The following is a 43,159-nucleotide window of genomic DNA, read 5'->3' on the forward strand; positions in this document are numbered from 1 at the left end:
TCAGCCTCGCGATTGAGCGACGGAATCGCATTAAAGGTTTTGACTAAATAACCTTAGGGCTTATGAGTCAAAACTGGCCTTATCCCGGCTTGCCCTCGTATCGGGCGCAGTAGACATTGCCAAATCACTGGGTGTTTCGGATGCCGTGGTGGGCCTCACCATCGTGGCCATTGGCACCTCGGCGCCCGAGTTGGCCACCACCATCATGGGAACGCTGAAAAACGAGCGGGACATTGCCATTGGCAACCTCATCGGCAGCAGCACCTACAACATCCTGTTCATTCTTGGAGCCACATGTCTGGCGAGTCCCGCCGGAGTGCCGGTAGACGCATCGCTGCGCTACATTGACCTTCCGCTGGCCGCACTGGTGGCGCTGGTGTGTGTGCCGGTGTTCGCGACCGACCGCCTCATTTCTCGCAAGGAGGGGGCCTTCTTTGTGGCAGCCTATGCGGTGTATCTGGGCACGCTGATTTTCTGGCGCGCATGAACACCCCCGAGCAGCCCAGCAGTGGAAGAGAAACCTGCACATCGGGCGCTGCAGGCTCCTTTGCGGTGCCGGGCTGTACCTGCCCGTCCAAGAGAATGAAACGCCCCAGCCCTCGTTTGCCCGTTGGAGAATCACCATGGCCACCTTGAACCGGCTTGTCGCCGCCACCGATCTTTCTGCCCCCGCGCGCCACGCGGTCGAGCGTGCCGCCAGCGTGTCACAGGCAACCGGGGCGCAGCTCGATCTGGTGCACGTTGCCACGCCCGCGCCCATAGAAAGGCTGCGGCGCCTGGCCGGGCAGATTCCGTCGGATCTGGAAAAACGCATGCTGGATGCCCCGCACAACGCCATGCAAGAGCTGGCCACGGCAGTGGCGCGGCGCCATGGCGTTACGGCGCAGGTGCATGTGGCCAGTGGCTCGTTGCTTGCTGAGTTGCGCCAGCACACCGAAACGATCAACGCCGACCTGGTGGTGCTGGGCGCGCGGGGCGCCAGTTTCATGCGGCACATGCTGCTGGGCTCCACGGCCGACCGCATGGTGAGCAGGGCCACGCGCCCCATGCTGGTGGTCAAACAGGCGCCGCACGAGCCCTACAAGACGGTGCTGGTGCCTGTGGATTTTTCTGCGGCATCCCTGCGCTCCATACGCCTCGCGCAGGCGGTTGCGCCGGGCGCAGCGCTCATCTTGCTGCATGCCTTTGACGTGCCTTTTGAGGGAATGATGGAATTCGCCGGTGTGCAAACCGATCAAATCCAGCAGTACCGCGCCAACGCGCACCAGGAAGCACGGCAAAACATGGAGGCGCTGTGCCTGCAGGCAGGCCTGAACCCGGCATTGACCCCGGCGCTGGTGATGCACGGGGACCCGTCACTCGTGCTGGTTCAGCAAGAGCAGGAGTTCGATTGCGACCTGATCGTCATGGGCAAGCAAGGGGAAAGCTCCGTGGAAGACATGCTTTTGGGCAGCGTCACGCGCTATGCCCTGGCCCAGTCGCAGTGCGACGTGCTGATTTCGGTGTGAACGCCGCGCACAGCCACCGCACGACATTCGGCTGACTGCGCACTGTGGCTGAGAGCAGTTGTGGTTATGGGTTGCCGGATGGAGAATGTGCCCCAGACACCAAGGCGCCCACCGGCAGCGCCTGGGGCAAGCCCCCCATCTCCGTGAATGCCGGACGCTCCCCCTCAACCCACTTCAGGAGTCTTCGCCATGTCCTTTCACACCGTTTTCGTGTCGGCCGCCGTGGTGGCCTCGCTGGCCGGCTGCGCCGGGTATTCGTCAGGCCCCAGCGCCACGGCCAAACTGGAACCCACGCGCGGCAACACCGCAGCGGGCACGGTGACCTTTGTGCAGTGGGGCGAGGTGGTGAAGGTGTCGGGCTCCATCAGTGGCCTCAAGCCGGGCGCCGAGCATGGTTTTCATGTGCATGAAAAAGGCGATTGCTCCAGCGGCGACGGCCTGAGTGCCGGCGGCCACTTCAACCCGGGTGGCAAGCCGCATGGCCACCATGGCATGGGCGAGCACCACACGGGCGACCTGCCCAGCCTCAAGGCCGACGCCAGTGGCGTGGCTGCAATCCACTTTGAATCGCGCACGATCCGCGTGGGCAGCAGCGCCAACGACATCGTGGGCAAGGGCCTGATCGTGCACCGCGACCCCGACGACTTCAAGACCCAGCCCACCGGCAATGCGGGCCCGCGCCTGGCCTGCGCCGTCATCACGGCCAAGTAACGGGCGGCGACGGGTTGCAACGTTTTGCGTTAGCCACGTTACCCGCGCGCCGCCAGCCTCTGCGCGGCGCGCTCCAGGTCCTGCACGGTGTCCACATCGGTCACCGTGCCTGCATCATCCACATCCACCCACCGCACCCTGCCCTGCTGCGCCTGCTGGCGCACCACGCTGGCGGCGCCCTGCTCGCCGGTCAGGGCCAGTAGCCCTGGTTGGCATTCGGCTGTAAAGCCCACGGGGTGGCCGCGCTCGCCTTGGTACAAAGGCACGGCCACGGCACAGTCCGCCAGGGCGGCAGCGATGGAGCGCAGGGTTTCGGGCAACACCAGCGGCAGGTCGCCCGGCAGCACCAGCCAGCCAGGCGCGCCCGCCGTGGCGCGCACCGCCGCCGCTATCGAATCGCCCATGCCCGGGTGCCCTGCATCCTCCAGATGCCAGGGCAAGCCGCTGGCGCGCACGGCGGCCAGCGTGTGCTCCAGCACTGTTTTGTCGCCCAAGGCGGCGCGCAGCTTGTGCACCATGCCGCCCGATGCCGCAAAGCGCTCGCCCCGGCCCGAGGCCAGCACCAGCACCACGGGCTGTGCGGACGCTTTTGCGCGGTCTTTTGCTGCCATCACGCCAGCTTGAACGGCAGCTCGCGCGGCGTCTTGCCCGTGATCTGGGCAATGGCGTTGGCAAATGCCGGTGCCAGCGGCGGCAGGCCGGGCTCGCCCATGCCCTTGGGTGGGTCGGCGCTGGGCACGATGTGCACGGTCACCTGGGGCATGTCGGTGATGCGTGGCACGGCAAAGTCGCCAAAGTTGCTTTGCTCCACCACGCCGTCTTTGAGCGTGATGGCGGCGCCCGGCAGGCACATCGACAAGCCCATCAGTGCCGAGCCCTCCACCTGGGCCTCCACGCTTTTCGGGTTGATGGCCAGGTTGCAGTGCACGCCCGCCGTCACGCGGTGCAGCTTGGGCGTGCCGTCTTTAACCGATGCCTCGACCACATAGGCCACCACCGATTCAAACGACTCATGCACCGCCACGCCCCAGGCGCGGCCGGGTGCCAGCTGCTTTTTGCCGTAGCCCGACTGCGCCACGGCCAGCTGCAGCGCGGCCTTGTGGCGCGGGTGCTTGTCGCCCATCAGGGCCATGCGGTAGGCCACGGGGTCTTGCTGTGTGGCGCGGGCCACCTCGTCGATGAGGGTTTCCATGACGTAGGCCGTGTGGGTAGAGCCCACGCTGCGCCACCACAACACGGGCACGTTGACCTCGGGGTGGTGCACCGAGAGTTTCATGGGCACGTTGTAGGGCTCTTTCATGCCCTCGATGGCCGTGGCGTCGATGCCGTTCTTGACCATGAACGCCTCGAACGGCGAGCCTTTGATGATGGACTGGCCCACGATGGTGTGGTCCCACGCCAGGATGCGGCCCTTTGCGTCAAACCCGATCTCGGCGCGGTGCACATGCATGGGGCGGTAGTAGCCGCCCTTGATGTCGTCCTCGCGGCTCCAGAGCGTGCGCACCGGCGCGCTGATGCCCGCCGTGCGCACGGCCTTGGCCACGCCGCAGGCCTCGACCACGTAGTCGCTGCTGGGGATGGCACGGCGGCCAAAGCCGCCACCGGCCATCTGCGTGTGCACTTGGATGTTCTGCGGCGGCAGGCCCAGTGTTTTGGCGGCGGCCATCGCATCCAGGCCCGGCATCTGCGTGCCCATCCACAGTTCCGCCTTGTCGCCATCGAGTTGGATGGTGCAGTTGAGCGGCTCCATCGGTGCGTGCGCAAGGTACGGAAAAACGAACTCGGCGCTGATCTTGTGGCCAGCGCCCGCCAGTGGCGCCATGTCGGCCTGCATGGCCACCAGGCCCGGCTTGGTGGCCAGTTCGCGGTATTGGGCCAGCAGCGCCGTGCTGTCGGGCTTGCCCACGTCGCTGGTGTCCCATTCCACCTTGAGCGCATCGCGCCCCAGTTTGGCGGGCCAGTAGCCGTCGGCTACCACCGCCACGCCCTCCCCGCCCCGGTCGGTGGGCACGCGCAGCACGGCTTTCACGCCCTTGATGGCTTTGGCGGCGCTGTCGTCCAGCGACTTCACCTTGCCGCCAAACACGGGCGGGCGCGCCACCACGGCCGTCAGCATGCCGGGCAGGCGTACGTCAATGCCGTAATCCTGTTGGCCGCTCGATTTGGCCTGGGCATCCAGCCGCCCGGTGGGCTTGCCGATCAGGCGGAACTGCTTGGGGTCCTTCAGGGCAACCTTTTCGGGCACGGCCTGCTTCATGGCGGCTTCGGCCAGCGCGCCGTAGCCCAGCTTTTTGCCGCCGGGGCCCACCACAAAACCATTGCTGGTGCGCAGTGCCGACGCATCCACGCCCCACTGCGCTGCAGCGGCCGCCACCAGCATGGCGCGGGTGCGCGCGCCCAGTTCGCGGTATTGGGTGTACGAGTTCTTGATGGAGTTGGAGCCGCCCGTGAGGTGCATGCCCATCAGCGGGTCGGCATAGGCCGCGCTGGCATCGCCGTGCACGCTGCGTACCTTGCTCCAGTCGGCGTCCAGCTCTTCGGCCAGGATCATGGGCAGGCCGGTCTGCACGCCCTGGCCAAATTCCAGCCGGTTGATGGTGACAGTGACGGTGCCGTCGGCGTCAATGCGCACAAAGGCCGAGGGCTGCTCAAACGGTTTGAGGCCTGCGGGCGCCGTGGCCGACCCCGCGCCCTGCGCAGCGGCCACCAGCGGAAACGCGCCCAGCGCAAAGCCCGAAGCCGCCGATACCTTGAGGAAGGTGCGGCGCGCCACGCCTTCCATTGGATCATTAACTCCTGAATTGATAGCTGCTTGCGCTTTACCCATAAGCGCTTGAAGGTGTTTTGGGATAAAACGGTGTGCCTGGCCCTGCAGGGCGTCGGTGTCGAAGTGCATGGTGATCTCCTTCAAGCCAGAGTTTTGGCCGCGTCATGAATGGCGGCACGAATGCGCACATAGGTGCCGCAGCGGCACACATTGCCCGCCATGGCAGCGTCAATGTCGGCGTCGCTGGGCTTTTTTGTGCCTTTCAGCAATGCGGTGGCGCTCATGATCTGGCCGCTTTGGCAATAGCCGCATTGCGCTACGTCGTGCTTGACCCAGGCGGCCTGCACGGCCCGGCCCACCCTGTCCTGGCCCACGGCCTCGATGGTGGTGATTTTTTGCCCGGCCGCTGCCGAAATGGGCGTGGTGCACGAGCGCACGGGCACGCCATCCAGAAGCACCGTGCAGGCCCCGCACAAGGCCTGGCCGCAGCCAAACTTGGTGCCGGTCATGCCCAGCGTGTCGCGCAGGGCCCAGAGGATGGGGGTGGATTCATCGGCATCCACAGCCGTTTCTTTGCCATTGATGTGGAGGGTGGGCATCGTGGTTTCTCCGTGGGAAAGGTGTAGTTGTATGGCCGATCAGCAAACAGATGGGGGCAGCGTCAGCGACGCCATCGGTCACGAAGGGGTTGAAGTGTGATGGATGGCATTTTTAAAAGAATATTAATTCGGTTAATAAACGTATCTATGGCAGATAAGCGCACCCTTGTCTGCTCAGGCCTTCAAGGCATCCCAGCACAGCCCAAAAGCCATCTGGTGCACGGCCTCTTCGTCGGGCAGCACCTTGGTGCGGATCAGGTTGCCCGTCTCGCGCACCGAGCCCACCAGGCTGGCCGTGAGCAGCGGTATCGGCACGGCCTTCAAAATCTCCTGCTGCTGGCCCTCTTCCATCAACGCAAAAAAACCGGCCATCAGGCGGGTTGAGAATTCGCGGTTGCCCTCGGTAAACCAGGGTGAGTTGTAGTACTGCTCCTGGAAAACCACCTCGGCATACTGGTCCAGCCGGTGCCGCAGCAGGTTGCCCCAGGCACGGCGCACCCGCGCCCGGTAAGGCAGGCCGGGCACCACGCCCTCCATGATGCGGGCGGCAGTCACCGTCTTGGCGTCCTGATAGAGCTGGCTGATGAGCTCGTCCTTGGATGGGTAATACACATACAGCGTGCTGGTGGCAATGCCCGCAGCGCGGGCAATGTCGGCCATGGTCAGGCCGCTCAGGCCCGTCTGGGCCACCAACTCGAAGGTGGCCTGCGCGATGGCGCGCTGCTTTTCGTCGTCTTTGGGTTTCATTGCCGCGCCAATATAAGCGAATATTAATTCGACCACAACAGGGGCGACCCGGGATATCAAAAAGCGGTAGCCGGCTCAGGAATCGCGGCGTGCACAATCGTGCCCATGACCTCCTCCATCGCCGACCTTCGCAAGAGCTACGAGCGCGCCGAACTCAACGAAGACGCCTCACACGCCGCCCCCCTGCAGCAGTTTGACCAGTGGCTGAAAGAAGCCATTGCCTCGGAAGTGCCCGAGCCCAACGCCATGACCGTGGCCACCGTGGGCAGCGACATGCGCCCCAGCACGCGCGTGGTGCTGATCAAGGGATTTGACGAGCGCGGCATCGTCTGGTTTACCAATTACGACAGCCGCAAGGGCCGCCAGATTGCCGGCAACCCCTATGTGGCGCTGCAGTTCCACTGGGTGGAGCTGGAGCGTGTGGTGCGCATCGAGGGCCTTGTGGAAAAGGTCAGTGACGAAGAAAGCGACGAATACTTTGCCAGCCGCCCGCTCGATTCGCGCATCGGCGCCTGGGCCAGCCCGCAAAGCCAGGTGATCTCGGGCCGGGGCGTGCTGGTGGCCAACGCCGCCAAGTTTGGTGCGCAGTTCATGCTGATGCCGCCGCGCCCGCCGCACTGGGGCGGCTACCGCCTCAAGCCCGACCAGTGGGAGTTCTGGCAGGGGCGCAAGAGCCGCTTGCACGACCGCCTGCGCTATCGCCAGGACGGCGACGCCTGGGTGCGCGAGCGCTTGGCGCCCTGAGCGCCTGGCACCGGCCCCGAACCCCGGCGCCGCATTGCGCGCCGGGCTGGCCCGGCGGCCGACGGCCGCCAGCGCCATGCGCCCCTACAAACCTGCCACGGCCAGAATCACCGCCGGCACCGTGACCAGCGCCAGCGCCGTGGAAACCGCAATGCTGGCGGTGACTTCTTCTTGTGCCACCTCGTAGCGCTGGGTAAACAAAAACACATTGGCGCCCACCGGCAGCGCCGCCGCCACAATCATCACGGCCAGCGGCATGCCCGACAGTCCCAGCGACCACCCCAGCGCGGCCAGCACGAGGGGGTGCACCACACATTTGACCAGCGCGATGCGCAGCGCCGCCCCAAACTGGTGGCCCACCTTGGTGAAGGCCAGCGTGACCCCCACCAGCAGCAGGGCAATAGGCCCCAGCGCCTGGCCCAGCAACTGCAGCGGCTTGCCCACCACTTCGGGCAGCACCAGCCCGGTTTGTGCAAACAACAGGCCCGCAATGATGGGCAGCGGCACCGGGTGCACGATGCCGTTGCGCACGGCCTGCAACACGGTGCGCCACATGGGCTGCTGCGTGCCGCCGCCGTCGCCGTCTTTGGCCGCGTGTTCGCGCGCGGCGGCAAGCTCAAAAACTACTGTGGCGCCGGTCAGCAAGATAAGGGCGTGCACCGAGATCAGCGTGAACAGCGTGACCAGCCCGGCCTCGCCAAACGCCAAACCCACCAGCGGCACGCCGATCATGATGGTGTTGCTGAAGGTGTTGGCCAGGCCGCGCGCGGCCGCCAGGGTGCTAAAGCCCTGCACCCCCAGCGTGGCGGCAAAAATCAGACCGGCGGCGGCGAAATAGATGGCCACGGGGCCAAAGTCGAGGTCTTGCACATGCACCGTGCTCATGGTGCGAAACAGCAGCGCGGGCGTGAGCACCATGAACACCAGGTTGGACAAATCCTTGACCGAGGTGGCCCGGATCCAGCCGCGCCGCCCCGCAAAAAAACCCAGCGCAATGAACAAAATGACCGGAATCAGGGACGCAAAAACGGGAGAGTTCACGGTGTGGCGGGCGCGGTGCGCTGAAAACGACGGGTTGAGTCCGGCACCCTGCGTGTGCCGTAACTATTATTTTGATAGCTGTTAGCGCTTATCCATCAAGCGCCACAGGCCATTTTGACTCAAAATTCACAACCATGCGGCCAACACGGCGCCGCCCACACCGCAGGCCAGCACCACCGCCCAGGGCGGCGCGCGCCAGAACACCAGCGCCACAAAGGCGGTCAGCGCCAGGCCAAAATCAGCGCCGCCGCGGATGGCGCTGGTCCACACCGGGTTGTAAAGTGCCGCCAGCAGCAGCCCCACCACCGCCGCATTCACGCCCGCCAGCGCCGCCTGGGCGTGCGGGTTGCGTCGCAGTGGCTCCCAAAACGGCAAGGCACCGGCCACCAGCAAAAATGACGGCACAAAAATCGCCACCAGGCACACCACCGCCCCCAGCCAGCCGCCCGGCCAGACCTGCATGGACGCACCCAGAAACGCCGCAAACGTGAACAGCGGCCCCGGCACCGCCTGCGTGGCGCCATAGCCCGCCAAAAACGCATCGGCCGACACCCAGCCCGGCCCCACCACCTCGGCCTGCAGCAGCGGCAGCACCACATGGCCGCCGCCAAACACCAGTGCGCCCACGCGGTAAAACGCATCCACCATGGCCAGCAGCGAACCGGGCCACAGGCGCACGGCCAGCGGCAGCAGCACCAGCAAGGCGGCAAACACCACCAGCAGCGCAGCCCCGGTGCGGCGGCGCAGTGGCAACAGCAGGGCGTCTGGCGCGTCGTTGGGTGTTTCGGGCGTGGCCGCCCTGCCCCGCCCAAACAGCCACCAACCGGCCCCGCCCGCTGCCAGCATCACGCCCACCTGGCCCCACACGCCGGGCACCAGCAGCACGGCGCAACACGCCAGCGCCATCAGCGTGACCTTGGCACGCCCCACGCACAGGCTGCGCGCCATGCCCCACACCGCCTGCGCCACCACGGCCACCGCCACCACCTTGAGCCCGTGGATCGCGCCCGTCGGCAACACCGCATACCCGCCCGCCAGGCCCAGCCCCAACAAAGCCAGCACCAGCGCCGAAGGCAGCGTGAACCCCAGCCAGGCCGCCAGCGCCCCCGGCATGCCCGCCCGCATCAACCCCAGCGCCATACCCACCTGGCTGCTGGCCGGGCCGGGCAGAAACTGGCACAGCGCCACCAGATCGGCATAGCTGCGCTCGGTCAGCCACTGGCGGCGCTGCACGAATTCATCGCGAAAGTAGCCCAGGTGCGCCACCGGGCCGCCAAACGAGGAGAGGCCCAGGCGCAGAAAGATCCAGAACACCTGCCATGCACAGGTGTGAACCGAGGGCGTTGCGGCCGTTGTCGATGGGTGTTGAGGCATGGGCATCAAAAAGAACGGTGAGCGCCGCTCCCAGCACAGGCGCGCCCATCCCGCCCTGGTCGGCATACACAACGGCCGTGGCCACCAGCGAGGTTCACTTCAGCACGCCATTGCGGCATGCACCGGGCCGTCGCGTTCAAGCCGCCACCTGAACCGTCTCGATCCGGTTTCTGCCGTTTTTCTTGGCCGCATAGAGCTGCTGGTCCACTGCCTCGATGAAGCTGGAGGGTTTCATGTGGGCGCCTGGCGTGACGGTGCCAACGCCAATGCTGACGGTGACGCGCTGATCCAGCGGTGATTGCGCGTGGGTGATGGCTTGCTTTTGAATCAGCCGCTGGCAGCGTTCGGCAACTTTCAGTGCCACCGAGGCATCCGCTTGCGGCAACAGCACAACAAACTCTTCGCCACCAAAGCGCGCAACCACGTCGCGCGGGCCATCCAGCGCCAGGCTCAGCGTTTGCGCAATCTCGATCAGGGCTTTGTCGCCCCGCACATGCCCGTAAAGATCGTTGTACTGCTTGAAAAAATCGATATCGAACAACAGGAGGGACAGCGGCTGCCCGTTGCTGCGTGCGCTTTCCCATTCCACTTCGAGGCTGACATCAAACCGGCGCCGGTTGGCGATGTTTGTCAGTCCGTCCTTGAACGAAAGAGCCTCCAGCTCTTTTTGCAGAGCGAGCAACTTCTCTTCGGTCTTTTTACGCTCGCTGATGTCGAACATGAAACCAATCAGCGCCTCGGGTTCGCCGTTGTCCTTGCGCACCACATGCACCACATCACGCAGCCACACATAGCCGTTGTCCTTGGTCAGTGCCCGGTAGTCCGCTTCATGATCGATCCCGGCCTGGGATTGCGCTACGCAGAAATTCACTACGTATTCGCGGTCCTCGGGGTGCATGCGCGTCGCCCAGTCTTCCACGGTCATCCAGCTTTCGGGGCTCCAGCCCAGCAGCGCTTCGATCTGGGGGCCGATATAGGCAAACTTCTTGGTGTCCCAATCAATCTTCCACGGAATGGCCTTGGTCGATTCCAGAAGGGTTCTGTAAACCGCGTCGTCTTTGCTGAGGTCGCTCACGTCGGACATGTTCAATCCCTCCCTGGTCAATAAGGCTGAAATTATTGCTTACATTTTGTCGGACATCATAGGTGCGTCTGCTCCTGTCGACTTCAGGGGTTCAAAGGACTGGCCCCCAGCCACAAGCCACTGCGCAAGCCCTCGGGCCGCTGCGGCGACCACACCTGTGCGCTGGAATCCCAGGTTTCCTGCTGCACATTGAGCCCGGCATACACGCCATAGCCATGCCCCGCGCGGATGTCTTCACCCGCACACAGGCTTTCGCCGGCCTTGATGGCGCCCTGGGTGTGAATGCACTCGCCGGCCTTGATGCCCCAGCCCGCCTCCAGGTGCGCCACGCCGGTAATGGCACCGCCCACCACAATGCCCTGTCCGGCCCGCAGGCTATCGGCCCCCGTCAGGTGGCCGCCCACACGCAGGCCCTTGCCGCACTCCACCAGGCCGTCGACGATAAGGTCTTGCCCCACAAAGGCGCCGCCTTTCAGCGACAACTTGCCGTGGCACACCACATCCCATGCGCCGCGCAGGTCGCCTAAGCAGGTGATGTCGCCTTGCACCTCTACGCCCCAGTCTGCGCGCACGTCGCCGCCCGCCTGCAGCGTGCCCTGGCTGATGATGCTGCCCGCCACGCGAATGTCCTCGCCCGCCACAATGGCGCTGCCCGCGCGCAGCCCGCCGCCAGCGCGGATCGACCGCCCGGCCTGAATCACCGTAGCCACGTCAATCGAGCCGCGCACCTCCACCGTGCCGGCAAACACAATGGCCTCGGCCTCCAGCGCATCCACCTCCAGCACGGCGTTGGTTGGGCCAAACTGGCCCAGCAGCCAGCAGGCGTCCTCCACCCGCCCCGCGTTGACCAGCGTGTCCAGCGCCTCCTGATAATCGGTGCCGTCTTCCACATGGCGGCTGAACCACCGAAATCCGTCTGCGCACGGGCTTTTTGCCCGCAAAAACTTCTTGGTGAATTCCATGGCCATCACTCCGTGCGCAGCGCGGCGGCTGCTACCAAAAGTTGGGCGGGATTAGCGGTAATGGCGGGTGTGGCAAGCAACGCGCCGGTGGGCGTGGCGCCACCGGCAAGGTTTGGGGGGTACATGACGCATCTCCTGAAGGAGCGGCGCGGTGTGCGCTACAAAGCGACCGGCCGCCATCGCGCTGGGCGGGTGCCCGGCGATGGATGTTCTGCGCAGATGAGGGAAAAGAAGGTTTATCGCCGGGCAAAGGAATGTGCGACCGGCTTGTAGGGCCAGATCTCACGCACCACGGCGCCCCCGCCCACGCACAGACAGCCACGCAGCAGGCCTGGTTGGTTGGATGAGGGCAAGAAAGGCATGGGGGCGGATGGTAGCAGCGCAAAGGTACCGCACTGCGGCGCCCGGGTATGCATGGCGGGGCCACCGCCGCAGCGGTGGCAGAGCGTCAGGGCTGGGCGCAGGCGCTGTCCAGCCCCACCGTGCCCGCCAGCTTTTGCAGGCGCGAGCGGTTGTCCAGGCAGGCCTGGTGCTGGGCGTCGGCCGTTTTTTGCTGCGCCAGGCTTGCGGCTTGGGCGCGCTCGGCCAGCAACTGGGCCACGCGTGCGCGCAACTGCGGCATGGCGGCCAGAGCGGCTTTTTCGCCCTTTACGATGGCATTGGCGCGCTGGCTGAAATCTGTCGAGCCCATGTCCAGCACCTGGGGGCGGATGATGACATCGGCCCGCGCCAGCTCGGCCTGCCCCAGCTTCTGGCCCATGATGGCAATCGACTGGCCCAGCGTGCCCAGCATGTCGCCCGGCGACTTGCCCCGCGCCTTGTTGGAAATGTCTACCGCCACCACCACATCGGCACCCAGCTGGCGCGCCGCGTCTACTGGCACCGGGCTCACGATGCCGCCGTCCACAAAGTGGTATTTGCCAATGGTGACCGGCTGAAACACACCGGGAACGCTGCTGGAGGCCCGCACCGCCTGCCCCGTGTTGCCGCGCGCAAAAACCGTGCGCTCACCGTCTTCGAGCCGCGTCGCCACTGCCACAAAGGGCTTGGCCAACTGCTCCAGCGGCTTGCGGCGCACCTGCTCGTTCACGTAGTCTTCCAGCTTCTGGCCCTGCACCAGCCCGCCGGTAGAAAACTGCAGGTCGCGAATCTTGCCCTCGTCCAGCGCCACGGCCTTTTCCTGCAGCGCAAACGCATCCATGCCGCTGGCATACAGCGCCCCCACCACACTGCCCGCACTGGTGCCCGCCACCACGGCAGGCGCAAAGCCATTGGCTTCCAGCATCTTGATCACACCAATGTGCGCAAACCCCTTGGCCGCGCCGCCGCCCAGCGCGATGCCGATCTTGATGGGGTGTGCAGGGGGGGGCAGTTGCCGTGGTGTCGGCGACGGTTGGGTGTGGGACGGGCAGGTTGCTGCCACACGCGGCCAAGGTGGCCACGAGCAGCAACGCCAGCGGACGCGGAAAGACGGGCAGGCGCATGCCGAGGGATCGTGCTGTCATCGGGGCGCCGAGTATAGCGGCCGTTGGAAACCCCACTTTCCAGCAGCGCTCCATGCTATGCCACAGACCTGCAGGCATCTGAAAACCTGCAATCTGCTGAAAACAGGCTTTCAGCCGCAGCAGCACTGCCGAAAACCCGGCCAAATTGAACCATGTGACCAAGCCGCGGCAATGCAGCCAAGCCGCCCGCAAAGAATTACTTCGTCGCGTCTTTCAGGACTTCCTTGGTATCGCCATAGGCCTTCTGGGCTTCGCCTTCGGCCTGTTTCAACATGCCTTTTGCCTGCTGCTCTTTGTTGCCGACCAGCTTGCCCGCAGCTTCCTGTACTTTGCCCACTGCGTCTTTGGTAGCGCCCTTGACTTGATCCTTGTTCATCTCTAACTCCTGGTGTGCTCGACGGGGAATATCTTTGCCATGCTTGGCACAACCTGCCGCACTGAGTTCATATGTATGGCCGGTTGCTGGTCAGCGTTTCGTCGTTGCTTGCTAACCAAATGCCACGATACGCAGGGTCTGCCTGCTGATAAGTAGGCCAGCTCCGACAAGAAGCGTCAGTGGCACGCCCCTTAAAACCAGTGGCTACCCGCTGGACATTTCGTAAAAAGCCATATGGAAGCCAGTAATCCCGGCCACCATCAATGAAGGCCAACACGACCGGCACGTCACCCGCACTATGACCACGGCCGCGTGGACTGGGCCGCACCGAAACACAGGAGCTGGGTGAGCTGGTTCAGGACACTGGCTATGTGGCGTGGATTCGGTAAGCCTCCCGCCGTAGGCGGGTCGGCTTGAACACCGAGTTAGCCATCGGATTAGCGCTCCAATATCACCAACGGAACCGCGACCCATTGCTTCATGTGGTCTTGCGCGGCAAATACTCTGACAAAGGCGCGTACAGGAATGGACATCTCTTTGAGCACCGTTTTCTGCAACTTCACCAGAGTACCGAGGCCCGACAAGAAATATTCCGGCGTTGTAATGAGCGAAAGGGAAGACGTTCGCGACTGCCGGATTTGAAAATGTTCCGACTCGGCTAGGACATCATTCGTTCCGCTAGATCGGTGAACAGAAGTCTTGACCTGATACACGGTGAGTTCACCATTGAACCAGCCGTACTGTGAGCGCATCTCTGGAACGAAATTACTGGAATTGAGGTCAGGCTCAGCATTAAGGGAGCTCCACCCATGAGCAAGCATTCCCAGCGTGGAGAGCTTGAACGACCGAGTCTCCTGCGCACTCACCTCAGCGGAAAAGACAGGGATAGCAGCCCCTGCCTTCTTGCCTTGGCTGCTAGTGATTGTCGTGTCCGGAGACTGACCTGTTGTCACTTCGTAGAGGTCGGCGATGTATTCGCGGTCGAGGTAAATCAGTGACTTGTGCAAATTGGCGCTCACGTCGTTCCTCCGATGGCTAACGTTTGAGTTAAGCGGCGCCGTCAGGCGTCCGCTTGGACAAAGGGTTGGGCTTCAGTGCTTCTTTTGGACCCATTCGCGGAGCCAGATAACGCCGTCTTCGAGTTCTATGCACTGGAGGGAGGTCAGCCGGTTGACGGCCGAAGTGTACTGACCTTGGGTTAGCGGAGGCAACGAGTACCGTCCTCTGACTTCATTGGTCTTCACAAAGCCCTCTTGCTCTGGAATTTTGTTCTTCCCGTTCCTGTGCTCCCACAGCGCCAGAATCGTGACGGCTTCCACGTCCGAAAATTCCTCCACCGCCCCTCGCCAAACCTTGTTCCAGATGTAAAGACCGGCAAGGACGAATGCGACTTGCGGGGCGACTGGCAACGTTGCTGCACCGAGGCCGGCTAGTGACACGTCAGGCACGATTTCGAGCAGCTTCCTCCAGTTCAAGACCACGTTGCCTGGCTTTCGCGAACTCGCTTTCGGTGCGTCGTAGAGGGAACTGATGGTGATCAGTCCGATGGTGATTTCTGGCTCTTTTGGGGGCGTTACCCTGGCGAAGGCGTCGACAAGCCGACGGAGCGCGTCTTCGGAGAGCTTTCGTCCGACCGGGCCGAGTGCCGCATGTTCCAGAAGCTGTGCTCGCTTTGCTCGTGCTGCGTCTTCGTCGTATTCCATGGTGGGTGAGATCCCTGGGCGTTGTTGTGTGACGTCTAACGTAATGTAGACCGCACCAACCGGCGCCAGCAGCGCGCTACTCTCCACTGCCAGCCCGGTCGCGCCAAATCACATCAAACCGTTATCCACATCAAAACGCCACCTTCACCCCCACGGTGATATTGCGCCCCATTAACGGCGCTGCGTTTTTGATGAAGCTGGTGTGCGCATACGCCAAGCGATCCGTCAGGTTGTTGGCCTTCAAGTAAACCTGCCACGGCGTGCCGCTGCTCAGTTGGCCGCGGTAGCTCACCCCCAGGTTCAGCATGCCGTAGCCGGGCGTGGCGGTTTCAAACGCTGCCACGCGGTTTTGGCGGGCCACTTGTACCCATTCGACCTGGCCTTCCCAGGCGTTCCAGTTGGCATCCAGCCGCACGCCCGCACGGGTGGCGGGGATGCGGGGCAGCAGGCCGCCGCCGTCGAGTTTGGCGCGCACGGTGTCGCCGAACAGGGTGACGCCCATGTTGCGCGTGACGCGCTGGCGCACCTGGCCTTCGATGCCGGTGAAGGTGGCATCGGCCTGGCTGTATTGCAGCAGTTGCAGGCCATCCACTTCATCCAGCGTGCGGCCGTAGATGTAGTTGCTGATGCGGTTGCGAAAGACGCTGATGCCAAAGGTGGTGTCGCCGCTGGTCTTCTTCAGGCTCAGGTCGATGTTCTGCGATGTTTCAGAGCGCAGGTTGGCGTTGCCGCGTTCGTAGGTGCTGGTGGCCATGTGCAGGCCGCGCGCATACAGCTCTTCGGCCGACGGGGCGCGGCTGGCGCGGGTGAAGGATGTACCCACCTGGTAGCCGGGCGTGAACTTCCACACCGCGCCCAGCGATGCGGACGTGCCGTTGTGGCTGCGTTCGGTGCCGCCGGCCGAACCTGACGCTAAGGCCTCGGCTGCCTGGCGGTCGTGGCGCAGGGCGGCTTCAAAGCGCCAGTCGCCGTACCAGTCGTTCAGGCGGTATTCCTCCAGCGCAAACAGGCCGGTTTTGCGGGTAACAGTGGGCTGCACATAGGCCTCTTCGCCAATGGCGCTGAACTTGCGCTGCGAGGTTTGCAGGCCGACCACGCCCTTGAACCCGGCCAGTGGCTCGTGCTGCAGCTCCATACGGGTGTCGTAGGCCTTGTTTTTGAAGGTGGTGGCAATAGCGCCGTCTTCGACTTCGTCGTGCACGTAGTCGGTAACACCCGCGCGCAGGCGCAGGGCTGAAAAGCCGGTGAAGGGGTTGCGCAGCTCGCCACGGATGTCCAAGCGCTCGCTGCGCAGGTCGACCACTGGCACGTCGCTATGCTCTTCGGCGCCGTGGTCGTGGCCGTCTTCTTCGTCGTGGGCACCGCAATGCAGGTGGTTGCCGTGGGTGTGGCAGCCTTCAAAGCTGTGGTTGTGGCCCGGCAGGCCGTATTTGGCGGTCTGGCGGGTGTAGGCGGCGCCCAGGTAACCCCGGTCGCCCACCCACGACAGGCCCACGCTGCCGGTGTCGGTGCGGTTAAAGCTGCCCGGCACTTTGCGGGTGGGCTCGCCATCGGGCGCCCAGCCTTTGCCCACGCGGTAGTCGCCCGCGTCGCGCGCCACGCCTTCCACATGCACGGCGAGGTTGCCTGCGCCGCCGGTCAGCGAGAAGGCCCCTGCCCCTTCGCGTGCGCCCGTGTTGGCGCGCAGCTCGGCGCTGCCTTCGTAGCCTTTTGGGGGGATGGCGGTGGGCACCTTGCCATCGAGCACGTTGACCACGCCACCCACGGCGCCGTCGCCATAGACCAGTGCCGAGGGGCCGCGCAGCACTTCGATCTGCGTGGCCAGCAGGGGCTCGGACGCCACGGCGTGGTCGGGGCTGATGGTGGAGGCGTCGTGCAGCTCGGCGCCATCCGACAGCACCTTGACGCGGGGGCCATCCATGCCGCGAATGATGGGGCGGCTGGCACCGGCGCCAAAGTGGCTGCTGGTGATGCCGGGCTCGTTGCCCAGCGTTTCGCCCAGCGTGGGTTCGCGGCGGCGCACGAGTTCGTCGCCCTCCAGCACGGCGGTGGGCGTGGTCATTTCGTTGGCGCCCAGTTGCAGGCCGCTGGCCGACACGGTGACGGGGGGCAGGCTGCCTGCGGTTGGTGGTGCTGCCTGCGCATTGGCCTGTGCATGTGCCAAACCGGTGCCCCACAGCGTGAGGATGGCGGCCAGGGCCACAGGGTGCAGAGCTGGGTGGCGATGTGCAGTGCGGCGAACGGCTGGGCAAAGGGGGTGCGTGTGGTGTGTCATGACTGCGTTGCAATAGAAATAGGTGGGCGTGCCGGGCGGCACGCGGCTTTCCGGCCCGGGGGCAGGAAACCACCAAAAATATGAGTAAAAAGTGCCTCTAGCGCTTTATTGACAAGCGCTAGCAGCTATGAAATCAGGAGTGTTTGCAGCAAAAGGCGGCCATTGCGGTGCGCGCAAAGGGCTTCAAACCGGCACGGGTTAGTGCAGACCTGGCACCTGGCGCTGCGCCGGGGTGGCGTATGGATTCAAGCCCGATGAAAGTGGCCTGCCCGCCCACACGCTGACAACGCAGCGCAGGGCAGCCAACACGCTCAACCGGCTGAACCCGTCACCCGACCGCAGGCGGGCCGCGGGCCTGAAAAAGCGCAACATGGCGGGCCGCTGCGGTGGCGGCCGGGTGCACCAGCGGCGCCTGCGCGGGCGCCAGGGCGGCAAGCGCTGTGGGGGCGCTGTGCAATGCGTCGCCCAGCGCCAGCTGGTCGAGCAACAGGCAATCCACCGGCGCGTGGTGGGCCAACAGCAAATCGAGCAGGCCCTGTGCGTGGGCGGTGTGGCTGGATTCGCCGGTGTGCGCGGCGGTGATGGGTGCGCCCGCCCCTGCTGCGGCTGGTGAAAGTGCGTGCGCCTGCAGCGCCGGGGCGTGCATTACCTGGTGCAGGCGCCCCAGCGAAGGCACCACCACCAACGCCAGCAGCAGCCACACCAGCGCGGCCTGCGCCCAATGGGTGTAACGCCGCCCGCACTTGCCAGATGTGCCAGGCGTGCCAAGCGCTCCGGGTGCGCGCAGCCCTGCCCTGCGGCGGGCAACGGCTTGGGCTTGCCTGGGTGCAAGGCTTGCCGTTGGGGCGTGCGGATGGGGGTGGGCGCGGGTCACAGGGCTGGTCACGGGGCCGGGGCGAATGGGCAGCAGAAAAGAAAAAGGCGGCGGTTATTTCACCGGCACCGCATCCACCATGCGGTAGTACAGGCCGTAGGGGTCGTTGGAGAGCACGGTGAATTTGCCCTCCACCACCACCGGTTCCAACGAATACCGTACGGGGGTTTTGGCCTTGACCTCGACCATGCTCTCCGGCCCGCCCGGCGTGCAGAACGAGCAGGTCAGCGGCACCGAGGTGAGGATAAAGTGGGTCTGCGTGGGCTTGGCGTCCAGCGGCACCATGAAGCCCTGGATGCGCTGCGTGGTCTTGTCCAGGCCCTTTTGCGCGTCGTTGAACATGGGCACGATGCGGTCTTTGGTGGTTTTCTTGGTCAGATCGGTCAGCACCGACCATGGCACCACGTCGTTGCGTTGGGGCAGCGGCGCAATCGGGCTGCTGGGGCTGTGGTAACCGGCGCCCGCTGGCACACCTGCAGCCGCCCCCGCCGCACCACCGGCGCCGGGCAACGGAGCGCCGGGCGCTGGTGCCTCGGCCGCAGGCCTGGCGCCCTGCGCACCCACTTGCGCGGGGGCAGCAAAGCACGCGGCCAGCGCCACCACCAGTGCGCAAGCGCGCCCTGCGGCAGAGCCGTATCGCCGGGAACAAACCATTGCGGGATGGGGCATGGAAATAACCTTCAGTGAACTGCGTTGCAGCAACAGGGCCGGATTATTTTGCGCAGTTTCAACGCGCATAAGTGCGTGGGCGCCTCAAGCCCGTGCCACCGAGGCCAGGCCACCGGTGGCGTCCCCCTTGGGGGAAGGCGCTGCAAGCAACGCAGGTGGGCTCAGGTGCGGGCTTCAGTGGCTGTGGCGCATGCCGCAGTTTGTGCCAATGCCCAGGCCTTTGCAGGCGGTCTGGAGTTCTTTTTGGCAGACGTCGTGGCCCTTGCCCGACTCAAGGCACTTGGCAGCGGCCTCGTGCGCGGCGGCCATGGCACGGTGGCGCTCGATGTCGGCCTTGGTTTCCTTGTCGCTGTGGGTCTGGGCATGTGCCAGGGCACCAGCCAGCAACAGGGGGGCCAGGGCCAATGCGGTGAGGAGTTTTTTCATGGAGAGCCTTTCAGGTAGGTGGGGTTGAAAACAGGAGTCACTGGGCGGGTCAGGGCTGACTCAGCAAGTCGGCCACGTCGGTGCGGTAGGCCTGCACGGCGGGCAGCAGCGCCGCCAGCGCGGCCACGCCTGCGGCCAGCAGCGGCACACCGGCTTCGGCGGGCAGCCAGATCCAGCCGGTAACCGGCAGCAGGCCCTGCGCCTGCAGCGCCCAGCCCAGGCCGTGGGCCAGTGCGTGGCCCAGCAGCAGGCCCAGGGCAGACGCCAGCGCGGCCAGCCACAGCGCCTCGCACAGCACCAGCCCGGCCACGCGGCCCGGGGGCGCGCCCAGCATGCGCAGCATGGCCAGGTCGGCGCGGCGCTCGCGCACGGCGTTCCACAGCGCGATGAAAACGCTGAGCGCCGCCACGGCCAGCAGCACGCCGCCAAAGGCGCGCAGCACATCGGCACCCACGCCCAGCAGGCGCAGCAGGCGCGTGACCTCGATGGCGGGCGCCGCTGCCTGCAGGGCGGTGTCGGCATTGATCTGGCGCGGCAGCGTGATGGCGGCCATGGGCGTGCGGTAGCGCACCAGGGCCACGGTCACCTCGCGCTCTTCTTTCAGGATTTCCAGGTCTTCGGCATCGGTGGCCGTGGCGGTCTCGTGCACCATCCACACCGATTCGGTGCTGGTCAGGATGAGCCGGTCGAGCACGCAGCCGCAGGGCGCGAGCACGCCGTTCACACGGTAGGGGTGGTTGCCGTGCGCGTGCCCTCCCCCACCCAGGCCGTGGCTGCCGATGAAGGTGGCGCCCACCAGCGGCGCGTCCGCATGGCTGGCTTTGACAATGCCGCGCGCCACGGTGGCGCCCAGCACCGCGTCCATGGGCTGCTGCCACAGCGCGCCTTCGGCCAGCGTGGCCTCGTAGTGCGCCACGTAGTCGGGCGTGGTGCCCACAATGCGAAAGCCCTGGTAGCTGTCACCCAGGCTCAGCGGAATCACCTGCACCACCAGCGGGTTCTTCTGCAGCGCCTGCACCTCTTGCAGCGGGATGTTGCCCGCGGGCACATCGATGTGGAACACGCCCGCCAAGATGAGCTGCAGCGGGCTGCCCTTGGCACCCACCACCAGGTCGATGCCTGCGAGGTCGCGCTCAAATGCCTTGTCGAGCTGGGTGGCCACCAGCAGCACCAGCGTGATGGCGGCCAGGCCGAGCGTCAGCACCAGCAGGTTGAGCACCGCCGCCAGCGGGCGGGACCACAGGTAGCGCCATGAAAGGCTCGCCAGTTTGAAGACTCCTGAATTCATAGCTGCTCGCGCTTATCCAATAAGCGCTGGGCGCCAATTTCATTCAAATTCAGCTGCTGCACACCGGCCAGGGCCTGCACCACGCGCTGGTCGTGCGTGGCAATCACAAGGCTGGCATCGCAGGCGGCGGCGCTTTGCTGCAGCAGCGCCAGCGCGTCGGCAGCGGCCTCGTCGTCCAGGCTGGCCGTGGGCTCATCGGCCAACAGCACTTGCGGCGCCAGCAGCACGGCCCGCGCCAGCGCCACGCGCTGCGCCTGCCCGCCCGAGAGCTGGTGCGGCTTGCGCGCGGCCAGCTCGGCCACACCCACCTGCGCCAGCGCGCGTGTGATGGCCGCATCGTCGCGCGGCAGCCCGGCCGCAAAGTAGACCAGCGCCAGGTTGTCGGCCACCGTGAGCGCACTCGAGATGTGCAACTTTTGCGGGAGAAACCCGATGCTGCGGGCGCGCCAGACATCCATTTCGGCCCCGCGCTGCGTGCCCAGCTGCGTGCCCGCTACAAACAGGTCGCCCCCGCTGGCCCCGCGCAGCCCGGCTATCAATGACAGCCAGGTCGATTTGCCCGAGCCCGAGCGCCCGCGCAGCAGCAGCGTGCCGCCCTGGCGCAGATCCACATCGGGAAAGCGCAGCGGCGCGGTGCCGCCGGTGGCATAGCGATAAGAAAGGCCCCGGGTGCGGATCATGCGGCGGCCCCCCCGGCCGGGTGGGCGCAGTCTGCGCAGCGCCCATGCACCGCAATGTCTACCGCCAGGCTCTCATGCCCGGCCGTGGCCAGCGCCTGCAGCACCTGCTTGAGGGCCGTCTGCACCTTGGCCGAACCCTGGGACAGGCGGAACTGGCGGTGGCAGTCGTCGCACTCAAAGCGCGGCGCCGCGCCATCGCCACCCTGCGGCGCCAGCACATAGCGCGTGACGCGGGCAGCATCCACCTGCTTGTGCAGCAGGCCTGCGGCGGCAAAGCGGTCGAGCATGCGGTAAACGGTGACCTTGTTGACGGCGGCACCTGCGGTGGCAAGGGCTGTCTCTACTTCGGCTTCGGACAGCGCTGCGTCAGGGCGGGCCTCGTACAGACGCGCCAGCGCCCGCGTGGCACGGGTGGCGCGCATGCCGGAGGGCAGCGTCCAGGGCGTGCCGAGGCGGGAGGTAGAAAAGGTGGATGAGCTCGGCATGGGTTACGGATAGGCGGCAAGCGCGTGTAACGCAATCGGGTTGCATTATGCCCTGATGCAATCCGTCAGCAGATTCATCCCGTCGGCCTTGCGGGTGGATGCCTGCCGCCCTCGTTGCCGGCACGGTTTTGCGTCATCTCAGGCGGCGCTGGCGGCTGCCTTGTGGCAAAGCTCTCGTTTGAGCCACCGCAAAACACTTCGCTGCTCTCCAGTGCGGGACGCGCACACGCTGCCTATAGTCTGCAGCTTCGCTTGAAATGAATGAATCTATAGATGCTCTCCTCCCTGAATCGTCGACATAGCCTGCGTGTGATGGGCGCCATCAGCGCCTGGACAGCGCTTGCCTCGGCACAGACCACCGCCCTGGCCACTTCATCCCATGCAGACCGCAAAGCCGACCCGCTTGCCCCGCAAACAGTGACCATGGCCTGGCGTGCCGGCGCTGCACCCGCTGAAGACAGCGACCCCAAAGCCCATCGCATCGGGCTGCTGCAGGTTGACTGGAGCCAGCGGCGCAGCACCTGGAGCCGCGTGCAGCCTGTGCCCAACCGGGCACACGGGCTCACGCCCGACGGGCGGGGTGGTCTCTATGCAGTGGCCGCGCGCCCTGGCGACTGGCTGGTGCACCTGCCAGCCGATGCGGCACAGGCGCCGCGCTGGCTGCACCCCGGCCGCGACGAGGCATCGACCCGCACTCTCAATGGGCACCTGCTGCTCAGCTCGGATGGCCGCTGGCTTTACAGCAGCGAGACCGGGCGCGATGACGGCAGCGCCTGGGTGGTTCGCCGCGATGCGCAGACGCTGCGCGCTGTTGCCGCGTGGCAGCTGCCGGGCGTGGATGCGCACCAGATGCTGTTTGACGCCGATGAACGCCATGTGCTCGTCGCCCTGGGCGGCATACCCCGCGACGAACGCGGCCGCCGTGTGCCCCACAAGCGCCTGGCGCCTGCCCTGCTGCGCCTGGACACGGACTCTGGCACCGTGCAGCAGCGCTGGGCGCTTGAAGACCCCCGCCTGAGCGTGCGCCACATGGCATGGTCAGTGGACGGAGACCAGCGCCTGCTGGGCATTGCGCTGCAGGCGCAGCACGACGAACGCCAGGAGCGCCGCAACGCGCCCATGATCGCCGTGTGGGACGGCAGCACGCTCACGCTGCCCCCCTGCCCCGCCATCGACCATCAAGGTTATGCAGGCGATATTTGCGCCGGCCCCGGCGGCAGCTTTTTGCTCAGTGCCCAGCGCAGTGGCAACGCCCTGTTGTGGCACCCCGATGCGCCCGACGGGTTGATCCCGCTGGGGGAGCTTAAGGAAGTCTGCGCCCTGGGCAGCTGGCGCGACGCGCGTGGCATGGGCATGTTGATGGGCGCAGGCCGCGGCCTGGCCCGGTGGCAGGCAGGTGAAGCACAAATGCTGCCCTGGCCCGAGATGCTGGCCCCCGACAACCACCTCGCGCTGCTGCTCTGACTGGGCTGGTGCGCAGATTGCCCACAGGCGCCTGGTGCCCGGGCGGCGCTGCGTGTCGCAGCGAGTGGACGTTGGCCCGCTCGCTGCGAGCCTTACGCTTTCAAATACCGCGCAAATGTCTTGCGAAACTTTTCCACCTTCGGCCCCACCACAAACGCGCAATACCCGGCATTGGGGTTGTTCGCAAAATAGTCTTGGTGGTACGCCTCGGCCGCGCTGTAGTTGGTCAGTGGCTTCACCTCGGTGGTGATTGGCGCGCCAAACAGCTTGTCTTGCGACATCTGGCGGATCATGTCGTTGGCGATGTCGCCGTGCTCGGGGGACTCGTAATAGATGCCGCTGCGGTATTGCGTGCCCACGTCGTTGCCCTGGCGGTTAAGGGTGGTGGGGTCGTGGGTGTGGAAGAAGATTTCCAACACCTCCTGCAGGCTGATCTCGTCGGCATCAAAGGTCAGGCGCACCACCTCGGCGTGGCCGGTGTCGCCCTGGCAGATCTGCTCGTAGCTGGGATGGATGGTGTGGCCGTTGGTGTAACCGCTTTCCACATTGGTGATGCCGCGCACGCGATCAAAAACCGCCTCGGTGCACCAAAAGCATCCGCCTCCCAGGGTGATGGTTTGCTGTGTCATGAATGCTTCCTTGCCAAGGTGGTTGTGCAACACCGCATTATGAATTGACGCTGTAGCAGGCGCTTGCTACATTACTAACCAGTCAGTCAGTAAAAATGCACGTCCCCACCTCTTCACATCCCACCACTGCGGTCAAACGCGAACGTCGCAAGGAAGCGCGCCCCGGCGAACTCATCGAAGCCGCGCTGGAGCTGTTTGTCGAAAAGGGTTTTGCGGCCACGCGGGTGGATGAAGTGGCAGCACGTGCGGGGGTGTCCAAAGGCACCCTGTTTTTGTATTTTCCCAGCAAGGAAGAGCTGTTCAAGGCCGCCGTGCGCGAAAACATCGCCGGCCGGTTTGCCGAATGGACGCTGGAGCTGGATGCTTTTGAGGGCAGCACGGACGACTTGCTGCGCTATTGCTACAAGGTGTGGTGGGAGCGCATTGGCAACACCAAAACCTCGGGCATCACCAAGCTCATGCTGAGCGAAGCGCACCATTTCCCCGAGATCACCGAGTTTTATCAGTGCGAAGTGATGCGCCCTGGCCAGATGCTGATTCGCCGGATACTCCAGCGGGGCGTGGACCGCAACGAGTTTCGCCCGCTCGACATGGACTACGCGGTGTATCTGGTACTGGCCCCGATGATCTTTCTTACGCTGTGGAAACACTCCATGGGCGCCTGCGTGCCAGATGCCCTGGACCTGGACCCCGAAAAATACCTGGCCATGCAGGCCGACAACCTTCTGCACGGCCTGTATGCGGCTGCGCCCTCCCCGTCCCCTACACCGCTCTGACACCATGAAACGCTGGATTCTCTGGGTGGCTGTCGCCATCGCTGTGGTGCTGGTGGGCGGTGGCGTCTGGCGTGCCCTGGCCGCGCGGCAGGCGCAGCAAAAGGCCCTGGCCGAATCCAGCGCGCAACGCAAAGAAGCCACCCTGGACCTGGCGCCCGGTGAAATGGTCACGGTGCTGCGCCAGCGCATTGCGCTGGGGGTGCCCGTGTCTGGCTCGCTGCGCGCCGTCGAATCGGCCATGGTCAAGGCCCGCGCGGCAGGCGAATTGCAGGGCCTGACCCTGCGCGAGGGCGACAGCGTGCGCGCCGGGCAGGAAATCGCCCGCATCGACAGCACCGAGGCGCGCGCACGCCTGCGCCAGGCCCAGCAGCAAGCCGATGCCGCCAAGGCCCAGGTGGACATCAGCCAGCGCCAGTTCACCAACAACCGCGCGCTGGTGGACCAGGGCTTCATCTCTGCCACGGCGCTGGCCACCTCGCAGGCCAGCCTGGACGCCGCGCAGTCCACCTACCGGGCGGCGCTGGCCGCTGCCGATGTGACGCGCAAATCGCTCGACGACACGGTTGTGCGCAGCCCGCTGACGGGCCAGGTGTCGCAGCGGCTGGCGCAGCCCGGCGAGCGCGTGGGCATGGATACCCGCATCGTCGAGGTGGTGGACCTGTCAAAACTGGAGCTTGAGGCCCTGCTGAACCCTGCCGATTCGTTGGCCGTGCGTGTGGGCCAGAAGGCCCGCCTGCAGATCGAGGGTGTGGCCGCCCCCATCGAGGCCACGGTGGCCCGCATCAACCCCAGTGCACAGGCCGCCAGCCGCACGGTACCGGTGTACCTTGTCATCGAACAAGGCGCAGCGGCATCGGTGCTGCGCCAGGGTCTGTTTGTGCAGGGCACGCTCGACACGGGCCACGCCGATGTGCTGGCCTTGCCACTGGATGCCGTGCGCACCGACAGGCCGGCGCCCTATGTGCAGGCGGTGCAAAACGGTCGCGTGGTGTATGTGCCAGTAAAGCCGGGCGCCCGTGCCGTGGTGGCGGGCGACACGCTGGTGGCGATTGAGGGCGTTGCCGAAGGCACGGCGGTGGTGGCCGGGCGCATGGGGTCGCTGCGCGAAGGCACTCCGGTGCGCATCCAGGCAGGCGCGTCGGCTACTCCTGCCGTAGCGGCAACCCCTGCATCGCGCCCCGCGCCGTAACCCGCCATGTGGTTCACCCAGGTCAGCCTGAAAAACCCGGTGTTCGCCACCATGGTGATGCTCGCCATCGTGGTGCTGGGTCTGTTTTCTTACCAGCGGCTCAAGGTAGACCAGTTTCCGGACATCGACTTTCCGGTGGTGGTGGTCACGGTGGACTACCCCGGCGCTTCGCCCGAAATCGTGGAGAGCGAAGTCACCAAAAAAATCGAGGAAGGCGTCAACTCCATTGCGGGCATCAACGCCCTCACCTCGCGCAGCTACGAGGGCACGGCCGTCGTCATCATCGAGTTTCAGCTGCACATTGATGGGCGCAAGGCCGCAGAAGACGTGCGCGAGAAGGTGGCCATTGTTCGCCCCACGCTGCGCACCGAGGTGAAAGAGCCGCGCGTGCTGCGCTTTGACCCGGCCAGCCGCGCCGTGTGGTCGCTGGCGGTGCTGCCGGATGACAAGGCCGGGGCAACAGAGCGCAGCGTGAGCGCCGCTAGGTTGCCCCAAGGCGCGAAGGCCCCCTCGGGGGGCAGCGAACCACGCGCAGCGGGAAGCGTGGGGGCTCCCTCTGCAGTGGAGCTGACCACCTGGGCCGAACAGATTCTCAAAAAACGGCTCGAAAACGTGCGTGGCGTGGGCGCTGTCAACCTGGTGGGCGCCACCAAGCGCGAGATCAACATCTACCTGAACCCGCAGGCATTGGAAGCCTTTGGCGTGACCCCCGACCAGGTGGCCGCTGCGGTGCGCAACGAGAACCAGGACTTGCCCGTGGGCGCCATCCGCTCGTTGGCGCAGGAGCGCGTGGTGCAGATCGATGCGCGCATGCAGCGGCCCGAAGACTTTGGCCGCATCATCGTGACGCGCAAGAACGGCGCGCCCGTGCGGGTGGAGCAGCTGGCCCGCGTGCAGGATGGCGCGCAAGAGGTGGAGAGCCTGGCGCTTTACAACGGCCAACGCACGCTGCTGCTGTCGGTGCAAAAGTCGCAGGGCGAAAACACCATTGAGGTGGTGGATGGACTGAACGCTGCCGTGCTTGAGTTGCGCGACCAGTTGCCGCCCGGCGTGCGCCTGGAGACCATTGGCGACAGTGCCCGCCCGATTCGCGTGGCCGTCAACAACGTGCGCCAGACCCTCATCGAAGGTGCTTTGCTCACGGTGCTGATTGTTTTTCTGTTCTTGAACTCGTGGCGCTCCACCGTCATCACGGGTCTTACGCTGCCCATTGCGCTGATCGGCACGTTTTTGTTCATGAACATGTTCGGTTTCACCATCAACATGATCACGCTGATGGCCCTGAGCCTGTGCGTGGGTCTTTTGATCGACGACGCCATCGTGGTGCGCGAGAACATCGTGCGCCATGTGCAGATGGGCAAAGGTGCCTACCAGGCAGCCATGGACGGCACGCAGGAGATCGGCCTGGCCGTGCTGGCCACCACGCTGTCGATCGTGGCGGTGTTCATGCCCATCGGTTTCATGGGCGGCATCATTGGCAAGTTCTTCCATGAGTTCGGCATCACCATCGTGGCGGCGGTGCTGATCTCGATGTTTGTCAGCTTCACGCTCGACCCCATGCTGTCGAGCATCTGGCACGACCCCACCATCCACGCGCACGGGCAGCGCACCGAGCCCGTCACTTTTTACGACAAGACCATCGGCCGTGTCACCGGCTGGTTTGACCGCGCCACCGATGCCCTGGCCGAAGGCTACCAGGGCATCCTGCGCTGGTCGCTGGTACACAAGCTGTCCACGCTGGGCATTGCGCTGGCCATCTTCGTGCTGAGCGTTTTCATGGTGCCGCTGCTGGGCACCGAGTTCGTTCCCAAGGCCGATTTTTCGGAAACCACCGTCAACTTCTATACGCCCGTGGGCTCGTCGCTGGAGGCCACCGAGGCCAAGGCGCGGCAGGTGGAAGGCATCCTGCGCGAGTTTCCCGAGGTGCGCTACACGCTGTCCACCATCAACACCGGCAGCGCGCAGGGCAAGATGTACGCCAGCATTTATGTGCGCCTGGTCGACCGCAAGGACCGCAGCCGCAGCGTGGATGCCATGTCGGGCGTGCTGCGCGAGCGCCTCAAGCAGGTGCCAGGCATTACCGTGACCCATGTGGGCCTGCTGGACCCGGTGGGTGGCCAAAAGCAGGTGGAGTTCTCGCTGCAGGGGCCTGATCTGCAGGAATTGGAGCGCCTGACCCGCATCGTCAACGAGAAGATCCGTGATATTCCGGGCCTGGTGGACCTGGATACGAGCGCCAAGCCAGACAAGCCGGTGATTGCGCTCGATGTGCAGCGTGATGCAGCGTCCGACCTGGGGGTTTCCGTGGCCCAGCTGGCCGCATCGCTGCGCACGCTGGTGGCCGGCACCACGGTGGGCAATTGGCGTGCACCCGATGACCAGACCTACGACGTGAATGTGCGCCTGGCGCCGGAAGCCCGCACCACCCCACAAGACCTGGAGCGCCTGCCCTTTGCCCTGACGGCGGCCGACGGCAGCACCCGCATCGTGCGACTGAACCAGGTGGCCCGGGTGACGGAGTCCACTGGCGCCAACCAGATCAACCGCCGTGACCTCACGCGCGAGGTGGCAGTCACCGCCAACGTGGCCGACCGTTCTGCGGGCGAGGTATCCAACGACATCAAGAAGGCGCTCGACAGCGTGGTGTTTCCACCGGGCTACCGCTACCAGTTTGGTGGCTCCACCAAAAACATGGCCGAGTCGTTTGGCTATGCCATCTCGGCGCTGGTGCTGGCCATCGTGTTCATCTACATGATCCTGGCCAGCCAGTTCAAGAGCTTCTTGCAGCCGCTGGCGCTGATGACCTCGCTGCCGCTCACGCTGATCGGCGTGGTGCTGGCGCTGCTGATGTTCCGCTCCACGCTGTCGATGTTCTCGATCATTGGCGTGGTGATGTTGATGGGCCTGGTCACCAAGAATGCCATTTTGCTGGTGGACTTTGCCATTCGCGCCCGCGAGGAATTCATTGACGACACCGGCCGCACCGTGCCCGGCCTGCCCCGTGCCGAGGCCCTGTTGCTGGCCGCCCGCGTGCGGCTGCGCCCCATCCTCATGACCACGCTGGCCATGATCTTCGGCATGGTGCCGCTGGCGTTTGCGCTGTCCGAGGGTTCGGAGCAGCGCGCGCCCATGGGCCAGGCAGTCATTGGCGGCGTCATCACCTCGTCGCTTTTGACGCTGGTGGTGGTTCCGGTGGTGTATTGCTACATGGATGATCTGGCCCGCTGGGCACTTGCCCGCATGGGCCGCGGCCAGCCCGCGCCCGTGCCCCCTAAAATCAAGGGTTTGTCCTGACCCGCCTTCCCCTGGAGAGATTCCATGAACATGCCTTTGAACACGTCCGCCAACATCAGCGACCCTATTGAACAGGCCCGCTACAACATGATCGAGCAGCAGATCCGCCCGTGGAATGTGCTGGACGCAGACGTGCTGGAGCTGCTGGCTGTGGTGCACCGCGAAGACTTCGTGCCCCCGGCCTGCCGCAGCATGGCGTTCATGGACATCGAAATCCCCCTTCTGGGCACCGATGCCGAAGATGCCGTGCGCCTGGGTCACAGCATGCTGCAGCCCCGGATTGAGGCCCGCATCCTGCAAGACGTGAAGATTTTGCCCACCGACCGTGTGCTCGAAATCGGTGCGGGCTCGGGCTATATGGCCGCCCTGCTGGCGCACCGTGCGCAAAGCGTGGTCTCGCTTGAAATCTTGCCCGCGCTGGCTGAAATGGCACAAGACAACCTGCAGCGTGCCGGCGTCACCAACGCCCATGTGCGTGTGTCCGACGGTTCCCGCGATGCCGTGCCCGAAGGCCCGTTCGACGTGATCGTGCTCAGTGGCTCCGTGGCTGAAGTTCCTAAACACCTGTTGTCGATGCTGCGCGATGGCGGCCGCCTGGCTGCCATCGTGGGCCAGGAACCCGTTATGCGCTTCACGCTGGTGCGCCGCACCGGTGATCGTTTTGACACCACCTCGCCCTGGGACACCGTTGCCCCGCGCCTGGTCGGCTTTGCCGAACCCTCGGGCTTTTCGTTCTGATCTGGCGTCCTGGAGTTCTGCGTGATCGACCATGTCCGCCCTGCGCTGCTGTCCGACTGGTTTGCGCAGGCCGCTGCCGAAGGCCAGCCCCTGGTGCTGGACGTGCGCGAGCCCTGGGAGCTGCAGACCGCCAGCGTGCGAACAGACGGCTTTGAACTGGTTGCGATTCCCATGGGCGAGCTGCCCGGCCGACTGAGCGAACTGGACCCGTCGCGCCCCTTGGCGTGTCTGTGCCACCATGGCGTGCGCAGCCTGCATGTGGCGGTTTTCCTGGATCAGCAGGGTTTTGAAACACTGGCCAACATCACAGGTGGCATTGATGCCTGGTCCCGCGAACGCGACACCAGCGTGCCTCGGTATTGAGCGGCGGTGAGTGTTTTGATCATGCGCGCCCACCTTGCCCAAAACCGCCAGCTCGTTGTTGCCCGTGCTCACCACAGCCCTTGGTTCACAACCCCTTGCCCGCGCAGAACTACCTGAAGGACCTCCATGAACCCGCTTCGGCTTCTTCCCCTGTCCCTGGCACTCAGTGCCGTTTTTTGCGCGCCGGTGCACGCCCAGAGCCTTTTGCAGCTGGTGGATGCCGCGCGTGGCTACGACACGGTGTGGCAGGCAGCCAAGCTTCAGCTGGATGCGGCCTCCAGCCGCGCTGAACAAGCCCGTGCCGGCCTGCTGCCCAGCGTGGGCCTGTCGGCAGGTGTCACCCGTGCCAATACCGAAGTCACGCGCCCCAAACTGGACCTCAATGCCACCACGCAGAATGCGGGGATAAACGCCTCGCAACCGCTGTACCGTCCGGCCAATCGCATCAATTTTCAGCAGGGACAGCGCGGCATCGACGTGGCACGCGCCCAGCTGGACGCCGCCACCCAGGACCTGCTGGTGCGCGTCAGCCAGGCTTACTTTGACGTGCTGGCGGCCCAGGACACCCTCACTTTTGTACAGGCGCAAAAAACGGCGGTGTCCGAGCAACTGGCAGCCGCCAAGCGCAATTTCGAGGTGGGCACATCCACCGTCACCGATTCACGCGAGGCCCAGGCCCGCTACGACCTGGTCATTGCCCAGGAAATTGCCGCCGAGAATGACCTGCGCGTCAAAAAACTGGCACTCGACCAGCTGGTGGGCATCGCTGGCACCCAACCCCTGGCGCTGGCCCAACCTGTTCCGCTGCCAACGGTCCAGCCCGATGACGTAGCCGCCTGGGTACAAACGGCGCAGGACCAGCAGCCGGCCGTGCGCCAGGCCCAGATCGCACTGGACATCGCACGCCTGGAAACCCAGAAGGCGGGCACAGGGCATTTGCCTACGGTGGACCTGCAGGCCGGCTACAACATCGCGCGCAACCCGAACGGCACCACCTTCGTGCCGGGCATCAGCAGCCGCTCCAACAATGCCAGTGTGGGCGTGGCATTCAACCTGCCTCTTTTTGCCGGCTTTGCCGTGCAAAACCGCATCAAGGAAACACTGGCCCTCGAGGAAAAGGCCCAGGCCGACCTCGAAACCACGCGCCGCAACGTCGCACAGGCCACGCGGGCGGCATTCTTTGGCGTGCAGTCTGGCCAGGGTCAGGTGCGGGCCCTGCAAGCCGCCGAAGCCTCCAGCCAGAGCGCGCTCGATGCCAACAAACTCGGTTACCAGGTGGGCGTACGCATCAACATCGATGTGCTCAATGCCCAAAGCCAGCTCTACCAGACCAAGCGCGACCTGGCCCAGGCGCGCTACAACGTGCTGCTGGGCACCCTCAAGCTGCGCCAGGCAGCCGGCTCGCTAACGCAAGAAGACGTGGCCGCCATCAACCGCCTGCTGCTCCAGCCATAGCCGCAACAGGCGACCGCAGCGACCCTGCGTGAAGGCCGGGACAAGCGCCTACAACGTGTGGGTCACCAGCTTGAAATCCACGTCTTCCGGAAAGGGCTTGACCACAAAGCCCAGGCTGCGCATGAGCCTGAGCATGCCGGGGTTGTTGGCCAGAACCAGGCCCTCCATTTCGGCCAGGCCCTTGTCGCGCGCCACATCCATGATGCTCAGCATCAGGCGCGAGCCCAGGCCCTTGCCATTGAAGTCGTCGGCCACCACCAGCGCGAACTCGCAGCTCGACTGATCGGGGTTGGTGACATAGCGCGACACCCCCACGATGCGTTCGGTCTCGGTGATGTCGCCATCAGCACCCACCGTGCGCTCGCGGAACACGGCCACCAGGGCCATTTCGCGGTCGTAGTCGATCAGCGTAAAGCGCGCCAGCATCGAGGCGGGCAGCTCCACCATGGACGAAATGAAACGGAAATACCGGCTTTCCGGCGACAGGTTCTGCACCAATTGCTGCAGCATCTGCGCATCGTCGGGGTGAATGGGGCGCACCAGGTATTCACCGCCCCCGCGCATGGGCCACAGCTGCTCATAGCGCGCGGGATAGGGCAGGATGGCCAGGTGGCTGAAGTTGTCTGCCCGCCCGCCCGAGGTGTTGGCCGCCTGGTCGATGGCAATGCGCGCATCCACCGCCACGGCGCCCTGCTCGTCCACGATGAGCGGGTTGATGTCCATCTCGCGCAGCTGGGGCAAGGCACACACCATTTCCGACACACGCAGCAGCACCTGCTCCAGCGCGTCATGGTCGACCGCGCTGGCGCCGCGCCACTCGCCCAGTGTCTCGGCCACGCGGGAGCGCTCAATCAGCCGCCGCGCCAGAAACTGGTTGAGCGGCGGAAGCTCCATGGCGCGGTCGTCGATCAGCTCGATCATGGTGCCGCCCGCACCAAAGGTGATGACCGGGCCAAACGGATCGTCGGTGACGAGGCCGATGCAGATCTCGCGCCCGCGCCGGGCGCTCGCCATGTTCTGCACGGTCACACCATTGATGCGTGCCTGCGGCTGCAGACGCGCCACGCGCTGAACCATATCGGTATACGCGTCGCGGGCGGCAGTGCCGCTGTGGATGTTGAGGGCAACGCCGCCCACATCCGACTTGTGGCTGATATCGGGCGAATCGATCTTCAGCGCCACCGGGAAGCCCATCTGCGTGGCGATCATCATGGCCTCGTGCGCATTGCGCGCAAGGATGGTCTTGGTCACCGGAATATGGAACGCCGCCAGCAGCGTCTTGGATTCCATCTCGGTGAGCACTTTGCGCCGCTCGGCCAGCACGCTTTCGATCACCAGGCGCGCGCCTTCAATGTCCGGTTTGGCCAGTGTGGACAGCGGCGGCGGTGTTTGCTGCAGCAGCTGCTGGTTCTGGTAGAACGAGGCGATGTTGCCAAAGGCCCCCACGGCGGCCTCGGGCGTGCGAAAACTCGGGATGGAGGCATCGCGAAGGATGGCGCGCGCTGGCACCACCGAGGCATCGCCCATCCAGCAGGCCAGCAGCGGCTTGCTCATGTGTTTCTTGACCTCGGCGAGCGCGGTGGCCACCCCGCACGAGTCCGAACCCACCTTGGGCGAATAGATGGCCAGAACGCCATCCACCTCGCGGTCTTTGCTGGCGGCCTCGATGGCCAGACGAAAGTGCTCCGCGCCAGCGTCTTCCGACAGGTCGATCAGGTCTGACAAGGACGCCAGAGGTGGCAACTGGGGTGCCAGCGTGCGCGCCGATTCCGGCGACAGCTTGCCCAGGTTGAGCAAAATTTCATTGACCCAGTCGGCCGCCAGCACACCGGGGCCGCCGCCATTGGTGACGATGGCCAGGCGCTTGCCCACCGGCCGGTAACGCGACGCCAGACACTTGGCCGCCGAGAACAGCTCCACGAACGAGCGCACGCGCACCGCGCCCGCGCGGCGCAGGGCTGCATCAAACACGTCGTCACTGCCGACAATGGTGCCGCTGTGCGTCTGGGCGGCCTCGTTGCCCGCGGGCTTGCGCCCCGCCTTGAGCACCACCACCGGCTTGGCATTGGCCGCCGAGCGCAACGCACTCATGAAACGGCGTGCGTTGGAGATGCCTTCCATGTAGACGACGATGCTTTGCGTGCGCGCATCGTGGGCCAGAAAATCGAGCACCTGGGCAATGTCCACGTCGGTGTTGGGCCCGAGCGACACCACGGCAGAAAACCCCACGGCGTTGTTGCTGGCCCAGTCGAGGATGGACGAGGTGAGTGCCCCCGACTGGCACACCAGCGCCAGAGGGCCATCGCTGGCCAGCGGGCCGGCCGCGCTGGCATTGAGCTGCAGGTGCGGGCGCTGGAACCCGAGTGAGTTGGGGCCCAGCAGATACAGGCCCTCACGCCGGGCTATTTTCTTGAGGTTGGCGGCCTGGTCTGCATCCATGCCGCTGGACAGCACCAGTGCGGCGCGGCAGCCAATGCGCCCCGCCACTTCCAGCGCGGCGGGCACTTCGGCAGGGGGCAGCGCGATGATGGCCAGGTCTGACTTTCGTTGGGCCAGATCGGCCAGCGTACCGCTGGTGTGGGTGTCCACAAACTGCAGGCTGCCGGCAAAACGCTGCGCCCTCAGGGCCGGATGCAGTGCCCGCGCATACGAGGTCAGCGTTTCGGGGTTGTCGGCCCTGCCCGCCAGAACGGCAATGGAAGCAGGCGCAAATAGCGGCGTGAGGTAGTGTTTGTCCATGGGTGTTGCAGCAGCGTCGGTGGGGCCATCAAAAAACTTGCGGCGTTTGGGTGTGACTGTGGCACAGCTCGCGCCCAATCCACACAAAGCCGAGTGCCCGAGGTGACATTGTCAGGGTACAAGATGGCCCAAAACACCGGGCGCAGGGCATTCGGCCCCCACGCAACCCTGTTCAGGGCGTGGCAGGAATGCCCAGCAGGGCCCGAATGGCGGTGGCCGTCAGGCGCGCAGCGCCCCGGTGCTGCAGGGTGAAGTCCTGGGTCAGGCCACGGGCAGCGGCCAGCCGGGGGGCGTCGGTTGCCAGATCGCAGGCCTGCTGCACGCCCTGGCCGATGTCAGCCACGCGGTGGGCCACGCCCTGTTCGCAGGCCAGCGTGGCCGCCTCGGCAAAATTGAAGGTGTGTGGCCCCAGCACGACGGGGCAGCCACAGGCAATGGCCTCGATGAGGTTCTGCCCGCCCAGCGGGGCAAAGCTGCCGCCCAGCATGGCCACATCAGCGAGGCCGTAATACAGCACCATCTCGCCCAGCGAGTCTCCCAGCCAGACATCGGCAGGCTCGGGCGCGTCGGCCCACTGGCTGCGGCTGGACACGGTCAGGCCGGCGCTGCGCAGCAGCTGCTGCACCTCGGCAAAGCGCTGGGGATGGCGCGGCACCACCAGCCACTGCACCGGGCTGGCGCCCTGGTTTGCTTCACTATTGATAGCTGCAGACGCTTGCTGCGAAAGGGCTGGGTGCCAATTTTGCTTAAAAACATCCAGCCACATGGCTTCTTCGCCTTCGCGGCTGCTGGCGAGCATCACCACGGGCCGGGCACTGCGCGCGCGCCATGCTCGCCCCCGCGCCCGTTGCGCGGCATCCGGAACCACGTCGAACTTGAGGTTGCCGAATACACCCTGCACCGGCGCGCCCATGCGCTGCAGGCGTTCGGCGTCGGCATCGGTCTGTGCCCAGACGGCCGTCAGCCCGCCATAGGCCGGCCGGGCCAATGCGCCCAGGCGCTGTGATTTGCGCAGCGATGTGGCGTTGAACCGCGCATTGGCCAGCACCAGGGGTATGCCGCGCTGCTGGCAACCCGCCACGAGGTTGGGCCAGACCTCGGTTTCCATGAGGATGCCGATGGCGGGCCGGAACTGGCGCAAAAAGCGGCGCACCGCCCCCCGCGTGTCCCAGGGCTGCCACACCTGCACATCGCCCGGCAAAAGCAGCTTTTCGCCCTCGGCGCGGCCGGTGGCGGTGCCGTGGGTGAGCAGCAGCCGCATGCCAGGCAGCTGCTGGCGCAACTCGGCCAGCAAAATGGCGGCGGCCCGGGTTTCGCCCAGCGATACGGCGTGGATCCAAACAAAGCTGTGCAGCGGGTCGGTGCTGCTTGGGGGCATCAGGCTGTCGATGGGCCGTGCATAGCGGCCAAACCGCTCGCCCACCGCGCGGCCATAGCCGGGCTCGGCCACGGCGCGGCGCCGCAGCTTGCGCAGCAGCAACGGTTGGGCAGCCCAGGTCAGGGCCGAATACAGCCAGAGTGCGGTATGTGCCATGGGCGGCTGAAAGCGGCGCTCAGTGCGCCGCGCTGCCCACCTGGGCGTCGGGTTTGACGCGGTGCAACAGGGCCAGCATGGCCGCTTCGATGCGGGCCAGCGCCTCAGGCGTGTGGCCTTCAAAGCGCAGCACCAGCACGGGCGTGGTGTTGCTGGCGCGGATCAGGCCAAAACCATCGGGCCAGTCCACCCGCAAGCCATCAATGGTGTTGATCTGCGCCGGTGCTGCAAAGGTGCCTGCCGCCAGGGCCTGCAGCTCGGTCGTGAGGCGGTGCGGCTCGCCCTCGGCGCAGGCCACATTGAGCTCAGGGGTGCTGAAGCTGGTGGGCAACGCATTGAGCACGGCGCTCGGGTCGGCGCTGCGGCTCAGAATCTCGAGCAGGCGGCAGCCCGCATAGGTGCCGTCGTCAAAACCGAACCAGCGTTCCTTGAAGAAGATGTGACCGCTCATCTCGCCGCCCAGGGGCGAGTTGAGCTCTTTCATGCGCGCCTTGATCAGAGAGTGTCCCGTTTTGTACATCACCGGCACGCCGCCCGCTGCGGCAATGGCGGGCGCCAGGCGCTGGGTGCATTTCACGTCGAACAAAATATGCCCGCCCGGCACGCGGCTGAGCACGTCTTGTGCAAACAGCATCATCTGGCGGTCGGGGAAGATGTTGGTGCCGTCCTTGGTGACGATGCCCAGGCGGTCGCCGTCGCCATCAAAGGCCAGGCCCAGCTCGGCATCGCTGGCCTGCAAGGCAGCAATCAGGTCGAGCAGGTTTTCGGGCTTGCTCGGATCAGGGTGGTGGTTGGGAAAGTTGCCATCCACCTCGGAAAACAGCTCAATCACCTCGCAGCCCAGCGCGCGAAAGATGGCCGGGGCCGACGCGCCGGCAATACCGTTGCCGCAATCAACCACGATCTTCATCGGGCGGGCCAGCTTCACGTCGCCGGTGATGCGCTGCGCATAGGCAGGCAGCACATCCACCGTGCGCACGCTGCCGCCGGGCAGCAGTTGCCAGGTCTCGGCCTCCATGGTGCGGCGCAGCGCCTGGATTTCATCGCCATAGATGGCGCGGCCGTTCAGCACCATCTTGAAACCGTTGTAGTCGCGCGGGTTGTGGCTGCCGGTGACCTGGATGCCGCTGGTGCACAGCGTGCTGGCCGCGAAATACAGCAGGGGCGTGGTGACCAGGCCCACGTCGATCACTTCGATGCCCGCTTCGATCAGGCCTTGCACCAGCGCGCTGCTGATAGCGGGGCCGGAGAGCCGGCCATCGCGCCCCACGGCCACCGTGGTCTGGCCTTCGGCGCGGGCGGCGGTGCCAAAGGCCCGGCCCAGGCCCAGGGCCACTTCTTCGTTCAGGGTGGAAGGCACGATGCCGCGGATGTCGTAGGCCTTGAAGATGGCGGGTGTAGGTTGCACGGAAAGGTCTTTCGCTGCGAGGGGGGTCGAATGTCCGCTGCATTGTAGGGGCGCCCCGCGCAGTACCCCACCCAAGCCCGGGGAGCGCAGGCACAGGTCCGAAAACGGCCAGCCCGGCCGCACCGGCGGCCTATCATCGAGCCCATGACAACGCCCGCCCCTCGCCCCGCCCCGCCAGCCGACACGGCAGTCGACCCGTCGGCTGACGATGGCTGCTACCGTGCCCTGCAGGCCCGGGATGCGCGCTTTGACGGGCGGTTTTTCACTGGCGTCACCTCCACCGGCATTTACTGCCGCCCGGTGTGTGCCGTGCGCACACCCCGGCGCGAAAACTGCCGGTTCTTCACGCTGGCCGCGCAGGCCGAGGGCGCAGGCTTTCGGCCCTGTCTGCGCTGCCGACCCGAGCTGGCGCCGCAGGCACTGGCGTGGTCGGTGCAGGACGCCAGCGGCATTCTGGTGCGGCAGGCCGTGCAGCTGCTCGATGCCCCCGACGCCTGGGATGCAAGCCACGCCCCCAGCGAAGGCCGCAATGCCACCGTGGCCCGGCTGGCCGCGCGCCTTGGCGTGAGCGACCGGCACCTGCGCCGCATTTTCGAGGCGGCATTGGGGGTGTCGCCGCTGCAATACCTGCAGACGCGGCGGCTGCTGACCGCCAAGCAGTTGCTGACCGACACGCCCATGCCCGTCACGCAGGTGGCCTTGGCCAGTGGTTTTGCGAGCGTGCGCCGTTTCAATGCCGCGTTTGCGCAGCACTATGGGCTCAACCCGACCGCGCTGCGCCGGGGCGGCACCCGGGCCGCGGGCGTGCAGGCGGCCACGCTGCGGCTGGCTTATCGGCCACCGCTGGATGTGCCGGCCTTGCTGGCCTTTTTTGCCCGCCGCCAGTTTCACGGGGTGGAGTGGGCGGGCGACGCGGCCACCCCGGCGCTGCGCCGCACGGTGCGCCTGCAAACTCGGGGTGCTGGCGGGCCGCAAGAGCATTGCGGCTGGCTGAATGCCCACTTTGACCCCGACCGCCACCAGGTGCTGGTGCAGACCAGCGACAGCCTGTACCCCGTGCTGCCACTGGTGATGCGCCGCGTGCGCGCCATGCTCGACCTGGACGCCGACCCTGCGGCCATCAATGCCGTGCTGCACGCCAGTTTTCCCGAGGGCGATGGCCTGCGCGTGCCCGGCGCTTTTGATGGTTTTGAGCTGGCCGTGCGTGCCGTGCTGGGGCAGCAGATCACCGTGGCGGCCGCACGCACGCTGGGGCAGCGGCTGGTGGAGCGGTTTGGCGAGCCCATCGCCACGCCCTGGCCTGAACTCACACGGCTTTTCCCCTCCCCGGCCGTGCTGGCGCAGGCGCCCGGCGAAGCCCTGGGGCAGCTGGGCATCGTGCGCCAGCGCCAAGCGGCCATTGTGGCGCTGGCGCGGGCGGTGGACGGCGACCAGCTGCAGTTGCAAGGTGGCGCAGACGTGGCCGCCACCACGGCGGCGCTGTGCGCATTGCCCGGCATTGGCGACTGGACGGCGCAGTACATCGCCATGCGCGTGCTGCGCTGGCCCGATGCGTTTCCGGCGGGCGACGTGGCGCTGCAAAAATCCCTGGGCGTGCAGGAGCACAAAAACCCGGCACGCGCGGCCACCCAGGCCTCGCTGGCCTGGCAACCCTGGCGCAGTTATGCCGTGGTGCGCGCATGGGCGGCGGGCAGCATCGCGAGCAACCCCAGTGCGACAGCGCTGGAATTAATATCAAAATAATAGCTGTTTGCGCTTATCCCATAAGCGCTACAAGTCAATTTCATTCAATATTGGTTGACCATGCAATACCACCCCTCCACCGTGCAGACGAGCACCTCTACCCGCCTGGGCACTGTGCGGCTGGCAGCATCTCCCCAGGGCCTGGTCGGCCTGTGGTTTGACGGCCAGCGCCACCAGCCCGCGCAACTCGACGGGCCCCACGCCTGGCCGCAAGACCTGCACCATCCGGTGCTGGTGGCCGCCATCGAGCAACTGCACCAGTACCTGCGTGGCGAGCGCACCGGGTTCGAGCTGCCGCTGGATCTGGCGGGCGGCACGCCGTTTCAGCAGGACGTGTGGCGCGCGCTGCTGTCCATCGGGTGTGGCCACACCACCAGCTACGGCGCGCTCAGCCAGCAACTGGGCCGCCCGGCCGCGGTGCGCGCCGTGGGGGCCGCCGTGGGACGCAACCCGGTCAGCGTGGTGGTGCCATGCCATCGGGTGCTGGGACGTGACGGCAGCCTGACGGGCTACGCCGGCGGGCTGGAGCGCAAGGCGGCGCTGCTGCGGCTGGAGGGCGCCCTGCCCTCCGAGCCAGAAAAACGGGCCACGCAACCAGAACACGCGCATGCCAAAGCACAGCCAACAGGACGGGCCAAGGCCCCGGCAAAGGCCGCTGCATGAGCGCAGCACCCGTCACCCAACCGGTTTCCGCGTGGATCGGCGAGTTTGTCGTGCTGGCGGCCCTGTGGGGCGCCTCGTTTCTGTTCATGCGCATGGGTGCGTCAGAGTTTGGCCCGCTGCCCACGGCCGGGATGCGCGTGCTGCTGGCCACGGTGTTCCTGTGGCCCATCCTGTTGTACCAGGGCCAGTGGCCGCAGCTGCGCCAGCACTGGAAGCCTGCGCTGCTGTCGGGGCTGGTGAATTCGGCCATTCCGTTTGCGCTGTATTCGTGGGCGGTGCTGCATATCACCACGGGGCTGGCCTCCATCCTCAACGCCACGGTGCCGCTGTTTGGCGCCCTGGTGGCCTGGGTGTGGCTGGGCGATCGCATCAACCGCCTGCGCGGGCTGGGGCTGGCCATTGGTTTTGTCGGGGTGGCGCTGCTGGCCTGGCGCGCGCCGGGGGGGGCGGGCATCAAGTCAGACTATGCGCCCTGGGCCATTGCGGCCTGCATGGGCGCCACCACCTGCTATGCCATTGCGGCCAGCTATGCCCGGCGCTACCTGGTGGGCGTGCCGCCCCTGGCCGCGGCCACGGGCAGCCAACTCGGTGCGGCGCTGGGGCTGTTGGTGCCCATGCTGTGGTTCTGGCCCGCCACCATGCCGGGGCCGCGCGCATGGGCCGCCATCGTGGCCATTGCGGTGCTTTGCACCGGCATCGCCTACATCCTTTACTTTCGCCTCATTGCCCACGCCGGCCCCAGCCGGGCTTTGGCGGTGACGTTTCTGGCGCCGGTGTTTGCACTGCTGTACGGCACCGTATTCCTGAACGAGGCCATCACGCCGTGGATGATTGGCTGCGGGCTGGTCATTGTGTGCGGCACCATGTTGTCAACGGGGCTTATCAGTACGTCGCGCAAGCCTTTAGAGGCTGCCAAACGGACCTAAACTCCCTGCATGGATGTTGTGCCGGCCCTCAAAAAATGCCTCGTGGCCTCGCAGTTGGCCAACCACCAATTGCGCGAGCGCGACCAGCAGATGCGCCTGGCGCTCGATTCGCTGGGCGGAGGGCGCTGGGAATGGGACATTGCGCACCAGAAACTCAGCTGCTACGGCCGTTTCTATGCCGCCTTCGGCATGGAGGCCGCCGACAGTGACGACGCCTGGGAACGCTGGCACGCCCGCAGGCACCCGGCCGATGCCGCCCGCCTTGCTGACAAGATGGAGCGGGCCAAGCGGGGGCAGCTGGCCACCTACGAAGCCGAGTTCCGCATTCTTGACACGGCGGGCCGTTGGCGCTGGGTGATATCGCGGGGCCTGGTGGGCGAGCGCGATGCCGCCGGCCGCCCCTTGACGATGATAGGCATGGACGTGGACATCACGGCCCAGCACGAGGTCGAGGATGCACTGCGCGCCTCGGAAGCCAAATACACCACCATCTACCAGACACTGCCCGACGCTGCGGGCATTTCGCGGATTTCGGACGGGTGCTACATCGACGTAAACCCCGCCTTTTGTGCACTGCTGGGTGCGGAACGCGAAGCCGTACTGGGGCGCACCTCCAGAGAGCTCAATATCTGGGCCTCGGACCAGGAGCGCGCGCGCATGCTGGAAACCTACCAGCGCGAAGGCAAGGTGGACCGCCTGCCCATGGTGGCGCATCGTGACGGTGTGCGTGTGCCCGGACTGATGTCGGCCCGCCCTGTGGTGGTGGAGGGCGAAGACTGTTTCCTGGTCGTCTTTCACGACACGACCGAGGCGCAGCGCGCCAGCGACGAGTTGCGGGCACTGAACAACCTGCTGCAGCAGGCCGGCCGTATGGCCCGTCTTGGCGCGTGGGAGAGCACGCGCGAAGCAGGCATGGTCTATTGGTCGGATGTCTGCTGTGACATCCACGGCCTGCCCCCGGGCGCCCCGCCACCCCACGATTATGTTCAGCGCTTCGTGGCGCCCGCCTGGCAGGAAATGGTGCGTGCCAAATTACACGACTGCCACCACCACCAAACTGAATGGAGCCTGGAACACGAAATCATCCGTGCCGATGGACGCCAGATATGGGTGCGCGCACGCGGCGAACCGGTGTTGCAGGACGGCACCGTCACCGGCATGCGCGGTGTGCTGCAGGACATCGACGAGGCCAAGCGCTCCGAGCAGCGGTTGCGCCAGTCAGAAGACCGCTTCTCGCGCATCTTCCAGCTCATGCCCTACCCCATGGGGATGACACGCCAAAGCGACGGGTGCTATGTCGAGGTGAATCCTGCGTGGGAACAAATGCTGGGCTACACCCGGGCGCAAGCGGTGGGCGTTTCACCCATCCAGCTGGGTATCTTTCAGGCGCAGGATCGTATCCGCCTCATTGACGAGGCCCGAAAGACCGGCCAGCTCGATGCCTACGAGGTCAAGATCATCACGCGCAGTGGCGAAGAGCGCACCGCGCTGCAGTCGATGCGCGCCACGGAGTTCGATGGCGAGCCCTGCTGGCTGTTCGCCGTGCACGACATCACCGACCGCAAGCGCAGCGAGGAGCAGGTGCGCGAACGCGAGGCGCTGCTGTCGCTCACCATATCGGCAGCCGCGCTGGGGCTGTGGGACTGGGATCTGCAAACCGGCATGGTCCACGGCGATGCGCGCTGGTGCGCCCTGCGCGGTGCTCCCACCGGCGATGCCTCCGCGCCCCCAGTGCACTGGACGACAGGAGTGGCGGCCGAGGCGCTGGCCGGCATCTCGGCGGAACTGGCCCGCCACACGGACCATCCGGCCACCCCGTTCGACGCCACCTGGAAAGTGGTGCTACCCCAGGGAGGCGCCCGCTGGATACGCAACGTGGGCAAGATCATCGGACCGGACGACGCAGGCCAGCCCGCGCGCATGCTGGGCGTGGCCATCGACGTCACGCCGCAGCATGAGCAGCAAGAGCTGCTGCAAAAACTGGCCCATTACGACGCCCTCACGGGCCTGCCCAATCGCGTGCTGCTGGCGCACCGGCTGCAGGCCGGCATGGCCCAGGCCCGCGCCCACGGCACCCAGCTGGGCGTGGCCTATCTGGATCTGGATGGCTTCAAACCCATCAACGACCGCCTGGGCCACGGCGCCGGCGACCGGCTGCTGGTGGTGGTGGCGGGACGGCTTTCGCGCGCGCTGCGCCCGCAAGACTGCGTGGCCCGCCTGGGCGGCGACGAATTCGTAATCCTCATGCCGGGCCTGAACACGCACACGGATGGCGAACGACTACTGGGGCGCGTGATGGAAAGCATTTCTTCGCCCTACACCCTGGACACCGAGCGCGTGGCGGTAACGGCCAGCATTGGCTACACGGTGTTCCCCTGTGACGACGCGGACGCCGACACCCTGCTGCGCCACGCCGACCA

General features: G+C 65.8%; 37 protein-coding genes and 1 pseudogene. 15 read left to right on the forward strand and 23 right to left on the reverse strand.

The features are described 5' to 3' along the window. The first annotated feature begins 73 nt into the window (after positions 1–73). From B7Y64_RS13600 to B7Y64_RS13610, 3 genes are all read left to right on the forward strand, one after another. Positions 74–487: a hypothetical protein gene (locus B7Y64_RS13600; protein WP_291324331.1), complete on the forward strand. Its 414-nt coding sequence runs from the start codon at positions 74–76 to the stop codon at positions 485–487. A gap of 136 nt (positions 488–623) precedes the next feature. Beyond that, a complete protein-coding gene (locus B7Y64_RS13605; RefSeq protein ID WP_291324310.1) occupies positions 624–1,508 on the forward strand; it encodes a universal stress protein in 885 nt (294 codons plus the stop codon). Between the two features lie 189 nt (positions 1,509–1,697). After that, on the forward strand, positions 1,698–2,219 hold the full coding sequence (locus B7Y64_RS13610) for a superoxide dismutase family protein (protein WP_291324311.1): 522 nt from the start codon (positions 1,698–1,700) through the stop codon (positions 2,217–2,219). A gap of 38 nt (positions 2,220–2,257) precedes the next feature. On the opposite strand, the gene B7Y64_RS13615 is transcribed toward B7Y64_RS13610, so the two are convergent. The 4 genes from B7Y64_RS13615 to B7Y64_RS13630 all read right to left on the reverse strand — a co-directional run bounded on the left by B7Y64_RS13615 (position 2,258) and on the right by B7Y64_RS13630 (position 6,332). After that, positions 2,258–2,830: an NTP transferase domain-containing protein gene (locus tag B7Y64_RS13615; RefSeq protein WP_291324312.1), complete on the reverse strand. Its 573-nt coding sequence runs from the start codon at positions 2,828–2,830 to the stop codon at positions 2,258–2,260. After that, positions 2,830–5,115 (reverse strand): xanthine dehydrogenase family protein molybdopterin-binding subunit, encoded by a 2,286-nt coding sequence (locus tag B7Y64_RS13620; RefSeq protein ID WP_291324313.1) that lies wholly within the window; start codon positions 5,113–5,115, stop codon positions 2,830–2,832. The genes B7Y64_RS13615 and B7Y64_RS13620 overlap by 1 nt, the downstream gene beginning before the upstream one ends. Positions 5,116–5,126: 11 nt before the next feature. Next, complete coding sequence (locus B7Y64_RS13625) at positions 5,127–5,585, reverse strand: (2Fe-2S)-binding protein (RefSeq protein WP_291324314.1); 459 nt, start codon at positions 5,583–5,585, stop codon at positions 5,127–5,129. A gap of 174 nt (positions 5,586–5,759) precedes the next feature. Next, entirely contained in the window at positions 5,760–6,332 is a 573-nt protein-coding gene (locus tag B7Y64_RS13630; protein ID WP_024815104.1) for a TetR/AcrR family transcriptional regulator, read from the reverse strand. Between the two features lie 105 nt (positions 6,333–6,437). Between B7Y64_RS13630 and pdxH the strand changes: the two genes are divergently transcribed. Continuing rightward, positions 6,438–7,076, forward strand: a complete 639-nt coding sequence (gene pdxH / locus B7Y64_RS13635; protein WP_291324315.1) for a pyridoxamine 5'-phosphate oxidase — start codon at positions 6,438–6,440, stop codon at positions 7,074–7,076. A gap of 84 nt (positions 7,077–7,160) precedes the next feature. On the opposite strand, the gene B7Y64_RS13640 is transcribed toward pdxH, so the two are convergent. The 15 genes and pseudogenes from B7Y64_RS13640 to B7Y64_RS13710 form a co-directional block, all read right to left on the reverse strand. Then, positions 7,161–8,117, reverse strand: coding sequence for an AEC family transporter (locus tag B7Y64_RS13640; RefSeq protein ID WP_024815102.1), 957 nt, complete (start codon positions 8,115–8,117; stop codon positions 7,161–7,163). Between the two features lie 126 nt (positions 8,118–8,243). Beyond that, entirely contained in the window at positions 8,244–9,491 is a 1,248-nt protein-coding gene (gene chrA / locus B7Y64_RS13645; protein ID WP_291324332.1) for a chromate efflux transporter, read from the reverse strand. 136 nt (positions 9,492–9,627) lie between these two features. After that, on the reverse strand, positions 9,628–10,575 hold the full coding sequence (locus B7Y64_RS13650) for a sensor domain-containing diguanylate cyclase (protein ID WP_291324316.1): 948 nt from the start codon (positions 10,573–10,575) through the stop codon (positions 9,628–9,630). Positions 10,576–10,658: 83 nt separating this feature from the next. Further along, positions 10,659–11,537: a hypothetical protein gene (locus tag B7Y64_RS13655; RefSeq protein WP_111867072.1), complete on the reverse strand. Its 879-nt coding sequence runs from the start codon at positions 11,535–11,537 to the stop codon at positions 10,659–10,661. Positions 11,538–11,985: 448 nt separating this feature from the next. Then, positions 11,986–13,021: pseudogene (locus B7Y64_RS13660) on the reverse strand (patatin-like phospholipase family protein). 217 nt (positions 13,022–13,238) lie between these two features. Next, on the reverse strand, positions 13,239–13,418 hold the full coding sequence (locus B7Y64_RS13665) for a CsbD family protein (RefSeq protein WP_111867026.1): 180 nt from the start codon (positions 13,416–13,418) through the stop codon (positions 13,239–13,241). Positions 13,419–13,855: 437 nt separating this feature from the next. Further along, positions 13,856–14,437 (reverse strand): hypothetical protein, encoded by a 582-nt coding sequence (locus B7Y64_RS13670; RefSeq protein ID WP_291324317.1) that lies wholly within the window; start codon positions 14,435–14,437, stop codon positions 13,856–13,858. 72 nt (positions 14,438–14,509) lie between these two features. Continuing rightward, the gene (locus B7Y64_RS13675; protein WP_291324318.1) at positions 14,510–15,121 is read right to left on the reverse strand and encodes a hypothetical protein; all 612 of its coding nucleotides are present in this window, start codon (positions 15,119–15,121) and stop codon (positions 14,510–14,512) included. Between the two features lie 130 nt (positions 15,122–15,251). Continuing rightward, the gene (locus tag B7Y64_RS13680; protein WP_291324319.1) at positions 15,252–17,396 is read right to left on the reverse strand and encodes a TonB-dependent receptor; all 2,145 of its coding nucleotides are present in this window, start codon (positions 17,394–17,396) and stop codon (positions 15,252–15,254) included. Between the two features lie 328 nt (positions 17,397–17,724). Then, positions 17,725–18,270, reverse strand: a complete 546-nt coding sequence (locus B7Y64_RS13685) for a hypothetical protein (RefSeq protein WP_291329152.1) — start codon at positions 18,268–18,270, stop codon at positions 17,725–17,727. Between the two features lie 54 nt (positions 18,271–18,324). Continuing rightward, complete coding sequence (locus tag B7Y64_RS13690; protein ID WP_291324321.1) at positions 18,325–18,939, reverse strand: DUF3299 domain-containing protein; 615 nt, start codon at positions 18,937–18,939, stop codon at positions 18,325–18,327. Between the two features lie 174 nt (positions 18,940–19,113). After that, positions 19,114–19,365 carry a hypothetical protein gene (locus tag B7Y64_RS13695; protein ID WP_024815090.1) on the reverse strand — a complete coding sequence of 84 codons (252 nt, stop codon included), beginning with the start codon at positions 19,363–19,365 and terminating at the stop codon, positions 19,114–19,116. Positions 19,366–19,414: 49 nt separating this feature from the next. Continuing rightward, positions 19,415–20,653 (reverse strand): FtsX-like permease family protein, encoded by a 1,239-nt coding sequence (locus B7Y64_RS13700; protein ID WP_291324322.1) that lies wholly within the window; start codon positions 20,651–20,653, stop codon positions 19,415–19,417. Next, positions 20,650–21,333, reverse strand: coding sequence for an ATP-binding cassette domain-containing protein (locus B7Y64_RS13705; protein ID WP_291324323.1), 684 nt, complete (start codon positions 21,331–21,333; stop codon positions 20,650–20,652). Before B7Y64_RS13705 ends, B7Y64_RS13700 begins: the two co-directional genes overlap by 4 nt. Continuing rightward, on the reverse strand, positions 21,330–21,755 hold the full coding sequence (locus tag B7Y64_RS13710) for a Fur family transcriptional regulator (protein WP_291324333.1): 426 nt from the start codon (positions 21,753–21,755) through the stop codon (positions 21,330–21,332). Before B7Y64_RS13710 ends, B7Y64_RS13705 begins: the two co-directional genes overlap by 4 nt. A 336-nt stretch (positions 21,756–22,091) precedes the next feature. Here B7Y64_RS13710 and B7Y64_RS13715 point away from each other — a divergent pair, with 336 nt between their 5' ends. Beyond that, positions 22,092–23,282, forward strand: coding sequence for a DUF1513 domain-containing protein (locus tag B7Y64_RS13715; RefSeq protein WP_291324324.1), 1,191 nt, complete (start codon positions 22,092–22,094; stop codon positions 23,280–23,282). Positions 23,283–23,374: 92 nt separating this feature from the next. Here the strand turns inward: B7Y64_RS13715 and msrA are convergent, their stop codons facing one another. Then, the gene (msrA, locus tag B7Y64_RS13720; RefSeq protein ID WP_114655451.1) at positions 23,375–23,911 is read right to left on the reverse strand and encodes a peptide-methionine (S)-S-oxide reductase MsrA; all 537 of its coding nucleotides are present in this window, start codon (positions 23,909–23,911) and stop codon (positions 23,375–23,377) included. A gap of 95 nt (positions 23,912–24,006) precedes the next feature. Between msrA and B7Y64_RS13725 the strand changes: the two genes are divergently transcribed. The 6 genes from B7Y64_RS13725 (at position 24,007) to B7Y64_RS13750 (ending at position 31,726) form a co-directional block, all read left to right on the forward strand. Continuing rightward, positions 24,007–24,687: a TetR/AcrR family transcriptional regulator gene (locus B7Y64_RS13725; protein ID WP_024815084.1), complete on the forward strand. Its 681-nt coding sequence runs from the start codon at positions 24,007–24,009 to the stop codon at positions 24,685–24,687. 4 nt (positions 24,688–24,691) lie between these two features. Further along, positions 24,692–25,876, forward strand: coding sequence for an efflux RND transporter periplasmic adaptor subunit (locus B7Y64_RS13730; protein WP_291324325.1), 1,185 nt, complete (start codon positions 24,692–24,694; stop codon positions 25,874–25,876). Positions 25,877–25,882: 6 nt separating this feature from the next. Beyond that, the gene (locus B7Y64_RS13735) at positions 25,883–29,170 is read left to right on the forward strand and encodes an efflux RND transporter permease subunit (RefSeq protein ID WP_291324326.1); all 3,288 of its coding nucleotides are present in this window, start codon (positions 25,883–25,885) and stop codon (positions 29,168–29,170) included. 24 nt (positions 29,171–29,194) lie between these two features. Then, a complete protein-coding gene (locus B7Y64_RS13740) occupies positions 29,195–29,908 on the forward strand; it encodes a protein-L-isoaspartate O-methyltransferase (protein WP_024815081.1) in 714 nt (237 codons plus the stop codon). A gap of 21 nt (positions 29,909–29,929) precedes the next feature. Next, positions 29,930–30,271: a rhodanese-like domain-containing protein gene (locus B7Y64_RS13745; protein ID WP_024815080.1), complete on the forward strand. Its 342-nt coding sequence runs from the start codon at positions 29,930–29,932 to the stop codon at positions 30,269–30,271. Positions 30,272–30,397: 126 nt separating this feature from the next. Next, a complete protein-coding gene (locus B7Y64_RS13750; RefSeq protein WP_291324327.1) occupies positions 30,398–31,726 on the forward strand; it encodes a TolC family outer membrane protein in 1,329 nt (442 codons plus the stop codon). Between the two features lie 48 nt (positions 31,727–31,774). On the opposite strand, the gene B7Y64_RS13755 is transcribed toward B7Y64_RS13750, so the two are convergent. The 3 genes from B7Y64_RS13755 to B7Y64_RS13765 all read right to left on the reverse strand — a co-directional run bounded on the left by B7Y64_RS13755 (position 31,775) and on the right by B7Y64_RS13765 (position 37,407). Then, a complete protein-coding gene (locus B7Y64_RS13755; protein WP_291324328.1) occupies positions 31,775–34,465 on the reverse strand; it encodes a bifunctional acetate--CoA ligase family protein/GNAT family N-acetyltransferase in 2,691 nt (896 codons plus the stop codon). A gap of 172 nt (positions 34,466–34,637) precedes the next feature. Continuing rightward, positions 34,638–35,999 (reverse strand): 3-deoxy-D-manno-octulosonic acid transferase, encoded by a 1,362-nt coding sequence (locus B7Y64_RS13760; RefSeq protein WP_291324329.1) that lies wholly within the window; start codon positions 35,997–35,999, stop codon positions 34,638–34,640. Positions 36,000–36,018: 19 nt separating this feature from the next. Continuing rightward, a complete protein-coding gene (locus B7Y64_RS13765) occupies positions 36,019–37,407 on the reverse strand; it encodes a phosphomannomutase/phosphoglucomutase (RefSeq protein ID WP_024815076.1) in 1,389 nt (462 codons plus the stop codon). Positions 37,408–37,551: 144 nt separating this feature from the next. Between B7Y64_RS13765 and B7Y64_RS13770 the strand changes: the two genes are divergently transcribed. The 4 genes from B7Y64_RS13770 to B7Y64_RS13785 form a co-directional block, all read left to right on the forward strand. Then, entirely contained in the window at positions 37,552–39,150 is a 1,599-nt protein-coding gene (locus B7Y64_RS13770; protein WP_291329155.1) for a DNA-3-methyladenine glycosylase 2 family protein, read from the forward strand. Positions 39,151–39,210: 60 nt separating this feature from the next. After that, positions 39,211–39,813: a methylated-DNA--[protein]-cysteine S-methyltransferase gene (locus B7Y64_RS13775; protein WP_291329157.1), complete on the forward strand. Its 603-nt coding sequence runs from the start codon at positions 39,211–39,213 to the stop codon at positions 39,811–39,813. Beyond that, positions 39,810–40,739, forward strand: coding sequence for an EamA family transporter (locus B7Y64_RS13780; RefSeq protein WP_111867001.1), 930 nt, complete (start codon positions 39,810–39,812; stop codon positions 40,737–40,739). Before B7Y64_RS13775 ends, B7Y64_RS13780 begins: the two co-directional genes overlap by 4 nt. Positions 40,740–40,748: 9 nt before the next feature. Next, a partial coding sequence (locus B7Y64_RS13785; RefSeq protein WP_291329160.1) for a bifunctional diguanylate cyclase/phosphodiesterase occupies positions 40,749–43,159 on the forward strand: 2,411 nt, incomplete at its 3' end.

This window comes from Acidovorax sp. 35-64-16 (genome assembly GCF_002281195.1).
In the GTDB taxonomy this organism is placed as follows: domain Bacteria; phylum Pseudomonadota; class Gammaproteobacteria; order Burkholderiales; family Burkholderiaceae_C; genus Acidovorax; species Acidovorax defluvii.

What these genes read in the sequence shown, in the direction of transcription:
- B7Y64_RS13605 (WP_291324310.1), top strand. Translation starts at nt 624, where the DNA reads ATGGCCACCTTGAACCGGCTTGTCGCCGCCACCGATCTTTCTGCCCCC.
- B7Y64_RS13610 (WP_291324311.1), top strand. Translation starts at nt 1,698, where the DNA reads ATGTCCTTTCACACCGTTTTCGTGTCGGCCGCCGTGGTGGCCTCGCTG.
- B7Y64_RS13615 (WP_291324312.1), bottom strand. Translation starts at nt 2,830, where the DNA reads ATGGCAGCAAAAGACCGCGCAAAAGCGTCCGCACAGCCCGTGGTGCTG.
- B7Y64_RS13620 (WP_291324313.1), bottom strand. Translation starts at nt 5,115, where the DNA reads ATGCACTTCGACACCGACGCCCTGCAGGGCCAGGCACACCGTTTTATC.
- B7Y64_RS13625 (WP_291324314.1), bottom strand. Translation starts at nt 5,585, where the DNA reads ATGCCCACCCTCCACATCAATGGCAAAGAAACGGCTGTGGATGCCGAT.
- B7Y64_RS13630 (WP_024815104.1), bottom strand. Translation starts at nt 6,332, where the DNA reads ATGAAACCCAAAGACGACGAAAAGCAGCGCGCCATCGCGCAGGCCACC.
- pdxH (WP_291324315.1), top strand. Translation starts at nt 6,438, where the DNA reads ATGACCTCCTCCATCGCCGACCTTCGCAAGAGCTACGAGCGCGCCGAA.
- chrA (WP_291324332.1), bottom strand. Translation starts at nt 9,491, where the DNA reads ATGCCTCAACACCCATCGACAACGGCCGCAACGCCCTCGGTTCACACC.
- B7Y64_RS13650 (WP_291324316.1), bottom strand. Translation starts at nt 10,575, where the DNA reads ATGTCCGACGTGAGCGACCTCAGCAAAGACGACGCGGTTTACAGAACC.
- B7Y64_RS13655 (WP_111867072.1), bottom strand. Translation starts at nt 11,537, where the DNA reads ATGGAATTCACCAAGAAGTTTTTGCGGGCAAAAAGCCCGTGCGCAGAC.
- B7Y64_RS13665 (WP_111867026.1), bottom strand. Translation starts at nt 13,418, where the DNA reads ATGAACAAGGATCAAGTCAAGGGCGCTACCAAAGACGCAGTGGGCAAA.
- B7Y64_RS13675 (WP_291324318.1), bottom strand. Translation starts at nt 15,121, where the DNA reads ATGGAATACGACGAAGACGCAGCACGAGCAAAGCGAGCACAGCTTCTG.
- B7Y64_RS13680 (WP_291324319.1), bottom strand. Translation starts at nt 17,396, where the DNA reads ATGACACACCACACGCACCCCCTTTGCCCAGCCGTTCGCCGCACTGCA.
- B7Y64_RS13690 (WP_291324321.1), bottom strand. Translation starts at nt 18,939, where the DNA reads ATGCCCCATCCCGCAATGGTTTGTTCCCGGCGATACGGCTCTGCCGCA.
- B7Y64_RS13695 (WP_024815090.1), bottom strand. Translation starts at nt 19,365, where the DNA reads ATGAAAAAACTCCTCACCGCATTGGCCCTGGCCCCCCTGTTGCTGGCT.
- B7Y64_RS13700 (WP_291324322.1), bottom strand. Translation starts at nt 20,653, where the DNA reads ATGAATTCAGGAGTCTTCAAACTGGCGAGCCTTTCATGGCGCTACCTG.
- B7Y64_RS13705 (WP_291324323.1), bottom strand. Translation starts at nt 21,333, where the DNA reads ATGATCCGCACCCGGGGCCTTTCTTATCGCTATGCCACCGGCGGCACC.
- B7Y64_RS13710 (WP_291324333.1), bottom strand. Translation starts at nt 21,755, where the DNA reads ATGCGCGCCACCCGTGCCACGCGGGCGCTGGCGCGTCTGTACGAGGCC.
- B7Y64_RS13715 (WP_291324324.1), top strand. Translation starts at nt 22,092, where the DNA reads ATGCTCTCCTCCCTGAATCGTCGACATAGCCTGCGTGTGATGGGCGCC.
- msrA (WP_114655451.1), bottom strand. Translation starts at nt 23,911, where the DNA reads ATGACACAGCAAACCATCACCCTGGGAGGCGGATGCTTTTGGTGCACC.
- B7Y64_RS13725 (WP_024815084.1), top strand. Translation starts at nt 24,007, where the DNA reads ATGCACGTCCCCACCTCTTCACATCCCACCACTGCGGTCAAACGCGAA.
- B7Y64_RS13730 (WP_291324325.1), top strand. Translation starts at nt 24,692, where the DNA reads ATGAAACGCTGGATTCTCTGGGTGGCTGTCGCCATCGCTGTGGTGCTG.
- B7Y64_RS13735 (WP_291324326.1), top strand. Translation starts at nt 25,883, where the DNA reads ATGTGGTTCACCCAGGTCAGCCTGAAAAACCCGGTGTTCGCCACCATG.
- B7Y64_RS13740 (WP_024815081.1), top strand. Translation starts at nt 29,195, where the DNA reads ATGAACATGCCTTTGAACACGTCCGCCAACATCAGCGACCCTATTGAA.
- B7Y64_RS13750 (WP_291324327.1), top strand. Translation starts at nt 30,398, where the DNA reads ATGAACCCGCTTCGGCTTCTTCCCCTGTCCCTGGCACTCAGTGCCGTT.
- B7Y64_RS13755 (WP_291324328.1), bottom strand. Translation starts at nt 34,465, where the DNA reads ATGGACAAACACTACCTCACGCCGCTATTTGCGCCTGCTTCCATTGCC.
- B7Y64_RS13760 (WP_291324329.1), bottom strand. Translation starts at nt 35,999, where the DNA reads ATGGCACATACCGCACTCTGGCTGTATTCGGCCCTGACCTGGGCTGCC.
- B7Y64_RS13770 (WP_291329155.1), top strand. Translation starts at nt 37,552, where the DNA reads ATGACAACGCCCGCCCCTCGCCCCGCCCCGCCAGCCGACACGGCAGTC.
- B7Y64_RS13775 (WP_291329157.1), top strand. Translation starts at nt 39,211, where the DNA reads ATGCAATACCACCCCTCCACCGTGCAGACGAGCACCTCTACCCGCCTG.
- B7Y64_RS13780 (WP_111867001.1), top strand. Translation starts at nt 39,810, where the DNA reads ATGAGCGCAGCACCCGTCACCCAACCGGTTTCCGCGTGGATCGGCGAG.